Source organism: Lacinutrix salivirga, from assembly GCF_053604675.1.
The window spans coordinates 1-57652 of sequence record NZ_JBSHNP010000055.1 but is presented as its reverse complement, the minus strand read 5'-3'; the positions used below and the strand labels follow the sequence as shown (position 1 = coordinate 57652).

Genomic DNA, 57652 nt, shown 5'->3' with positions numbered 1-57652 from the left:
GTTTTTGTCTGCTTTTGTTGCATTGGCACCATAAGTATTTATTGTGTAAACAGCAACTTTGTCTATCTCAATGGTTTTAGGACCAGATATAGTTTTTGGAAAACTTATTTTATTTTCTTTTTTATCTGCATCTGCGTCTCTGGTTAAGGTTGTAAAGGTTTCGGCATCTCGAGCAGTTTTAGCTGTTTCTGCATCTTTAACTGCTTTTTTGCCTGCTTCGGTTTCGTCTTCACGTATATAAAGTGCTTCTTGCCAACCTTCAAAACTTTTTATAGCATCTTCGGTCTTAGAGGCCATTTTATCTGTTTTTGGACGTAATTGTATTTTTTTTATGCCTACTTCAATATCTGTGCCTTCAGTTTTATTTAAAATTTTTCCGTCTTGCTTTTCTATGTCAATATCTATCCAATCACTAACTTCTGTAGTTGTAGTTTTGTCTTCTAATTTAGCAAATACTAAAACTGGTAATGCATCGGTTTCTACTTTAACTAATTTTAAAACGTCTTTTTTTTCTTGATTTTGGCTTTTGCTTTCTTGTATTTTTATTTTTAAGGTTTTGCCATCTAGTTTTTTAGTTTCGGCAACCAAAAAGACTTGATAACCCATTGGAGCACCAGCAATTTTTTTATAGTATTCTTTTTTCTCTTTTTTTAAAGCTACAATGGTAATTTCGTCATCCTTTTCATGAGTTTCTTTAGTATAGGCAGCGATAATTTTTTGATTATTGGTGTATTTTTTATCACCATCAAAAGTTAATTTTCCTCTTATAATATTAGCGATTTCGGTTTTTTGTGCGGCAGTTTTTAATGCTGTTTTACTTTTAAATTTATAGGTAAAAGTATCGTCATGCGTTTTTTCTGGGTACTCAATTACTTTCTCGGCAAAATAGGCTGTAATAACTTCTGCTTCTTCTCCTTCTACTTTTAAAGTTTCATTAAAAGTATAAGTTCTGCCTGCTGCGTTAACAGTATCTATTATAATATCTAATTGACTTGAGCTACTCATACTTATTTAGTTATAATTTAGTAAAAGCGATGTGCCTTTATCTTTATATATAATATCTAAAAACTCCTTATTATCTTTATTTTTAACAGTGTAGTTAAAATTTATGGCCTTGTTTTGGAATTGCAAGTGTTCTACTTTTTGTAATACATTATGTAATGTATTTAAGGTAAATTCTTTTTCATTTATTACTAATGTACAATTATTTTTATCTAAAATTGCTTCTATAACTGTATTGTTATTAGTGTAGCGATTACCAACTGTAATGTTTTTTATTGCAAATGTTTTTGGGTTTAACGCATAATGTAGCACGATGTCTTTTTCTCTAACACGATCTGATAAAGTTTCGGGTGGCGTATAAAATATGATGTCTTCTGGAGATGTTGATAGTGTTGTGCTGTTTAAACGCTCTTCAAAACTAATAGGTTTGTTGTTTGCTTTTGTTTCTTTTTTAATTGAATCTATAAAATGCTTTTGCTCTTTTATATCTTTAAGTGCAAAATCATTCATTTTTTTTAAGGCATTTATAGTGTTTTCTATATTAAAAATATAGTTTGCCTGATAGTCGTTTATAGAAGTATTACGTATGTCCATACCTGTGTTTTGTGTTTCGCAAGAGAGAAATAAACCAAGAATAATTAATAAAAATGCTTTCTGTTTTTTCATAGCTCTACATTTAAAAGTATTGTAAAGGGTTGAAATAACGTTTTATTTTTTACATTTTTAAAATGCTGTAAACAAAACATGGCCACTAAACCAGGAATCCATTGTTTTGCAGCACCATCTGCGCCACCATCTTCCCAACCTGCACCAAAGGTGTCGAAAAAAGTAAGGTTTGATATTTCTGCCTTTAGTTCTCCATTTTCTTTAACTATTTGGTAGTTAGCCAGACAGCCTTGCATGCCACCAACAAATGTAGCTATTTCGTTTACGTTTGGATTTGCGCCTTGTAATGGACTGTAATAGGGCAGACTAGTGGAAAATCTATAAATGTTATTGCTTTTTGAAACGTATTTATTTTGATTGTAACAGTCCACTAATTCTTTTTTTAAGTTAGGTAAAAATTCGTTTTTAAATTTTGCTGAATCTTTTATTTCTCGAACAGGATTTGAACTATTATCAAAAATAAAATTTTGTCCTTGTCCTGTAAAAAAATGGTTAGCTAAGGCAATTCCATTTTTACCAAAACCATCTTCAATATCAGAAAATCCCCATAAAACAGCTTTCATTTCTGCTTTAAGATATAAAGTAGGGTAGGACTTGGTAAGGTTAATATTGGTAACGTCAAAATCTGTCATTCCATTTGCCTTCATTAGCTTTTCGCTAGGTTGGTCTGCATAAATCCAATCGTAGGCACGTTTACCTTTAGAGTTTACAATAATTATTTTTCCATCTTCATTAATTCGGTTACCTTTTTCTACAACACCTGTTTCTAAGATTTCTTTTTCATTAGTGTTTGCGCTAGTATTTTGGCTGCTTATAGCGTTTTGTTGCTGTGCTGTTGCGTTACTTTGGCTACTTTGTTGTGTATTGTCTATGGTTTCTAATTCTACTAAATCTAGCGTAACAGTACCATCTGCCTTAACTTTACCAGAGTAGGTTAGTGTGTCTTTACCAGTATTTATGACTTTGCCTTTTTTCTCTTTAATAATAACCTCTACAGTTTCTCCTACGTCTATATTTTGGGTTTTAACAAAAATGGATGCTTTTTCAGAGCGCATTATTTTACTTGCTCTTTTGGTTCGACTCTCATCCATCCAATAGGTTTGGATGACTTTTGGTGCTTTATCGTTTCCCATCATTGCACCAGGAATCATTTTGGCAATGTTTTTAAATTCTTCTTTTGCAGAGCCTGCAGAATTTATTTGTGTAGGATCTGTAATTGTAACTTTGCCTCCTGTAGCACACATACATTCAGAATCTTCATAAAGCCAATTTTTAGAGCCTCCTAATGTCGTTTTTTTACTGGTTTTAGTCCATTTCTGTAAGCCAGGAATACATGGTAAATAGCCTCCACTTGTTGGCTTTAATTTGCATTGCCCAAAAGTTTGTGGGACTTGCACATCTCTATCTGTTGCTTTAAATTTGCCTTGTATTTTTACTTTTTGGTTTTCTGTAACTAATAATTTTGCAGGTGTAAATCCTTGATTACACTCAACTATAGCTCCATCTAAAACATATATTTTACTACTCATTGCTTTCTAGATTAAAATGGATAGTTGTTTTATTATTATATACGTCACCAACAGAAAAAAAGTAAGTGAGCTCGCCTTTATTTATTTCACCAAATTCTGCATTAACTATATATTTTCCTTTATAATTAAAATCTAAGTCGTAATTATTACCTGCAACAGTATCTAAATCTCCAATAAAAGTGTTTAGTTTTGGTAAAGAGAAATGTTTACTATTTACATCAACTTCGGCTTCTGTTAAAACAATGGCTTTTGTTAAAGCTCTATCTTCGAATTTAATGTGTTTTTTTTCTGTGATAGGAATATCAATTTCACCTACACCATTAGAGATGATTTTATTGTTAATTAGTGGTATAGCTTCATCAAAATTTAAATTGAATATACTTGGAAAGAAAAAATTATAAAAATTATCGTTTAAGTATATTTGCTGAATGTTTTGCTCTTGTAACTGCCAATCGAAATCACTAGCCATCGCACTCAAATCTGGGAAATCTTTTAAAATTTCTGGTTTTAGTGTGTTCCATTTACTTCTTATTTCTGAAGTGTTTAGAACTTTTAAAAGCTTAAAATTGTTAGTTAGTTCTAGATGTAAAGTGTTATTAATTGTGGCTATTTTTGCAGCTAATTTTTGTGCTTTATTTATTTTTTTTAAAGCATTTAATTTTTCATTTAAAAAATAGCGATAATCCACTTTAAGTTTGTATTGTAAAGTGTTTTGGTTTGTTAAACCTAAATAGGTGAGGTTAAATCCTAAAGCTATAGAGGTATTGTTTTTTTTATCTCCTTGTATGGTTGTATTAATTACCTCTGCAGTATAGAAGCGTGTATTACGCTCTCTATTAAGCTTTAAAATTTCTTTTGTATGAGATAAAGTGTTTTTCATATAGGCTTAAAAGAACTATTATTTAGTGGTTTCGAATATTTTAGTTATAGCTTTATTTAGTTTTATACTTTCTGTATTGTTTTTTAAAACAATTTCCATATTACCATTATATTTATCGATTTGAAACAGGAGTTGAAGTTCTGTTTGTTCTGGACTTTCACTAAGAGTGTTAAAGGCTTTTTGTAGTTCGTTATCTTCAAAAAGGATTTTTCCTCCAAATAGGTCGTTGTTTTGATCTTCCCAATACATTGTTATGTCTTTAGGTATTGCTTTTAAACTATAGTTTTTTAACGATTTGTCATTAGCTAAAGTGTACAAGTTTTCTCCGTTGAAGTAGTTGATGTAAATTTTAGTAAGTATGCCTTTGTTTTTATGTTCAAATGCTGGGTTCCAATTATACTTAGTGCGATAACTATCCCATTTACCAAAAGGTATATTATCTGGATCTATGGCACCTTTAATGTCTTCATTAATTCTGCGTTCTTTCTTTCTTTTAACAAACTCCTCAACAGTTAATATTGCATTTGGAATATATTCTTCTTTAGAAATTTTTATCTCCTTGGCTTTAAATCTTCCTATTTCTACAGTTTTATCTCCATGTAACCAAATTACGATTACACCTCCAGGAGCTAAACCTAATACTATGTTTGAAAAGGTGTTTTGGTTTCCTAAAATATCTTTATAACCTTCTTTAAATAATTCCTTTATTTCAACTATTGGAAGTGTAAAACTTCCTCCATAGAATTTTTCTTCTAAATACGACACCCATTTAATGTCAAAAGAATTTGGTAATGCTTTAAAGTCTTCTCCTACAACATGTGTAGCTCCTGTTTTTCCCCATCCAGACATTAATGTATGTCCTTTTGGAATATATATGCTAGAGTTGTCCTCTAAGTAAAAGTTACCAGATATTATTTCTGCAGGATAATATTTTGGTGCATTTGCAGTAGGTCGCCATTCGTATTTTTCCATAGCTATATTTTGAGTGTATTTCTCTTTGTTTAAATTATTACATGAAATAAGACTTATAATAATTACTGTTATAATTAATTTAATATGAATTGACATAAATTTAGTTTAACCAGGATTAACAACTCTTACACGATCTCCTGTTGGTTTATTTGGGTGTAGTACATAGAAGGTAGGTGTCCAATGTGCAGAAAAATGAAAGTAATTATTACGCAAAATTTTTATTAATGGTCTATCTGTAATATTATCGAATTCTACTTTTTTTCTGGTGCCTGCTATATAACCATCTAATTCAGTTTTGATTGCTATTAAAAATTGATTATTAAGTGGATAACTGTCTTTAAGGTCTGACAGTAAATAATCTATATTTTTATTCAGGCTGTATTCTGTCATGCATTGTAATGGCACATAACTATATTTGTTACTAATATTTGTTCTTGTTGCTTCTAGATTTCCATTATAAGTATTAACATTGAGTTGAGACTCTTTATACCAACCACTTTCTACTAAGCGATGTTTTTCTCTTTCCATTTTATTTAAAAAATGTGATTGATCTACGACGAGTAACTTTTCTTCGGAGTTATCTTTATAGCCTCCACCAATATCTGAGTGTACACCAGGAAATAAAACTTCTAAACCTTTGGATTTAGGTACACTAGCAATATTTGTTCGTCTAAAATTAGCTCGATGTTCATCGTCTGCACCAATTTGAAAAACATTATTTGCTTTTGTACCAATAACATCTAATTTTAACTCTCTGGTATCATTTCCATGTCTTAGACCATAAGATGCTACTGTGTCGTATAATCCAACAAATCGAATAGTAAGAGTCCTTACTTCAATACCAGATTTCTTTAATTCTTCGCCTAAAGTTCCCCAATCTACGTTCCAATTAATAGGTCTTCCTCTAGGTCCACTTTTTTTCTTTTCTCCTTTTCGTCGTGTAATTCTGTACACAAAATACCTTGCTGTTGCAGCACCACGACTAAACCCATACGTATCAATATATAAGTTATTTACTTTTTCTACACCTTTATTTTTACATGATTTTATAATTTCATTTGCAGTTTCTTTAATTCCTTTATTAGCTTTGGCAATTACGCCTTGCTCGCCTTCGCCTTGTGCTACACCATTAAAAAAGTTGTCTTCTTCGGCATTTGCAGTTCCTGCTCCTTCAATATAAATAGAAAATTGTTGGTTTTTTTCTTCGTCTTTTATTTGATAAAAAGGTTCGCCTCTAGAGATATTGGAATGTTCATTTTCAAAGCTACTTCCTTCCTGAAAAATGTATTGAGACTCTAATTCTGAATTGTAAGGCAATCCGTTTTCTTTATTTTCTCTTGCTAATCGGGAATTAACATTTTGTCGATTATTTTGTGTGCCATCAAAAAAAACACCAGCAGTTATATTAATGCTATCCTCAGGAGTTAATTCTTCATATTCTGTGTCACCAACATATACCGTAGAGGTTTGCACATTAATGCCAGTTAATGCGGTTTGAGAAGCTTCTGCTCCTGCAGGTGTTGATGTTAATCCAATTGGAGGCATATATAGATAATAATTAAAGAATTGTGTTATAGTAAAGTACAGTTTTATTCGCCATATTCTACGGTCTCTCCACTAGCGATGGTTATTTTACCTCCAGCATTAGTTTTTATTTCACCACTAGCTTCAGTAGTTATTTCTTGTGCTTCTTGTTTGTAAGTTGCGCTAATAACTTTAATGGCTTCACCTACCTGCTTATCTTCATTTCCTGAAGTGATTTTGTTGTTTTCGTTTATTGTTTCTGTCTTATTTTTTCCTACGGAAATGTCTAAGTTTTCTTCAACATTAATTTGCATGTTTTTAGAATTTAATGTCATATTCTCTAAAGCAGTAATGGTTATATTATTGCTTGCAGTATCTATATTTACAATGTTTCCATTAATATCTGTAATGGTTATACTCTCTTCTCCTTTGGCATCATTAAGCTCTATGGTATGTCCACTTCTGGTTCTTATGGCTTTAATATCGTTTGAATTTGTTTTCCAGCTGCTTGGTTTTTGGTTACTATGGTATAAACTGCCTAACATGTATGGTTTTTCGGCATGACCACCTTCAAAACCTATAAGGACTTCTTCGCCAATTTCTGGGATGAAATGAAAGCCTTTATCGTTTCCTGTATGTGGACTTACTATTCTAATCCAAGGTGTTGTTAACCCAATTGATTTTTGCCAAGCAAATTCAACTTTAATTCTTCCTAAACCTTCTGGATCTGCATTTTCTGTAACTTTTGCCAACTGCGTTTCGCTTTTAGGAATGGCATTAATATTTGTTTTTGGATAAGCGTTAACATTTAATGAAGAGGCTTCAAAAACATTTTTATATTCTCCAGTGTTGGAGTAGGAGTGTGTTACTTTGGTAACTCTGTAGTGGCTTTTTAAAACGCTTACTACGTTGGTTAACATAACTCCAGGATTGTCCGAACTTGCTGTAATTTTTATTTGATTACTTTCTATTGCTTCTTGTTGAAGTTTAACAGCTGTATTTAAATTGTTTTTTGATTGATTATCGTCTGGAATATTAACCCAAACTTTAGTTTGATTGGAGTATAAATCTTTAGCATTGCTATTTACAACGCTAAAATAATCTTTATTTGATGCATTTACAGAGGTTGAAGGTTTTTCGTGCACTTCATCTACCAAGTAATTATTAGTATAATAGTTGAAATTTTGCGGTAAAGGCGATAATGAAGTTTTTAGGTCTTGTAAATCTCTTCCTAATTTTAGCTCTATTTCTTTATCGTTTGGATTTAATCCAAAAACCAGCTCTTCTCCATTATAATATAACCATTCTCCATGTCTGGCAGCCATTTGTTGAGCAAAATTAAAACAGCTTTGATTGGATTGTACTGTATATGCTAATGGTGTTGTAAGATTAGAGTTTTGTGTGTTTATTTTAAGCTTAGATCTATCATAATTATTAAAATTTTGCTGCATAATATCTACAAAACTCATATCACTATACGAGGTGTTATGCGGACCATCGTCACAAAGTATTGTTGGACTTTTTGCAGTAATTAATACATGATTTCCATCGCTTGCATAAACTCCTTTTTTAAAGTTTAAATCTGTAATTATACCTTTAAACTTTAGAGTTCCAAAAAAGCCTAAATCGGCATAAGATGTAGTTTCGATAGTTATTGGCGCACCAAGTAAATCTTCAATTTGTTGATTAGTAGTTTCGCAAAAGCGCTCTATAGTTTCTAGAAGGCATTGCAAATCCATAATATGGTGTGTACCAATTTCTTGTTGTAAGATACACTTACTAAAATACGGAAGTTCACTACTATTAATATTAATTTGTGTTTTAGATAACATTGCCATAGCTTAATATTTTAGTGGTGATTTTACTTTTCTACTGCAGGATTTGTGTATTTACTATCGTCTAGCTCTACACTTTCTGGTGCTAATATTAGACTAGTTACCATTGGATTATCGCTATTATTATCAAATTCATCGTTGTAATTAATACAAAACGCACCATAAAATTTTAAAATTCTGGAGCTTGCCATTGCATCTCTTTTATAGAAAATTATTTCTCCATCTTTTTGTTCGTAAGGACTAATACTCCATCCAAAAAAGCCAGTATTGCTATGCGATTCTATAACCACTTTTAATTTGTTTATTATAGGCATGCTAGAAGGTCTAGCAGAGTTGCTGTGTATTTTTTGAGACACATCAAAAGAAAATGTTAACACATTATACTCTTGGTCGTCAATAGTAAGTTTTGCTAAAAATGACATATAAAAGGGTGTTTGTAAGAGTTAATATTGAGGGAAAAAATAAGGAGTGCGTAAACGACACTCCTTATAACTCTATATTTAGTAATAGTAAGGAATTCGCTAAACTAAACCCACTCGTTTATGTGTTCTCCGTTACCTATTCCGATGCTTTTTGCCGAAATCACAATACTTTCTGCCATTGGATTATCTCCTGAATGATCAAATTCTTCGCTATAGTTTACCATGTAAGCTTCGGTAAATTTTAATTCTTTAGCTTTTGCGTCTGTGTCTCTTTTTAAAAATGTTATAGAACCGTCTTTACGCTCAAAGTTATTGAACATCCAATCCGATAATGTTGTATCTGATGTAGATTCTACTGTTAGTCTAATTTTTCCTCCTCTTGTAATAGAAGATGGACGTCCAGTTGCATCTGTTTCTTGGTGCAGTTCGTAACCACAACTTAAAACGTTATACTCTTTTCCTCCAACATTTAGTTTTGCTTTAAATGACATAATAATTGATTTTAATGGATTAATTAATTTATTTATTTAATAAAGCTTACGCTTGATTATTTATAGTGTTGTTGATAAGCCCATTATGGGTTGCTTATCTTGGTTTAATAAAAAACCATCGTTATTAATTACTTTCAACTTTGTTTTTACACTTACTTCTATAGGAAAAAAATAATCATAAAACACATTTACAAATTTTAAAATACCATCCTTGCTAATAAAATCAATTATTTCTTCTTCTTCAATTGGTCCAATTTCTACTTGATAATAGGGTTGTAAAATAGTGTTGTTTTTTTTAGTTAATGTAAAATTTGTTCCTAAAACAACTTCGTCTGTAACTAAGTTACGATTAGAAATTGGATTTGGATTATACGTTTTATTAATTTTCACTTTTTTGTTTAAAATATTTTTTAAACAAAGTTCCATAAGCTCAATATTGCCAGCTATTTTATAAGCATAAGGCAATAGTTTTAATAATTTTAGTAAATATTTTTTAGGGATAGATTGGTCAATTTTCCAAAAGTCTATTAAAAAATTGTCATCTAAATTTATAAAATTATTTAATAATTCTTGCTCTTTTTTTTCAATATTTAATTTCTGATTAAAAAACTCATTTTCTAATGGCAGAAAAAAATGTCTTGCTTCTTCTTCTTCTTTTTTGTACGTTTTTCTTAATTCTGGGTATGAGGTTTTACTATTAGTTTTATCCTTGGTATGGAATAAACCTTCTGGTAATTGATCGTACAAGCCATTTCTACTAAGGTTTAAAAAGAGCGTGTTGTCTTCAATAGAGCCTAAGTTTAGTATATCTCTTCTGTGAGAACGCCTAAAAGCACTTTTGTTTTTAACTACTAAATTATCTTGTGTTAGACTAGAGTTTTTTTGTAATTCTGCAACCACTATTTCTGCTTTCAGGTTTTGGTAAACAGAAAGGAGTTCTTCAAAAATATGTTCTAGTTCTTTGGTGTTCATTTAGTGGTGTTATCTTTTAGGTCTTTTACCACCTGCAACAAATCTTTTTTTCCAAAAACTATTGTCCAGTTCGCTAATTTTTACACCTCTAATTCCATTATCTTTGGTGTAGGATGTTGCATGTACAAACTTTCCGTTATGTAAATACACTCCAACATGGCTTATTGTATTTTTAAATTCTCCAGAGCCTTTAAAGAATATAAGATCTCCTTCTTCTAGGTATTCTTTTCCTAAAAATTTATTGGTGAGCTCAGAATCAAATTGTTTTTCAGCAGTACGCTCTATATATTTATCGTAAACAGCTGTGTAGAGTCTTTGAGTAAACGATGAGCAATCTATACCAGCTTCGGTTTCGCCACCTAAGAGGTAGTCTGTGCCTTCCCATTCTTGTATAAATTCGTAAAGTTTTTTGTTTGTTAGTGTTTCTGGAGTAACATCTAACTTCATTCCGTATTTAATTTGTATGCTTGTAACTTCTGGAGCTTTTGTTATTTGCTCTTTCTCTTCTTCAATTGGAGCAATAATTACTTCTTCTTCTTTTTTGTTTTTATTTTCTTTCTGGAGTTTTTTCTTCTTTTTTTCTAATTCTTTATCTCTTTTTTCTTTTTCTTTTTTTGCCTTTGCAAGTAGTTTTTCTTTTTCTTTTTGAGCTTTCTTTTCTTGTTTTTTTTGTTCTTTTAAGGCTTTTTCTCTTCGTTTTCTTTCGTCTTTAGTGACTTCTATTTTAATGTTATCCATTATAACATTTTTACCTGCAGACACTTCAATTAAAAGGTATTTAGTGACATAGCCTTCTTTTTCAATAGTAACAACATGCTCTCCATTTGGTAAGTTTTGCGAAAAGTTAAACGCTCCATTGGCATCTGTTTTTTTTGCTAATGCTGTACCTTCTATAGAGACTATGGCATCTGTAACATTCATTGAGGTGTCTTCTTCAACGACTAGGCCTTTAAAAACATTTTGGGACTGTACATTCGCCGTTAGGAATAGTAAAACGAATGGTAATAAAATTTTATTCATGTTGAGGGATATTTATTATTTATGTGTTTTAGGTTTATTTAGTTAACCTAATGGATTTATATTTATTAATTAAAAGTAAGAAATTAAATGATATAACAATTTTTTAATCTATAAATTGTATGAAATTTCCGTTTTAGATAAAAATCTGAAATCTTAATATTAATTATGAGGTGTAAGCAAAAAATATGAAATAAAAATATTCTATATTTATCAATTAAACTACTATGATGAGTAAACGCTATTATAATATTCCGTTAAAACCAGCTCGTTTTTTCACAAAACAGGAGCATGAGACGTGTGATATTAAGCAATCTATCGCGCATCATATACATTTAATTAATACCTCTTCTTTTGGAGAATGTAGTTTTGATGAGACCTTTGGATGTTCTATTTGGGAACTTGATTTTGATAATTTAAAAAGTTCTAATAAAATAAGAACATTAATTAAAGACTCGCTAGAAGAGTCTATACGATTACACGAAAAAAGGCTTGCAAACGTGTCTGTTTCTGCTAAAATTAAACAAGAAGAAATTTTAAATAATAATATAATTAATAGAATAAAAAAAAGAGTGGATCTTGTTATTACTGCAAAAGTTAAAAAAACTAACGAAACATTTAAGTATGTAGAGTTTTTTTACATTGGTCCATTATCTTACCAATAATTAGTTGTTAATGAAAACAGAATCTTTTGAACATATAAAAAACCGAATGCTAAAAAAAGCGGCTTCTATTTGGGGAGTTGCAGCTAATGAAATAGAAACCTCTTTCGATCCTGTGGTATCTCTATTAATTTCGGCATGTGCATCAGAGATTTTAAAAATAGAAGCAGAGTTAAACGAATCTCAAAATAGAGTTACAGAAAAATTAGTGCAATTAATGACTCCTGAAACTGCTATAGGTTCTAAACCTGCTCATGCTATTTTACATGTAGATACTGTAGATGATTCTGTAGTAATTAAGCCAGAATATCAGTTTTATTTTAAAAAGAAAACAACAACAAATAAAGCCACACAAACTTTAAAAAACTTGTTTTTTTCTCCTATTCAGGATTTTAAAATTATAAATGCAAATATTAAGTATTTGGCTTGCGGAAATGTTTTGTCTGAACTGGATATAAAGAAACAAAAAACAAGTCTTACCCAAGCTAATACAACAACACAGTTGCCAAGTTCTAATTTATATTTAGGTATTGAAAGTACACTAAATGATTTAGCTTTAGAAGATGTGTCTTTGTATTTTGAACTTAATGATGTAGAAAATAAAAACCTATTTTACCATTATTTAAAAAATGCCAAGTGGAGTACTGCTAGCAAAAAAATAAATACTTGCGAAGGGTTTTACAATAGTGCGTCACAAAACAAAAGGAATTTAAAATCTATTTTTGAAGACGTCTCCAGAAACACATTAAACATTAACAACCACACTTTAAATTACTACAAAGATCATTTTGTTAGTATTAAAGATAAAAAGAAAATTACAACTTCTAATTTTGAAGAGTTAGATGATTTTATTGCTCTCAACAAATTGGATTTAGAGCCAGGAATACGATGGATTAAAATCGAATTTCCTAACGTAGTTAGCAACACCGTTTTGCAAAATTTGTTTTGCTCTCTAAATGCGTTTCCTGTATTAAATAGAGAGTTAAATACGTTTTCTTACCAAATACGTAATTTTATAAACATAATACCTATTAAAACTGAAGATCATTTTTTAGATATTAAAACTATTGTAAATACTAATGGACAAACCTACTTGCCAAAACTTAAAGATGTTTTAGATTCTGGCAAAGGAAACTATACAATTAGAGGAAATAACGTGGGTAAATTAGACCAACGTAGTGCTAAAGAATTTTTAACTCATTTAATTGAATTGTTAAAAGATGAAAGTGCAGCATTTTCTTTTTTAAATAACGATTTTTTACATGGCAATCTTAAAAGTTTAAATCAACTCATTTCAATGCTAGAAAAAAAGGTTTCTACAGAATACGATAATTTAACCGAAACAAGTTATGTAACTTTAGAACCTTACAGTAAAAAAGAAAACCTAATCATAGAGTACTGGACTACAAATGGAGAAGAAGCCAATAACATAAAATCAGGTAACGATATAGAAGTGTATAAGGCTATTGGATTAAAACAAAAAGGCAGTTATTTAATGACCACTACTTTTGATGGACGAGATAGCTTAACTATGGACGAACGCTTAAATGCCTACAGACGCTCACTACTTTCTAGAGACCGAATTGTGACCAAGGAAGACATTAAAGCATTATGTTTTGAGCTGTATAGTAATAAAATAGACCGAGTAGAGATAAAAAAAGGATATAGTAATAATATAGATTTAAATAAAGGAATTACTCAATGTATAGAAATCGAATTATATGCTAATAAATCTATAAATTTAGAACCAAACGAATGGGATTCACTAAACAGTAGTTTGCTACTTTTTTTAGAAAAAAAATCGGTAAACATATTTCCATATAAAATAAAAATAGTAAATTAAACATTCCATTATTGCGAATGTGCTCAATAAAATTAGTATTATGGGTAATAAAAATTATACTTCGAATCACTTAGATAAATCAATAATTTATCTCTTTTTAGGCGCGTTTTTAGTGTCTGTAACAGTTTTTGCTTATCGGTATTCTAAGTATTCGCCATGCACCACTGTAGATTTTAAAATTAATAGTAAAGACTTAACAACAGGTGCATTAATTAAGTTCGAAGACTTAACAGAAAGTGCCGAAAACTGGCAATGGGATTTTGGAGACGAGTCCTCAATTTCTATCCAGCAAAAGCCATTTCATGCTTATAAAGCGCCTGGCGAATATACAGTAAAACTATTAGTAAACGATTTTTGCGAACATACAGAAACAATAACAATTACAGAAAAAGAGGTTGTTATAGACTCTACTAAATTTCCCATTTTTAAATTACCAAGCACCATTAAAGTAGGTAGGCCTTTACGTGTAGTATCAGAAAATGATAATGCCACAAGTTGGGAATGGCGTTTTGGAGAAACCAGTAGTGCAAATGCCAAAACAGAACGAGCAAGTTATACCTATAAAAAACCAGGTACCTATACCATATCTCTAATTACTAATGGTGAATTAGAGTATATCACAAAAAAGAAAATTGTGGTAAAGCCAACTAAAGTGGTAAAGGAAACTATTTTTGATATTCCTGAAGCACCAGCTAAACCAGATTGGGATATAGACTATAAACCAGCAGTGGTAGAAGAGAAGCCAGAAGCACCAAAACAAGTGCCTTATATTAGTAAAAAAGATTTTGAGAGCAAGCTTATTTTAGTTTCTAAAGAAAAATTAAGTCCAAAGCAATTTTCCGAGTATTTTTGTGGCGATTTAAATAAGCCAATTATTGCAAATGGAAAAAGCACCACGTTTTTATTACTTTGCGAAAAAATTGCAGACCGCAGAATTAAAATAAAAAAGCTAGAACTTTTTAGAGAAAAAGGCTCAAATTGTATTACCAATTTAACTATAGATTACAGAAAAGGACTTGGATTATTTTAAAGACAACATACAATGAAACCACAAGATAAACATAGAGTTAATTGGATAGATGGCATGAAAATTAATAAAGACCACTTTATTAGTTTGGAAGAGTCTGTAATGGATGCCGTAAAAAATGCACAACAAAATCACATATCTCCAATAAGTTATGGCTTACTGCCAGATTTTTCAGAGCAAGGCAGCTCTATAGATTTATTAATATCAATTGATGGGCAAAGTACAATTGAGGTAATATTAAACAAATGTAAAGCAGTAACTCTAGGAGGCTACCAAATTAATATTTCTGAAGAAACAAAGCCATTATTAGAACAATCTGGTTTTATTTTAAAACAACAATATGATATTGGAAAAGAGGATAATGAGTTTTATATAATACTTACTGTAAACCCTTATAAACGCGTACCTGTTGGTGATGCAGACCCAAACGAGGAACCACCAAGGCATCCTAACGTGTTACCAGAATATAAACTAGATATTTTAAATAAAACCGAAGTGTCTAACCAAGAGTTAGGCTTATTTCATATTACCATAGGTAAAGTCGTTGTTAAAGATGGTATTCCTACTTTAGTCGAAAACTTTATTCCTCCATGTAATTCCATTCAAAGTCATGCAGATTTAAAGTTCACATTTAATGAAATAGTAACATATTTTAATTTAATGGAATCTTATTCCATGCATATAATTCAAAAAATACATCAAAAAAAGCAAGAGAACGATTTGGCTCACATGGTGTTACACATCTCACAACGTGTTTTAGAAAATTTAAACCGAAGCATTCCAGAATTTAGGATGCAAGATAAATACCAACCACCAATTGTTATGATTAATAAATTGGCTGGTTTAGCTAGAGTAATAAAAAGCAGTTTAGATGTTTATGTTGGTACAGGTAAAGAAGAATTATTAAACTACCTAACAGATTGGTGTGATTTAAACCAAGGTGCTTTTGAAAATGTTTTAATAGACATGTTAGAAATTAAATATGAACATACAGATATTAACGCTGCACTGTTAAAAGTATCGGCATTTTCTAAGCTTATGCTATCACTATTTAAAAAATTAAACGAACTAGATTATATTGGAAAAAAATCTGACTCAAATATCTTTGTAAAAGAAGAAGTTGTAGATAATGTAGAAGTAAAAAGCAGAAGAAGTTTCCTTTTAGACTAAAATACTAATCCAAAAATAAAACCCTTATGAAACCAAAAAATAGTAAAGAAAGACGTGCTTCCTTTTTTAAATTTTTAGCACTTTTTATTGTAACAACTACTGCAATACTATTTGCCGTTTTTTTTAATTACAAAGTGCCAAATAAAGAAAATTCAATTTTAAAAGAACAAGTTAAAGCTGTTGAAAAAGAATTAGCGTTTCAAGATAATTTTTCGAATGAAATGATTGCAATTCGAAGCATGATAGACTCACTAGATGTAAAAGGCCAAAATCTAAGCTACCAAAATTCATTAATTAGTACCAAATTGGTGGATTTGCAGAAAACAATTCCTAGTAAAGACTCTACTTTTAAGTATGACATGTATTCTAATATTGTAGCTGTTTATGCAGATTTGCAAGATGCTAAAGGAGAGCTTAGCAATTTAAAAGATGCAAAAAAAACAATCGATGACTATAAATTAGCCTTAGACAGGTATAGAGTAGATTTAAAGCAATGCGAACGCGATTTAGATATTGCAAGACGTTCTAATTAAACAATTTAAATACAATAAATCTAAAACCTTTCAAGATTCAAACCTTGAAAGGTTTTTTGTTACAATCAATTTTTCCTACATTTAGTTTCTAAACCAACATTATGCTAAAAAAAGTTTTTGGAAGCGCTGTTTTTGGCGTCGAAGCCACTACAATAACAGTAGAAGTTAATGTAGATTCAGGAATAGGCTATCACTTGGTAGGTCTTCCAGATAATGCCATTAAAGAAAGTAATTTTAGGATTGCAGCTGCATTACAAAACAATGGTTATAAAATTCCAGGTAAAAAAATTATAATAAATATGTCTCCTGCAGATTTACGTAAGGAAGGCTCAGCTTATGATTTAACTTTAGCCTTAGGCATTCTTGTAGCTTCAAAGCAAATAAAAGCCGAAAATTTAGAACGTTATCTCATAATGGGAGAATTGTCTCTCGATGGAAATTTACAACCCATAAAAGGCGCTTTACCAATTGCTGTAAAAGCAAAAGAAGAAGGATTTAAAGGCTTTATATTACCAATGCAAAATGCAAAAGAAGCTGCAATTGTAGATGGTTTAGAGGTGTATGGCGTAGAAAACATTAAGCAAGTCATCGATTTTTTCGATAAAGATGTTGCTATAGAGCAAGTAATAATAGACACTAAAAAAGAATTTGAAAAGAATTTAGATTTCCCAGAATTTGATTTTAGCGATGTTAAAGGACAGGAAAGTATAAAACGCTGTATGGAAATTGCAGCAGCAGGAGGACATAATATTATTTTAATTGGTCCACCAGGAGCTGGTAAAACAATGCTCGCAAAACGATTACCAAGTATATTGCCTCCAATGACAATGAATGAAGCTTTAGAAACCACAAAAATCCACAGTGTGGTTGGGAGAGTAAAAGCACATACAGGGATTATGGCACAACGTCCTTTTAGGTCACCACACCATACGATTAGTGATGTGGCATTGGTTGGAGGAGGAGCGTATCCGCAACCAGGAGAAATCTCATTATCTCATAATGGAGTGTTGTTTTTAGACGAGTTACCAGAATTTAAAAGAGGTGTTTTAGAGGTTATGCGACAACCATTAGAAGATAGAGAAGTTACCATTTCTAGAGCAAAATTTACAGTCACTTATCCATCATCCTTTATGCTAGTTGCAAGTATGAATCCAAGTCCAGGTGGCTATTTTAACGATCCTGATGCTCCTGTAACCTCAAGTCCTGCGGAAATGCAACGCTATTTAAGTAAAGTTTCTGGTCCATTGTTAGATAGAATAGATATTCATATAGAAGTTACTCCAGTGCCTTTTGATAAGTTATCCGACGACAGAAAAGGAGAAACCTCTGTAGAAATTAGAAAACGTGTTACAGCAGCTCGGAAAATCCAAACTACTAGATTTGAAGCCTCAGATAGTGTACATTATAATGCACAAATGAATACAAAACAAATTAGAAAACACTGTGTTTTAGATGAAGCCTCCAAACAATTGCTAAAAACAGCAATGGAGCGTTTAAATCTTTCTGCTAGAGCTTACGATCGCATTTTAAAAGTCTCACGTACCATTGCAGATTTAGAAAACACTAAGGATATAAACGGAACACATATAAGTGAAGCCATACAATACCGAAGTTTAGATCGCGATGGTTGGTTAGGATAACCAAAACGATTAAACAACAAAATAATATAATTTTAAAACGCTATTAACCAATTATTAAAACAAAAATCAATGTCAACACCAAAAGGAATTATTACAGCAACCGAAGCACAAGAACTTAACGACAATTGGACCAACCTACGTAAAAAAGAAACCGATTTGGCAGCTGGTAAACCAGACAATCGATCTTCTTGGTATTCTTTACAAGATATGGAAGATTTTATTGCAGTTATTAAACGAGAAAACAAAAACGTAAATGGTGTACGTTTTTATTTAGGTGTAGAAACCTCTAAAGCAGACCCAAAAGGCTATACTACAATTTTTATGGTGCCAACCGAAAATAATGGTGGTAAAAATAGCGATATACCAAATGCCAAAGGCATGGATATGGGAGGAGGAGGTACTCCGCCAAATGCTAATTATCCACAATAATACCTTTTAAAGTTATAATTAGATTAATTTGATATAATTATCATTATTGTAGTCCATAATTTTAATACTATTAAGGTTTAAAAAAAGTACACACTCATTTTTTTTTACTATTTTAGTGCAGCTATTAATCAAAAACTACACTTTATGAGTTAAATTAAGTATTATTTTTTTTATTAATTAATACAAATTTCGAGTAGTAAAACCACTGCTACTAATTATTACTAACTATATAAACTAAAAAAAAATGAAAAATTTAGGAAGCCTTATTTTAGGTTTAATTATCGGTGCATTAATTATGTACTTTTATTGTTGTAAAGCTACAGATGGTGGCCCAGAAACAATCGCTCCTCCACCAAAACCAAATGGTATTATCACTATTGCAGAAGCTAAAGCATTAGATGCCAATTTTACAAAATATCGTGTACCAGCAATTAATACAGTAAAACCAGAAGACAACAGATCGGTTTGGTTTTCGTATAGTGATATGGAAAAATATTTAGCCTATGCGAAATATGAATGCAACGAGCTAAATTATACTATGGATGGTGTACGTATTTATCTTGGTGTTTACGGCAATAATGCGCCAAAAGGCTCTGAAGGCTATACTACAGTGTTTATGGTACCAACTGGTACACAAAACTTACCAGGAGGTGCCTCTGGATTTGTAGCTCAAAAAGGAGGTGATATTCCTGGTGGTCCACCTTTAAATATGGGACAGGGAGGAACACCACCAAGCCATAATTATCCTCAGTAAAATTTAATATTTTGGAATCTTTTATTCAAAATAATTTTACAAATATTACAAAATCAATAGAAATCATTGCAGCGGTTACTGGTATTTTTTTATTTAAAAAATATAAGTTCACTGCTGCTGTTTTTTTTGTTTACTTCTTAGTCTATGCTGTTATTATAGAAAATATAGGAAATTATACAAAACTTATTAAAAACGAAGATTCATTAAATTATATCTACGAAGTTTTAAAAGGTACAATATTTGAAAAAAATTATTGGTGGTATCAAATATTTTGGATAATGGGTAGTCCTTTATTTTTCTCTTTTTATTATTATAAAGTTTCAAAAAATTCTCAAATAAAAAAATCAATTAGAATTATTGCATTCTCTTTTATTTTAATATGCTTATATTCTTTAATTATTTCTTGGGATTCACTTTACAATGGTTACATTAAAATAATTGATATTTTTAGCCTTTTAGTGATTCTATTTTTAGTGTTTTCATATTATTTTGAATTATTAAAATCAGATAAAGTTTTAGAGTTTTATAAATCACTTACATTTTATATTAGTGCTGGCATTTTAGTGTTTTGGCTAATAATAACACCTATGACATTTTATGAAGTTTATTTTTCTGAGGCAGATTGGAGTTTTATTATTTTAAAATGGCAAATATTCTTATTTGCAATTGTTTTTATGTACACTACATTCACGATAGGTTTAATAGTATCAAAACCAGAAAAAGAAAATGAATAATGTAATTTGCATATTACTTCAAAACCCAAAAGTCTCTACAGCAGCAGAGCGTTACTTACTGGTGTATATGATTGCTGTTTTGATGATTGTAACCACACTAGTTATTTTATTTTTTATTGTATTTCAAAAAAGAAAAAACCAATTATTAAAAGATAAAATTAAGCAACAACAAGCCTTTGAAGAAGAAATTTCGAGAACTCAAATAGAAATACAAGAACAAACATTAAAAAATATTGGTCAGGAATTACACGATAATATTGGTCAATTACTATCTGTTGCAAATATGCAAATGTCTGTAATGAGTATGCAAGTAAGCGAGGCAATTAAAGAGCCTTTTACAGAAACTAAGGATATTGTTAAACAAGGACTTAGCGAATTGCGCTTACTCTCCAAAAGCTTAAATAGCGATGTTATTGTTAATCGAGGCTTTGAAGAGTCGGTGTCTAGCGAAATTAACAGACTTAATAAATTAAAATTATTAACTGCCAATTTAATTCTAAAAGGAGAATCGTCATATTTTAGTAATAATAAAGACAGCATTATATTATTTAGAATATTACAAGAGTTTATTTCTAACACTGTAAAATACGCAAAAGCAAATACATTACAAATAGAATTAGAGTATCAAAAAAATAAACTAATAATAATAGCTAAAGACGATGGCTTGGGTTTTGATATTACAAAAGCAGAAAAAGGAGCTGGACTTTTAAATATGCAAAACAGAGCAGAACTTATACACTCTGAGTTTAACTTAAGTTCCGAGCCTAATAAAGGCACAACACTAAAACTAGAGTACCCTTATCGTGTGATAGATACTCTAAAGCTATAAGCAAGCATCCCAAATTGGATCGTTTGGTAGTGGAGCAGTGAGATCCAATTTAATTTTAGACACAGGATGCACAAACTTAATGTTTCTAGCATGTAAACTTATACTAGCATCTTTATTGCTTCGGTCAAAACCATATTTTAAATCACCTTTAATTGGAGAACCAATACTAGAAAGTTGTACTCTAATTTGATGATGACGACCTGTTTCTAAATTCACTTCTAATAAAAAATAATTATCTAAAGCCTTAATTATCTTGTAATGTAAAATAGCTTTTTTGCTTTCAGGAACTTCATTTTTATGTGCTTTAGACTTATTGTTTTTAGGATTTTTTTTAAGCCAGTGTGTTAAAGTAGCCGACTTGTTTTCTGGTTTGTTCTTTACTAAAGCCCAATACGTTTTAGAGATGTCTTTAGACACAAATAATTTATTTAAACGAGGTAATGCCTTACTAGTTTTAGAGAAAATAACTAAACCAGTCGTTGGTCTGTCTAGTCTGTGTACAGTGCCTAAATATACATTTCCTGGCTTGTTGTACTTCTCAGCAATATACTCTTTAACAACATCACTCAAAGGCTTGTCGCCAGTTTTGTCACCTTGTACAATATCTCCTGCACGTTTGTTGACTACAATGATGTGGTTGTCTTCGTAGATAACTTGGAGGTTGTCTTTGTTTGAGAGTATTTTGTTTGAAAGTTTAGTCACTAATTCACGAATAATTAATTTTGCTCACTGCTCACTGCTCACTGCTCACTGCTCACTGCTCACTGCTCACTGCTCACTGCTCACTGCTCACTGCTCACTGCTCACTGCTCACTGCTCACTGCTCACTGCTCACTGCTCACTAATACTGCTCCTTATCATTAGGAAAATCACCACTTTTTACATCCTCACCATATTGAGTAAAGGCATTGGTCATTTCTTCGTATAAATTCATGTAACGACGTAAAAAACGTGGATTAAACTCGTGTGTCATCCCAACCATATCGTGTGTTACCAATACTTGTCCATCTACACCATTACCAGCTCCGATGCCAATTACAGGAATAGATATGCTTTTTGCTACTTCTTGTGCTAATTTTGCAGGAATTTTTTCTAAGACTATTGCGAAACAGCCAGCTTTTTCCAGCATTAAAGCATCTTCTTTAAGTTGTTGTGCTTCTTGTTCTTCTTTTGCTCGTACTGTGTAAGTTCCAAATTTATAGATAGATTGTGGTGTTAAACCTAAATGTCCCATCACTGGAATTCCAGCATGTAAAATACGTTTAATTGAGTCTTTTACTTCCTTTCCACCTTCCATTTTTACAGCGTGTCCACCAGACTCCTTCATTATTCTTATTGCAGAACGTAAGGCTTCTTTTGGATCACTTTGGTAGCTACCAAAAGGTAAATCTACAACTACTAAAGAGCGATCAATAGCGCGTACTACAGAAGAGGCATGATAAATCATTTGGTCTAGAGTAATTGGCAAAGTTGTTTCGTGACCAGCCATAACGTTACTGGCAGAATCACCAACCAAAATCACATCAATTCCTGCGCCATCAACAATTTTTGCCATGGTATAATCGTAGGCAGTTAACATAGAGATTTTTTCTCCACGCTTTTTCATATCAACAAGTGATTTAACAGTAACTCTTTTATATTCTTTTTTTGCTACAGACATTTAGTTTAAATTAAGTATAGACTGTAAAAATACTAAAATAGTAGAGATGAATAGAATTTAATTTTCTTCAGAAAAATTTAATTTTTGGGTGTTTCTATTATTTTAGTTGAAGTTTTAATATGCATACTGCAACTTCATACTGAAGACTTAGTTTTAACAATCTGCCATATTAACACGTACAGCCAAACCACCTTCACTAGTTTCTTTATACTTATTATTCATGTCTTTTGCAGTTTCCCACATGGTATCCACAACTTTGTCTAAAGGTACTTTTACGTTTTTAGGGTCGGTTTCTAAAGCCAATTCGGCAGCATTAATGGCTTTAATTGCTCCCATACTATTGCGTTCTATACAAGGGATTTGAACTAATCCACCAATAGGATCGCAAGTTAAACCCAAATGATGTTCCATAGCAATTTCTGCAGCAATCATTACTTGTTCTGGAGTACCACCAAGTAACTCTGTTAATGCACCTGCAGCCATTGCAGAGCTCACACCAATTTCGGCTTGACAGCCTCCCATTGCAGCACTAATGGTTGCTCCTTTTTTAAAGATGCTACCTATTTCACCAGCTACAAGTAGAAATTGTTTAATATGTTTAAAATCGGCTTCGTGGTTTTCAATAACTAAATAATACATTAAAACCGAAGGGATAACTCCAGCACTTCCATTAGTTGGTGCAGTGACTACACGTCCAAGAGAGGCATTAACCTCGTTTACAGACAATGCAAAGCAGCTAACCCATTTTAAAATCTGACGAAACTTCACCTCACTTTGTCTAATAGACTCTAACCAATCTTGTGAGGTTACATAAGGCACTTCTATATTTAAATTTTTGTGCATATCAAACGCACGACGTCTAACATTTAATCCTCCAGGTAAAGTACCTTCAGTATGGCAACCTGTAAACATGCAATCTAACATAGTTTGCCATATTCGGTTTAACTCAAAATCTATAGTTTTATCATCTCGTAGAGAGCGTTCGTTTTCTAAAACAATTTCAGAAATCGATTTGTTTTCACTTTTACAAAACGCAAGCAATTCGACTGCTTTATCAATAGGAAAAGGAAACTCTTTTTTAAGTTCTTTATTTTCAGCATCGACAGTACGTTCTTCTTTAATAACAAAACCTCCACCAATAGAGTAGAAGGTAGATTGATGTATTTCGGTATTATGCTTAAAGGCTGTAAATGTAATGGCATTAGAATGAAAGGGAAGAAAAACGCGATTAAAGACGATTTCTGAATGTCTATCAAAATCTATTATTTTTTCATTTCCCAACACTAATTTTTCCGTATTTTCTATAGAAGCAATTATAATATCAATAGTTTCTGTTGGTATGGTTTCCGGATCGCTTCCGCTTAACCCAAGCATTACTGCTAAATCTGTAGCATGACCTTTTCCCGTTAAGGATAATGAGCCATATAAATCAACTTGAATTCGGGTAATGTCCTTAAACACATTGTCTTCTTTAAGTTCATAAAGCCATCTTTCTGCTGCTCGCCAAGGACCTAAAGTGTGTGAGCTAGAAGGACCAACACCAATTTTTAACATGTCGAAAACCGAAATACATTCCATTTTTAATACGTTTTAATTTTTAAACAAATATAGATTTAAGTTGATTATGATGTTAACTTATTGAGAAAATTTAAAGGCACAGAATTTACTTTTATCCTAGAAATTAGTGTTTTGGACTAAAATACAACTAATTATGAAAGCCTATTCAGAAATTATTTGCAATTTTAAAAGAGAAAATCCCTCAATTATGAAAATAAGACTACTAGCTTTATTTATGCTTTTTCCTATTCTATTTTATGCACAAGTAGGTATTGGCACCACGACACCAAATCCAAGCGCTGCTTTAGATATTGAATCTACAACATCAGGAATTTTAATTCCAAGAATGACAATGGCTCAACGCGATGCTATTACAACTCCTGCAGATGGATTATTAATATATCAAACAGACAATACCATAGGGTTTTATTATTTTAATGGTACGTCTTGGTTACCTTTTGGTGGAGGAGCTGCAGATAATGATTGGACGCTTTCTGGAGCTAATATGTATAATGCTAATACAGGTAATGTTGGTGTTGGTACAACTGCGCCAACAACAAAATTGCATGTGGAAAACAGTGGTTCTGCAGGCGCTTTACTGGAACAAGATTTTGAGAGTAGTTTTACGCCTATGACTACAGGAGGTAATGCAATTTGGAGTACGCAAACAACAAATGTTAATAGTGGTACAACTGCTGCAGGTTCTGGTACTATATTAGATTCGCAATCCTCTTATATGGAATACGTAGTTACAATACCACCAGGAGGAGGAACAGTAAGTTTCTTTTACGAGGTAAGTTCGGAAAGTGGTTTCGATTTTTTACAATTTACTATAAATGGAGCTTTGCAAGACCAATGGTCTGGACTAGTGAGTTATACCCAACAAAGTTATGCCTTACCAGCAGGAACATTAACTTTGCGTTGGACATATTCTAAAGATTCGAGTGTAAGTTCTAACAGCGACGCAGCTTATGTGGACGACATTGCTATAAGTGCTGGTAGTGCACCAGCAGCTTTTAGATTAGTGGATGGTAACCAGTCCAATGGTTATGCACTAATCTCTGATGCTAACGGAAATGCCACTTGGCAACAATTAACAGCAACAAATATTGGTAATTTTCCGCAACTAATTCCTGTTCAAGGTTTAGAAATTCCTGTTTGCGATAACAATACTATTGGTAGTTCCGGGAATTTTAATGTATCGGTTAATGGTGTACCAACAACAGTAACTTGGAATATTATTGGTAGGCAAACCACTGCAGGAAGTGTAGTAACTATTAATGGTAATAATGTAATAGCTGCACCTTATCGTCCAGAGCGTTTACAGGTACGTTACGATTTTGCGCCAGCACTCCCATTTCCACCTGGAGGTTTAATTTTTAGTGCAAATAATTCCAGTAGTTTTCCTGATACATTTAGTCTAAATTATGCATTAAAAACAGCTAATTCTATTACTATGAATATCACCAGAACAGATATCTATGGAGACCAAACTGCCAATTGTTGGGCAGGACAATTTTATTTTGATATGGTAATTACGGATTAATGTTATATTAATATGCTTATATAAATAAAAAACAGCTTTGGTTTTTAAACCAAAACTGTTATTATAAATTTTTGTAATAAAGATTATCTTAAAACAAACTCCTTAATATCGTAATGAGCCATTACAGAGTCTAAATTGGAATAATCTATTCGACCAACATTATCTGCTGGTACAACAACAACTCTAAAAAGCTGATTTTGAGTGTACGAATCATCTAAAAGTGAAAAATCTGTAGAGCCTTCTAAAAAGAAACGCACATCTGTTTGTGTAAAATCGTAATTATAAACTAGGTTGCCATCTTCAAAATAAACAGTTTGTGGCGTTAATCTCCAAATATCTTGTCCGTTTGCAGTTTCCCATAATACATATACTAATGTTACATCTGTAGGTAATACTTCAAAACCATAGGCTTCAACAAACTCAAAATTATTATTTTCATTAAAATCTAAAACAATTTCAAAAGCAGAGGAGGCAATGATTGCACCATCCTGTCCATCAAAACCATCAAAACCTGGAGGTCCTTGTGGTCCTTCGCAAGACATTAAAAATAAGGCGAGTACTGAAATTACTGATAGAATACGTTTCATATAAAAAGAATTTAAATTAGTATGTTTTCTTTTAATATATCAAAACTAATACCAAAGCCGATGGATTAGAAAAAACTTTTCAATTTTAAACTCTGACATCCTGTCACATTTTTTCTAATGGCATAACTATTGACTTATTGCTATCGTAAATAATTAATAAACACAATTTCGCTTACGCGGAAAACATAAAAACAAATAAAACTATGAGTAAGATTATTGGAATCGATTTAGGAACTACCAACTCTTGCGTTTCTGTAATGGAAGGTAACGAGCCAGTAGTTATCCCTAATGCTGAAGGTAAAAGAACAACACCATCAGTAATTGCCTTTGTAGAAGGTGGAGAAATTAAAGTTGGAGATCCAGCAAAAAGACAAGCAGTGACTAACCCAACAAAAACAGTATATTCTGTTAAACGTTTTATGGGTAATAAGTATTCTGAATCTAAAAAAGAGGCAGAACGCGTACCATATAAAGTTGTAAAAGGAGATAATGATACACCACGTGTGGATATTGATGGTCGTTTATACACACCACAAGAATTATCTGCTATGGTATTACAAAAAATGAAAAAAACAGCTGAAGATTACTTAGGAACCTCAGTATCTGAAGCAGTAATTACAGTACCTGCATATTTTAACGATGCACAACGTCAAGCCACTAAAGAAGCTGGTGAGATTGCAGGTTTAAAAGTACGTCGTATTATCAACGAGCCAACAGCAGCAGCTTTAGCTTATGGTATGGACAAAAAAGGAACAGACCAAAAAATTGTTGTATTTGATTTTGGTGGAGGAACACATGATGTATCTATCTTAGAGTTAGGAGATGGTGTATTTGAAGTGTTATCTACAGATGGAGATACGCATTTAGGTGGTGATGATGTGGACCAGAAAATTATTGATTGGTTAGCAGACGAGTTTAAAAGTGAAGAAGGGATGGATTTAAGAGAAGATCCAATGTCTTTACAACGTGTTAAAGAAGCTGCCGAAAAAGCGAAGATTGAGTTATCTTCTGCAGAATCTACAGAAATTAATTTACCATACATTACTGCAACAGCTAGTGGACCAAAACACTTAGTACGTACATTAACACGCTCAAAATTCGAGCAGTTAATAGACGATTTAGTAAAACGTACTATTGAGCCATGTGCAACAGCATTAAAAGCAGCAGGTTTATCTAAAAGTGATATTGATCAAGTTATTTTAGTTGGTGGATCAACACGTATTCCAGCAGTACAAGCTGCAGTAGAAAAGTTTTTTGGTAAAACTCCAAGTAAAGGTGTAAATCCAGATGAGGTGGTTTCTTTAGGAGCTGCAATTCAAGGTGGTGTTTTAACAGGAGACGTTAAGGATGTATTATTATTAGATGTAACACCTTTATCTTTAGGTATAGAAACAATGGGTAACGTAATGACGAAACTTATTGAAGCTAATACCACAATACCAACAAAAAAATCGCAAGTATTCTCTACAGCAGCAGACAATCAACCTTCAGTGGAAATCCACGTATTACAAGGAGAAAGAGCAATGGCTGGAGATAATAAAACGATAGGACGTTTTCACTTAGATGGTATTCCACCAGCGCAAAGAGGTGTCCCTCAAATTGAAGTAACTTTCGATATTGATGCTAACGGAATCATTAAAGTTTCGGCTACAGATAAAGCAACAAATAAGACACAAGATATTAGAATCGAAGCGTCTTCTGGTTTAACTGAAGAAGAAATTCAAAAGATGAAAGCAGATGCAGAAGCAAATGCAGAGTCTGATGCAAAAGCAGCAGAGCAAGCTAAGAAATTAAACGAAGCAGATTCTATGATTTTCCAAACGGAAAAACAACTTAAAGAATTTGGTGATAAATTATCTGACGATAAAAAAGTACCAATAGAAGAGGCTTTAGAAGAATTGAAAAAAGCTTACGAAACTAAAGACTTAGCAGTTATAGAGCCAGCGTTAGAGAAAATTAACGAAGCTTGGAAAGTTGCAAGTGAAGAAATGTACAAAGCACAAGCCGAAGCACAAGGAGGAGCGCCAGAAGGTGGTCCAACAGATGCAGGAGCTGGTGCAAAAGGACAAGCAGCAGATTCTACAGATGATGTAGAAGATGTAGATTTTGAAGAAGTAAAGTAAGCTGCGAGTCATCCCGAAAGTTTTTGAGATGTATCAATCACTTATCCTAAAGATAATTTGGGATTTCTTTAAAAGATTTTAAATATAATTAAACGCAACCTTTAAATGGGTTGCGTTTTTTGTTTGTTATCCTTTTTCTATCTTTAACATTCAACAATCCTAAAATATATGTTTAAAAAGATTACTTATTTAATAACTTCACTTTTAGTACTCCTTTTAATATATTTTATTTACAGCTATACTAGCCACACAAAAGACAGAACAGAACTTGCCACTGTGCGTGGTAAAGAAGTCACTTTTGCATTAAAAAAAGACATCGAAAGTATTTTGCAAGACGTTATGGATAGTGGTCAAACCATAGCCAAAACTTTAGAAAAAGACACACTTTCTAATAGTGAGATAAATTCATTATTAAAAACTAAATCTCTAGAACTAGATGCAATTTTAGGTATAACAGTTGCTTTTGAGCCTCAACTTGGTAAATTATATGCACCATATTACGACAAAAATCAAGACGATATTATCCAATTAGAGCAGTATTATGATTATACAGATGCCTCTTTAGAAACCACAACGTGGTATGTAGATATAAGAGATAAAGGAGAACAATGGGTAGAACCATATTTTGGCCAAGTTGTACAAGAGTTAATAACAGACTATGGGATTCCGTTTTATAATTCAGATGGTACACTTCGTGGTGTAGTTTCTATGACTATTTCTTTAAAAAGCTTCACAGATTTAATACACTCATTGAGTTTAGGCAAAACAGGATACGGATTTGTAAGCTCTTCTAATGGAGCAATATTAGCGCATCCTGTAAATGATTTTGTAGGATCTAAGGGTATTGAAGACTTAAAAGAAAAAGAGAAAAACAATAAATTAAAAGCAGCGTATAATTCAATATTACAAGGAGAAACAGGAGTCATAACATATAAAGATAACACAAAAGAACAAAAGACAATTTTTTATTACGACACAGTTAAATCCTCTAATTGGAGTATAGGTGTACTGTTTTTTGCTGAAGATTTATTAGGCTCAGATACACATGCAAAACGCAAACTAATAAACATTGTAATTACACTTAGTCTTGTACTATTTTGTTTATTAGGTCTTTATTTTAATAGAGATTATTTATCTGAAAAAGAGATATGGATTCTTAGTCTTTTTGGAAGTTTAATACTATTAGCCAATGTGTTTTACATTGGATATTTAGAGCATGTAGAAAAAGATATTTATTCAATAACACAAAGTCCACCAATTATAGACAATACGACTTTAAGCGCAATAATAAATTCTGAAAACTTAAAACGAAGAACAAACGGTTTAGATCAACAAATTGTAATTCCAACAGGTGTTTATTTAGAAGAATTAAGTTTTGAGGATAGTTATAATATTAATTTAAGCGGAAACATTTGGCAAAAATATCCTAAGGATAAACTTAAAGAAATATCTGAAGGGTTTCGTTTTCCTCAAGCCTCTCCATTTGCAGAAGCAGTGTATATACAAGAAACCTATAGAGTAGAAAATGATAAGGATGTTTTAATAGGTTATGAATTTAGGCTTACTGCAAAATTAAATTTTATATACAGTAAATACCCATTTGATAAGCGTAATATTAATTTAGAAATTCAACCCCTTAACCATGGCGACAATTTATTATTTGTGCCAGATTTAGACAGTTATAAGGTGACTAATCCGTCGCAAAAAAGTGGTATAAGTCCAAATATTTCTTTAAGCGGAAACAAAATACTAGAAAGTTATTTTAGTTATAATTATTTCACTTACGATAATAATTTTGGATTTGAAGACGCTTCAACCTTTAATAATGTTCCTGAGCTTCATTTTAATGTTAATATTAAACGTGTACTAATTAATGCATTTGTAACGTATTTAATTCCAATCTTTGTTACCCTTATCATGATGTTTATAATGATTTATGCTTCAAATAAAAGAAATAGTGAAGATGCAGATACAAGCATTGTTCAAGGAATGACAGCTTTTTTCTTTGTCTTAGTGTTTTCGCATATAGACCTTCGTAAAAATATTGAAACTGCAGAGCTTATTTATATGGAGTACTTCTATTTTATAACCTATTTTATGATAATTTTATCGACCTATAATCTAATAATGTACACAAAACCAAAAGCTTCATGGTTTGATTATAAAAACAATCTAATTATAAAAAGTTTATTTTGGCCAACCTTTTTAATATTAGTACTATTGGTAAGCTTGTTTTTGTTTTATTAATCATAAAATATAAATTATATTGTCAATCTTTAATTTTGTTATGCGTGCATAATATATTATTGATTATATTTGTACCAGTTCATTTTAATAAAAACAATTCATTTTTCATTACAAATAAATAAAATTTCTGTCTTCGCAGGAAAAACAACAACTATGCAAACCAAACTCACACAACTTTTAAATATTAAATATCCAATAATTCAAGCACCAATGTTCTTGGTATCTAATGTTGCAATGGTAACAGAAGCTATGAAAGGAGGAATTGCTGGTTGTATTCCTGCACTTAACTATAGAACTTTAGAGGAGTTAAGAGCCGCAATAAGAGAATTAAAAGCAAATAAAGTCGAAGGTGGCTCGTTTGGGTTTAACTTAATAGTTAACAAATCTAACTTAAAATATAAAGGTCAGTTAGAAGTGATTTGCGAAGAAGGTTGCGATTTTATAATTACGTCTTTAGGTAGTCCAGAAGAAACAATCAAACAAGCACACAAAGCAGGTATTAAAGTGTTTTGCGATGTAACCGATTTGCGTTTTGCTAAAAAAGTAGAACAATTAGGCGCAGATGCAGCCATAGCAGTAAATAATGAAGCTGGAGGACACAGAGGAAACCTCTCTCCAGAAGAATTAACAAAACAATTAAGCGATGCATTAACAATCCCAATTATTTCTGCAGGAGGAGTTGGTTGTAAAGCAGATATCGATAAAATGCTTAGCTATGGAGCAGAAGGCGTTAGTGTTGGCAGTCCGTTTATTGCTTCTGTAGAGGCAGGAGTAACAGACGAGTATAAACAAGCTTGTGTAGAGTATGGAGCAGACGATATTGTGATGACACAACGTATTTCTGGCACACCATGTACAGTTATAAATACGCCTTATGTACAAAAAATAGGCACTAAGGAATCTTGGTTAGAATCTGTTTTAAATAAAAATAAGAAATTAAAAAAATGGGTTAAAATGATTCGGTTTTCAATAGGAATGAAAGCTACTGAAAATGCTGCAAAAAAAGCGACTTATAAAACCGTTTGGGTTGCAGGACCAAGTATAGAACATACTAAAGCAATTTTGCCTGTAAAAGATATAATTGCCAAACTTACTACGTAATTCTTTATTCAGGTAAAGGCGTTGTTAAAGGTAATATCCAATCTGCATGCCAAATAGGATAAGGTTCTGCTGCAATATCTACATTTGGGTCTATAAATTGCTCATAAGGTCTGCCGTTTAATGTAGCTTCAATATCTGCAAATACAGCGACATTAATTCCTTTTGCTTTATACTCCTCTTTAGTTTTATTTGCTAAAAGCCAGATAATTGGTGGTCTAGAAATTGCTTTTTTTCTTTGCCATTTTGGTAATACAATATCTACATCTATAATATTAATAACTTCACCATTAGTGTCTTTAACAATAAAAACACCATTTGCTCTTTTAGTTCTCAGTTTCATGTGCCAAGCAAATTTATGACCCTCTTCTGTCCAACTTACATTTCCTGGAATTAATATATGTCTTAAAGGAAAAGTTAGCATTAGAAAAGTCCATAGACTTAAACCAACAATAACCAATTTTTGCTTTTTTGAAAGACTTGCCGTGTTTTCAGTAATAGGATTTATAGTTGATGAATTTGTAAAACGATTAATTAAAGTTCTAGGCCAACTAGGAGAAAAAAAGAGTGTAGCAGAAGCAATCATAAACCAAGGAAAAATTCCAATTGTAAACAACTCTGAATTCATTAAATGAAATAAAACGCCAATTACAAATGCATATATGCGAGTGCGTTTAAATAATAAAAAAGGAATAATTAATAAATCTAAAAACAACCCAGAATACGACATTAATAATATCATCCATTTTTCGGTAAAAAACCTACCAATTATAGGGAAATCAGTATCGCTAGAGAGCCAAATACCTAAGGGTTGACCAGCTAACCAATCGGAATTTAGTTTAGCAATTCCACCATAAAAAAACGGAATTCCAATCATTAATCGTAATAGCCATAAACACCATTTTGAAATGGGAATGTCTTTTTGCTTCTTAATCCATCTATTATCTAATGAAAAGCTATTATTTGCTGGAATAAAAATTAAAACAAAGCTTAGAATAACAATCAAATAGAAATGGTTGAGATATCGAGTTTGTTCCAGTAAAAACATATAAGTAAAACTTAAAAAAAACAAAATAATACTTAGTCTATAAAACAAGCCAAGCATTATAAAAACGGAAAGCAAACCTAATAATGCAAATAAGTAATACATCCCATTTCCCGATAAAGACTCTAAAAAATGAAAAGGCCAATACGGAAAATTATACGTAGGATCTATCCAATATTTTGCAATCCAACCTTTGTCAAAATAACGATATACTTCTACAAGCATAATAGCGCCAAATAATATTCTAAACACTGCAATACTTGCACTATCTACTTTTGTAAATAGAGATTTTAATACATTTAGTGTGGTGGACATTTAATTATTCAATTTATTATAATTTCAAATATAAAGAAACTGAAATTATAGAACTTATAAGTGTAATTGTATAGCTTAAGTTAATTTATAAATAGATTTTTTTTTTTGAATTAATATTTATAGCATTAAAGCTATTGATTAGTCGCACATATTTTAACTTTACATAAAATTTGTTAAATGAAAAAAATAGTTCTCTTTTTAATCATTTTAATACTTGTCTTTATAGGCTTGTCATATTGGTCAACTTCTTCAACAAATAAAACATTTCAAAAAGTAGAAGTAGTTAATTTTGATACTATTAATACCATCGACTTTAAAACCTTAGACTCCATAACCATTACAGCAAGTTCACTTTATAAAGCAGATGAGGTTAAGCGTTTAATGCAAGGTGAGCAATACAGAAAAGCTTGGTCAACACCAGTAAAAGTGCCTGTTTTGTTTTTAGACACATTATTTGGTGGTGTTAAGATTTTAAAAGAAGGAGGCGGAAAACAAACACACTCTTTAAAGCTACAAGCCAAAAATGGCATTATTTATACATTACGTAGCGTTAATAAAAACCCTAAAAAACTCATTCCAGATTTTGCTAAAACTGTAGGCTTAGAAAATATTATTGTTGATGGGATTTCTGCTCAACATCCTTATGGCTCATTATTATCTAAAGAATTGTCTAATTATGCCAATATTTTACATACAAATCCAAAGTTGGTATTTGTGCCTAAACAAGAAAAATTAGGTGCATTTAATACGAAGTATGGTAATAGAATTTTTATGTTAGAGTATGAAACAGAAGGAGATGTTAATTGGACAAATATTAAAAATGTTAACCAACTTGTAGATACCGAAGACTTACAAGAACTAAAGCAAAAGCAACCTCAAAACGTATTTATAGATGAGAATGCACTAGTGAGAGCTCGACTTTTCGATTTATTAATTGGAGATTGGGATAGACATACCAAACAATGGGGTTGGGCGCTTAAAACACAAAACGATTCTTTGATTGCTATCCCAATTCCTGGCGATCGTGATAATGCATTTTTTAACATAGAAGGTGTTATTCCATCATTATTGTCTAATAAAAATGTAGTGCCAGAATTAAGACCATTTAAAGATGAAATCCATTTTATGGCTGGATTAGTGTATCCTTTCGATCGTTATTTTTTGTTACAAACTAACGAAGCAATTTTTATAGATGAAGCAGAGAAACTTCAATCAAAATTATCAGATTCCATTATAAATGAAGCGTTAAAGACTTGGCCAAAATCTATTGCAGCGATTGATGGACAAGCAATTGCTAATAAATTAAAAAGCAGGAGAGATCAACTCGTAGTTTATGCTAAAGAGTTTAATAAAATACTAAAAGAAAAAGGAGTAGTAGAGGAAGCTTTAAAAGGATCTGAAGATTTAGTTTTAAATAAAGCACTATTAAATTGCTTTGAGTGTACAACTCTTCAAAATAAATGATAAGGAGTATTTACTAAAAATCTTTAAAAGTATTGTGTTGTATGGCTAACCATTCTTCTTTTAAAATACCATAACAACACGTACTGCGTCTAAAACCATCTTTCATAACTGTATCTTTACGTAAAACACCTTCTAGAGTTGCGCCAAGTTTTTCTACAGCTTTTCTAGATTTTACATTACGCTCATCGATTCTAAATTCTATTTTTTCAAACTGAAGGGTTTCAAAAGTATAGTTAAGCATTAAATATTTAACGTTTTTATTTAAACCAGTACCTTGAAAATTGTGACCAATCCATGTCCAACCAATATGCAATACTTTATTTTTATAGTTTATGGCTCCAAAGCGCGTACTACCTGCAAATTGTTGTGTCTCTTTATCAAATATTATAAAAGGAATAATAGTTTTATTATTAAAACCATTTACAGCAATTTGAGCATAATTTCGTAGTTTTTCTGGTGTTGAAATATCACTTGGCGAATAATAGATTAAGTCCTTCTCTTGTGCAATAGTCACTAATTGCTTGTAGTTGTTTAAATCTAAAAGTGTGAGTTTTACTCTGTTGTTTTCCAGTTGCATATTATATTAAACTAGTTATTAAATCTACATTGACTTCGTGTTTGCCTTTAAAAGGAATTATATGTACATCATCACCAAATATTGCTTTTGCATGTTTAGTTTCAAAAGCAATACGTTGTTCATCTAAATATTCATCTTCTGTTCCGTAAATTAAAGAGACTTTAGCGTTTAAAAATGTAAAATCACTAGCTGTTAATTCTTTTGGGATTCCGCCAGAATGTAATACCAATTGCGAACAGTCTAGTGTTCTGCTTTTTAAATATCGTGTAGCGACACTTACACCTTGTGAGTAGCCTAAAACAATTAAATTTTTGTTTTTAATTGGATATTCTTCAGCTAAAACAGCATCAAAATATTGCATTATATTAGTGGTTTCTTTTTCGGTATTTTCTTTTGTTAGCCAACTTGCTCCAACATGTTTAAAGTTTCTACCTTGATAATATTTACTTGGTGCTTGTGGTGCAATAATAAAATGTTCTTCAGGATTTAAACTTTTAAAATAACGTATAAAATACTTGCTTAAATAACCCATTCCGTGGCACACAAACCAGACATTTTTTGTCTTTTCGGTTAAGCTATTTAATGTTGTATAGGTATTTGTAGTTTGATAAGAAATTTCTTTTTCAGTAGAATTCATTTCACCTTAGGTTTTGTACTTTTGTTATAGATTTTAAAAATACATTATTTATATGCAATTATCTAAAAAGGAACTCTTAGCTAAAGCAAATGCTGCAAGCAAAAACACATTAATGGAAACCTTAAATATTGAAATGGTAGATTATGGAGATAATTTTTTAGTTGCCAGAATGCCTGTTACGCCAAGAGTTCACCAGCCAGATGGTGTTTTACATGGAGGAGCAACTGCAGCATTAGCCGAAAGTGTTGGGAGTTTTGCCTCGCATATTTTTTTAGATACAGATAATATGTTTGTGCGTGGTTTAGAAATTACAGCTAACCATTTAAAGAGTGTAAAAGAAGGTTATGTCTATGCAAAAGCTACTTTTTTGCACAAAGGGAGAACCACGCAATTATTAGATGTACGAGTTACCGACGAGGCAGATACGCTAATTTCTATTTGTAGATTATCCACAATTTCATTACCTAAAAAGTAAGAATGGAGGAGGAGCAATTTTTTCTAAACCTTGAAAAACAGTTAGACAATAAACTACCTTTTGTGGCTTACAGAAAACCTAATAGTACTACTATTTCTGCAATGCTTCAAAATAACGATACTGTACATCTGGTAACGGATTATACAGAATGTGGTTTTGTTTTTACTCCTTTTAATATCGAAAACCCTTCCGTTTTAATTCCTTTTAACACAAGTGAAATTATTAGTTTAGATAGTTTTTCTTCGGTAAAAAATAATAGAATTGTTGTTAACAGTACTTCTGAAACTTCAAAACAAAATCATATTTCGGTTGTTAAAAAAGCGATAAAAGCAATTGAAGAAGGAGTCTTGGACAAGGTTGTAATTTCGAGAGCAGAAGACGTTACATTAACCGAAAGTAATCCGATTGCCTTATTTAAACGGTTATTAAGTACTTATACAACAACGTTTACATACTGTTGGTACCATCCAAAAGTTGGTTTGTGGTTAGGTGCAACACCAGAAACTTTAATAAAAACTGAAGGCAACCGATTTAAAACCATGGCATTAGCTGGTACACAACAATACAACTCTACTTTAGACGTGTCTTGGAAAGCGAAAGAAAAGCAAGAGCAGCAGTTTGTAACAGATTTTATAGTTAACAGTTTAAAAAACAGTGCTGAACGTATAAATACATCAAAAGTAACTACAAGTAGAGCTGGCAACATGTTGCATTTAAAAACCGAAATTAGCGGAGTTTTAGATGCTAAAAAAACATCGTTAAAAGAGGTATTACTAAACCTCCATCCAACACCAGCAACTTGCGGTCTGCCTAAAGACAAGGCAAAGCAATTTATATTGCAACATGAAAATTATAATAGAGAATTTTATACTGGTTTTTTAGGCGAACTTAATTTTAAAATTAAAAGCACTAGAAATACCAACAAACGGAATGTTGAAAATAATGCCTATTCTAGCGTAAAAACAGTATCGGATTTATTTGTTAACCTACGATGTATGCAAATCCAACAAGAAACTGCTCTGGTTTATGTTGGAGGAGGTATAACAAAAGACTCTAATCCAGAATTAGAATGGCAGGAAACAGTAAATAAATCTGCAACAATGAAAAAGGTGCTGTTTTAGAAGTTTTTAAATTGGCTATTTTGTATTTTTGTACAAGCTATGATGTACCCAAAAATTCCCCTTGCACAAACCGTTATTCAGCTTTGTAAAGCTAAGAATATACAGCATATCGTTTTATCTCCTGGAAGCAGAAATGCACCTTTAACAATTGGTTTTACTCACGATCCCTTTTTTAAATGCTATAGTATTGTAGATGAGCGTTGTGCAGCATTTTTTGCATTGGGTATTGCACAACAAATACAACATCCTGTTGCTGTGGTTTGTACTTCTGGCAGTGCTTTACTTAATTATTATCCTGCTGTTGCAGAAGCGTATTATAGCGATATTCCGTTAGTTGTTTTATCTGCAGACAGACCAAAATATTTGGTAGGAATTGGTGATGGACAAACCATAAATCAAAAAGAAGTGTATAAAAACCACTCTCTGTATTCTGCAAATTTAAAATTGGATTTAAAAGATGAATATGAAGTTCCGGAAGATGAAGAATTACCAATAATTAAAAATTTAGAAGATAAGTTTGAGCGTTTTTTAGGAATTAAAAAAGAACTTCAGAAAGAAAATGAACATGAAATTAATTTAGCCTTAAACCAAGCTATAGTTAATAAAGGTCCTGTACATATAAACATTCCTTTTGATGAACCGCTTTATGATACTGTTGAACAATTAACCGTTAATCCTGAAAATATAGAGGTTAAAGTTAAATCCAAAAAAATGGACGATTACGTAGCTCAGGATATTTTAGAAGAATGGAACAATGCTAAAAAGAAAATGGTTTTGGTTGGTGTTAATTTTCCAGATTCTTTAGACCAAAATTGGATGGAAGAATTAGCGAAAGACGACAGTGTTATTGTTTTTACAGAGACGACTTCTAATTTGCATCACAATCAATTTTTTCCAAGTATAGATCAATTGATTTCCCCTTTAACAGACGAAGAATTAGAAGCTCTTGCTCCAGATCTTTTACTCACATTTGGAGGCATGATTGTGTCTAAAAGAATAAAAAAGTTTCTTAGAAAGTTTCAACCCAAACAACATTGGCATATAGATGTTAAAAAGGCTAACGACACGTTTTTTAGTTTAGAAAAACATATTACTCAAACTCCTAATCAATTTTTTAGCTTTCTTTTCCCTAATCTTACGCATACTGTTAAAAGCGATTATAAATTAAAGTGGAATGCAATTAAAACTTTAAGAAATGTAAAGCACAAAGCGTACTTAAAAACCATTCCATTTTCAGATTTTAAGGTGTTCGATAGCATTTTAAAACATCTACCAGAACAATCACAATTGCAAATTGGTAATAGTTCTGCAATTAGGTATCAGCAACTATTTAATAATAAACCTACTGTAAAGGTGTTTTGTAATCGTGGCACAAGTGGTATTGATGGTAGTACAAGTACAGCAATTGGAGCTTCTGTGGCTTCCAATTTGCAAACTACTTTTATAACAGGAGATTTAAGTTTCTTTTACGATAGTAATGCCTTGTGGAATAATTACATTCCTAATAATTTTAGGATTATTGTTATTAATAATAATGGAGGAGGAATTTTTAGAATTTTACCAGGACACAAAAACACTGAAAACTTTGATACTTATTTTGAAACTAAGCACAATTTAAAAGCAAAGCAACTATGCGACATGTATGGTTTTGAATATACTACAGCAGAAAACGAAGATACTTTGCATTATCAATTACATACGTTTTATAATCCTTCTAGTAAACCAAAATTGTTAGAAATTGTTACTCCAAGCCAAAGTAATGATGAAATACTTTTAGAGTATTTTAATTTTATAAAATAGTTAATCGATTATATGTGTAATTCATCGACTCTTGAAGATTTCTTAGTATTATAAATCAATTTTATAGCTCAAAAAAATTGTATATTTAACTGATTATTAATTAATAAAAACTATAACAAAATGAGTAAAAGAGATGAATTAATAGCTAAATATGCTGCAGACTTAAAAGATAAATGTAACGTAAAACCAGATATGGATTTACTAACTAAGGTTACTATTGGTTGTGGTCCATCTATCTATAATGCAGATGCTGCCACAGTTTCAGGTTCTGACGCATCAGAATTAGCAACAGTAAAAAATAACTTTTTAATTAAAAAACTAGGATTAAAAGATAGTCCTGAATTAGATAAAGCTATAGATTCTGTTATGGAAACTTATGGTCGCTCTAATAGAAATAAATACAGAGCTGTTGTATATTACTTATTAACTAAGCACTTTAAAAAAGAGTCTGTTTACTAGACTATATTTTAATATATAAATTGAAGCGTTACTATTTGTAACGCTTTTTTTTATGTTTACCTTTGTAACATGATAGAAATTGGGACATACAATACTTTAGAAATAATACGCGAAGCAGAACAAGGCATATACCTTGCAGATAGTGAAGGCGAAGAAGTGCTTTTGCCAAATAGATACGTACCAGAGTCTTTTAAAATTTGGGAGAAAATTGAAGTTTTTGTGTATTTAGACAATGAGGAACGTCCTGTTGCTGTTACAGACAAACCTTATATAACCAAAAACGAATTTGCAGTATTACGTTGTAATCAAGTTAATGAGTATGGAGCGTTTTTAGATTTTGGTTTAGTAAAAGAACTGTTTTGCCCTTTTAAAGAGCAAGCCTTCCCAATGAAAAAAGGAGGTTGGTATTTAGTGCATTGCTACATAGACGAAAAAACAGGACGACTAGTAGCCTCTAGTAAAACTAATAGGTTTTTAGATAATACAGAATTAGACATTAGTCAATTTGATGAAGTTGATATTATAATATCGCATCCAAGTGATATTGGTATGAATGTAATTGTAAATAACAAATATGCTGGTTTAATTTATAAAGATTCTATTTATCAAGAATTAAGCATTGGAGATAAACTTAAAGGCATAGTTAAAAAAATAAGGCCAGGAAATAAAATCGATATCGCTTTAGGAAAAATTGGTTATAGAAATATTGAACCAAATGCAGATAGAATAATGAAAGAATTACAAGATAATTCTGGATTTATACCTTTAACAGACAAATCGTCTCCAGAAGATATTAAAACTCAATTACAAATGAGTAAAAAGAGCTTTAAAAAGGCTGTTGGTGCTTTATATAAAGAGAAACAAATTAAAATTGAAGCCGACGGTATTTATTTACTTACCAGTTGATTTTTTTTTAAACTAATATTATAATTTGTTTGTTTTGCCCAATCTATTGCTTCGTATAAACTAGTAAACCGTTTTACTTTAGTAGATAAAAACACCTTTTCAACTAAAGCATTTAACCAACTAGTATTGGTATAGGTTACTATGGCATAACCATTAAGGTTATAGTCGGATTTAAAAAACTTTAACCAATCTACTGGGTTTACAGAATAAGCATTAACTCTATTAGTAATATAGCAAATTTTTAGATCATTGCCATAATGCTTAATTGCAGCATTAATAATATCTTGAGAAGCTTCCCAATTAAAAATCACTCCTTCTTTTACTTCTGCAATTACAATACCTTTTAAAAAATAGTAGTTACCAAAATCATTGATATGAACATCTTCTATTTGATTAGCAAGGTTGGAGTCGATTATTTTCATGGCGATTGGTTTATAATAAGGTATGGTATAAGTAGGTATTCCTTTATAAAAATACTGTAATTAATTAAAAACCAGCTAAAAATCTATTAAATTCGACAAAATGCATATTTAAGAAAGAATTTATACAAAAAACTACCAGCAGAAGTTAGGATTCCGTCTGGTAGCTTTTACTCAAGTTTTATAAACTTGTGGCTTAGGGAGTATAAAATTTTTGTTATTTAACGCTTAAACAAGGTTCTAATACCAATCTATCTTTAATTATTTGTGTTGCTTCTAAAAGTGAACTACAACTTAAATATGGTTTTTTGCAGAATTGTTTTTCAATATCTACATTCATAGAATCAAAATAACTATAAGTTACAGTGCAAAACACTTCTATATTTGGTATAGCAGTAAGTAATTTTGGATAATCTAAAGCTTCAATTGAAAACGTATTAACTCGGTTAGAGATATAACCTAATACTTTATGATTTTTATAATGTTGTGCAATTAATAAAATATATTCCTTTGCACTACTATAACTAAAATGAACACCTTCATTAACTTCAGATATAACATAATTTTTAAAAAAGAATAAATTACCTATTTCTAAAAAGTGCGATTTTACAAATTCTTTTCTAAGGGAAGAGTCCAGTACCAGCATAGCGATTAATTAAATGTTGACACAAATTTACTATGCTAGCATAACACAAGTCTAAAATATAGTGTTAGAAAATGATATTTCGACAAAAAGCATATTTTATCGATTAAAAGCAGTATTTTGAATATTTTTTTATCCAACTAATACTACTTCATAATCAATTAGTTAGGTTTAATCATAAACTATTGTAACTCATTTCTTTAGAAATTAATCATAATTTACCGAATGCTATTAATTTTTTTAATTAAAAGAAAAAAGAGCTTAGTCCTTCAAAATCTATTATCACTTATAATAATTGTGTATTTTTATGCACGATTAAAAAGACGAGTTTAAATGGAAAAAATAAATTGGATAAAAGCTAAGGATTACGAAGACATTACTTACTCAAAATGTAATGGAGTTGCCAGAATTGCTTTTAACAGACCTAATATTAGAAATGCCTTTAGGCCAAAAACAACTAAAGAATTGTACGATGCTTTTTATGATGCTGGAGAAGACACAAGTATAGGTGTTGTACTATTATCTGCAGAAGGACCATCGACCAAAGATGGTGTGTGGAGTTTTTGTTCTGGAGGAGATCAAAAGGCAAGAGGTCACCAAGGTTATGTAGGAGAAGATGGATACCATAGATTGAATATATTAGAAGTTCAACGTCTTATTAGATTTATGCCAAAAGCAGTAATTGCAGTCGTTCCTGGTTGGGCAGTTGGAGGTGGACATAGCCTACATGTAGTTTGTGATTTAACATTGGCGAGTAAAGAACACGCGATATTTAAACAAACAGATGCAGATGTTACTAGCTTTGATGGAGGTTATGGATCTGCCTATTTAGCAAAAATGGTAGGTCAGAAAAAGGCTCGTGAAATATTTTTCTTGGGAAGAAATTATTCTGCTCAAGAAGCTTTTGAAATGGGAATGGTAAATGCTGTTATCCCTCATAATGAACTCGAAAGCACAGCATATCAATGGGCTCAAGAGATTTTAGAAAAATCGCCAACCTCTATTAAAATGCTAAAATTCGCAATGAATTTAACAGATGATGGTATGGTTGGACAACAAGTTTTTGCTGGCGAAGCCACACGCTTAGCATATATGACAGATGAAGCTAAAGAAGGACGTGACGCCTTTTTAGAAAAAAGAAAACCTAACTTTCCCAAAAAATGGATTCCTTAAATACATAAATAATGAATAAATTATTTGCTTGGCTAAGTGCATTTAGACTTAGAACCTTACCCTTATCTATTTCTGGGATAATTGTAGCTGGTTGTTTAGCAGAGTACAATGGCTATTTTCAATGGGACATTTTTGGACTTGCTATTTTAGTAACTTTAAGTTTACAAATTTTGTCCAACTTAGCAAACGATTATGGCGATGGTGTTAAAGGTACAGATAATGACGATAGAATAGGACCAGAGCGAGCTTTACAAAGCGGTAAAATTACTAAGGACGAAATGTTTCATGCCATTAGAATGAACATTTTAATAAGCATAGTACTTGTAATCTCTTTAGTATATTTCGCATTTAGTGCAAAACATTTTTTATTAGCATTACTCTTTTTCTTTATTGCTTTTTTATGTGTTAGAGCTGCTTTAAAATATACTATTGGAGATAATGCCTATGGTTATAGAGCTTTGGGAGATTTATACGTGTTTATTTTCTTTGGTTTAGTAAGTGTAATTGGTGGTTATGTGTTGTTTTCTAAGCAGTTTGACCACGTTACAATACTTCCTGCTATTACTGTTGGCTTATTAAGTGCAGCAGTATTAAACCTTAATAATATGAGAGATATAAACTCTGATATTACTTCTAATAAAATTACACTAGCAGTTAAACTAGGGCAAGAAAAAGCTAGGAAATATCATATTTTTTTAATTGTTTCAGCAATTTTCACCTCGTTTTTGTTTGGCATTTTATACTACAATAATTCCATTTACAACTTCTTATTTGTTATTGCTTATATCCCATTATTAATTCATATAAAAACAGTATTAAAAATAGACCAACTTGTAAAGTTTGATGCCGAATTAAAAAAGCTAGCCTTAACTACAGTACTTTTAGCTATATTATTAGGTATTGGTCACTTATTATAATATAAAAATTTTAGATTATGAAAATTACATTTTATGGACATGCGTGTTTAGGTATTGAAATAGAAGAAGTTTCAATACTAGTAGATCCTTTTATTTCAGGTAATGAAAAAGCCAAACACATAGATATTAATGCGCTAAAAGCAGATTATATTTTATTAACACATGCACACCAAGACCATGTTTTGGATGTAGATGTAATTGCAAAAAACACAGATGCTATAATTGTTTCTAATTACGAAATTGCAATGCATTTTCAGTCTAAAGGTTTTGAAGTTCACCCAATGAATCATGGAGGACAATGGGATTTTGAGTTTGGTAATGTAAAGTATGTCAATGCCATACATACCTCTTCTTTTGCAGATGGTACTTATGGAGGACAACCAGGTGGATTTGTAATAGAAAGTGAACACAAAAACATATACATTGCAGGAGACACTGCTTTAACATTTGATATGAAGCTAATCCCTTTGCAAACAAAATTAGACTTAGCGGTATTGCCAATAGGCGACAATTTTACCATGGGAATACACGACGCTATTTTAGCAAGCGATTTTGTAGAGTGTGATAAAATATTAGGTTATCATTTTGATACGTTTGGCTATATAGAAATTGATAAAGAAGAAGCCAAACGTACATTTTTTAATAAAGACAAAGATTTAATGCTACTAGAAATAGGAGAAAGCATCGATTTATAATTAGTAAACTATTTAAATGCAAAAAATAACCATAGCAATAGATGGATTTTCTTCCACAGGAAAAAGCACAATAGCCAAACAAATTGCAAAAGCATTAGGCTATGTTTATGTAGATTCTGGTGCAATGTATCGTGCAGTAACACTATATGCTATGCAAAATAATTTAATTAATGACAGTGAATTTAATGTAAATGAATTAGTGTCTCAATTAAATGAAATTACGATTAACTTTAAATTTAATGAAACCTTAGGTTTTGCTGAAGTCTATTTAAATAATACAAACGTTGAGCACGACATACGAACCTTAGAAGTCTCTAGTTTTGTAAGCCAAGTCGCTGCCATACCAGAAGTGCGCTACCAATTGGTTAAGCAACAACAAAAAATGGGAAAAGATAAAGGAGTTGTAATGGATGGTCGCGATATTGGAACTGTTGTGTTTCCGTTTGCAGAACTTAAAATATTTATGACAGCTTCTGCCAAAACCAGAGCAACACGACGTTTTAACGAGCTAATAGCAAGAGGAGACAAAGTAGAATACGAAGCTGTATTACGTAATGTACAAGAACGCGATTATATAGATTCTCACAGAGCAGATTCTCCATTAGTAAAAGCTAACGATGCTATAGAAATTGACAATTCTCATTTAACGTTAGAGCAACAGTTTAATAAAGTAATGCGTTTAGTAACTATGACGCTAGAAGATTTAGAATAAAATTAATGGAATAAAAAAAGCGGATTTTTAAATACATAAAAACCCACTTTTGATGAAAAGCTATTAATCACCTACAAATTCGGAATAATTAATTCTTGATTTGGGTGAATAACATCTGGGTTCTTTAGTATATCTGTATTCGCTTTAAAAATGGCATTGTATTTACCTGCACTACCATAATACTGCTTAGCAATGGCACCTAAAGTTTCTCCACTTTTAACAGTATGTCTTGCAAATACACTAGTATCTGCAACTTTAATATCTGCAACAATATCACTAGGGTTTTCTCCACCAGAGGCTTTTATAGAATCCCAAAGTAAGTTTTTCTCGTATTGATTAGCTGCAGTACCTTTAACATGTAAAACACCATTTTCTTCCTTAACGTCTCCGTTAGCAATATTTAATTTTTCTCCTAAATCAAGTACATCTTGATATTTTGCTCTTAAAGCCATAGTTGTTAGTTATTTAATTTGATTCTTAAAGGTAAATAAAATATCTAAGATTATTATAATTTATTTTCGTAATCTTTTAGCCTGAAAATCAATGGAATAAATTTTTATAATTTTTTAGGTAAAATAGTTAAAAAGTCTTATTTTTGCACACCTTTTTAGCGATATATGGAAAGTGAAAAAGGAACTATAAAAAACATAATCTAACACTTCTGTGTGGTATTGCTTAAACTTTCCAAAGCATACAGAATACAAAACGCAGTGTAAAACGTTTCTGCAAAGACAGATATTTAAAACACTGTTTAATTTAATTAAATGGCTGAAAAAGCAAAACAAGCTGAAGTTGAAGCAACTGAAGCAACAGCAGTAAAAGAAACTCCTCAGGTTTCTGAAGCACAAGCAAACCCAGAAAAATTCTTAAAAGATTTCAACTGGCACAATTACCAAGAAGGAATTGATGAAGTTGAAGATTCTCAATTAAAAGAATTTGAAAAATTAGTAGCAGAAAATTTCGTTGATACTTTAGATGATGAAGTAGTAGAAGGTGAAGTTATTCATATTACTGATAGAGATGCAATTATTGACATTAACGCTAAATCGGAAGGTGTAATTTCTCTTAACGAGTTTCGTTACAATCCAGATTTAAAAGTTGGTGACAAAGTAGAAGTATTAATTGATGTACGTGAAGACGCTACAGGTCAATTAGTATTATCGCACAGAAAAGCACGTGTAATCAAAGCATGGGATCGTGTAAATAAAGCACACGAAACAGGTGAAATCGTTAATGGTTTTGTTAAGTGTAGAACAAAAGGAGGTATGATTGTAGATGTTTTTGGCATCGAAGCATTTTTACCAGGTTCTCAAATTGACGTGAAGCCAATTAGAGATTACGACGTTTATGTAAACAAAACAATGGAATTTAAAGTAGTGAAAATTAATCACGAATTTAAAAACGTTGTCGTTTCTCATAAAGCACTTATTGAAGCTGATATTGAAGAGCAGAAAAAAGAAATTATTGGTCAATTAGAAAAAGGTCAAGTATTAGAAGGTATTGTTAAAAACATTACATCTTATGGTGTATTTATTGACCTTGGTGGTGTAGATGGATTAGTTCATATTACAGACTTATCTTGGTCTCGTATTAACCATCCAAACGAGATTGTTGAGTTAGACCAAAAATTAAACGTTGTAATTCTTGATTTTGACGAAGATAAATCTAGAATCCAATTAGGTCTTAAACAATTATCTAAACATCCTTGGGATGCGTTAGGAGAAGATGTAAAAGTAGGAGATAAAGTAAAAGGTAAAGTAGTAGTAATCGCAGATTATGGTGCATTTATCGAAGTTGCAGAAGGTGTAGAAGGTTTAGTTCACGTTTCTGAAATGTCTTGGTCAACCCACTTACGTTCGGCTAACGACTTTGTAAAAGTTGGTGACGAAATAGAAGCTCAAATCTTAACATTAGATAGAGAAGACCGTAAAATGTCTCTTGGTATTAAGCAATTAAGTGCAGATCCATGGACAGATATTACAACTAAATATCCTGTAGGTTCTAAGCATACAGGTATAGTACGTAACTTTACAAACTTTGGTGTTTTTGTTGAATTAGAAGAAGGTATTGATGGATTAATTTATATCTCAGATTTATCTTGGACTAAAAAGATTAAGCATCCAAGTGAGTTCTGTAACGTAGGTGACACATTAGATGTTGTTGTACTTGAGTTAGATGTTGAAGGACGTAAATTATCTTTAGGTCACAAACAAACTACAGAAAATCCTTGGGATAAGTACGAAACTGAATTCGCTTTAGGAACTACACATACTGCTGAAATTTCTGAAGAAGTTGATAAAGGTGCAACTATTGAGTTTAACGAAGATATCGTTGCTTTTGTTCCTTCTCGTCACTTAGAAAAAGAAGACGGAAAGAAATTAAAGAAAGGTGATACTGCTGAGTTCAAAATCATTGAGTTTAACAAAGAGTTTAAGAGAGTAGTAGCTTCGCATACTGCAATCTTTAAAGAAGAAGAAATGGCAAATGTAAAAGCTGCTGTTGCAAAACAAGCAAGCCAAGCTGCCGAAGCTAAACCAACTTTAGGTGATGCTAATGATGCTTTACAAGCTCTTAAAGATAAAATGGACGGAAAAAAATAATTTTCTAAGCATTTAAATTACTTAAAAGCCTCTCAACTATGAGAGGCTTTTTTTATGCAAAATGATTATATAAAATGGTAATTAGTAATTAACCAGTAATTTATCTTCAAATCAAAATGCTTAAAAAAACAAATTATTATTAGCTAGTCTAAAACAAATCTATTTTACTTTATAGTGTATATATTTTAACTTCTAATATTTTCCATTAACTTTGTAATCCAAATACGTTTGGAAAATTATGAGTCAAAAAGTGTTACTTAACGCAACCGCAATAAACATCATTCTTCATCGATTGGCTTGTCAACTCATTGAAAACCATCACGATTTTTCCAACACAGTATTAATAGGCCTACAACCAAGAGGGAAGTTTTTAGCACAACGTTTAGCCGCTTTGCTAGAAAAAGAGTATAAAATTAAAAACCTAAAATTAGGGTTATTAGATATAACGTTTTATCGCGATGATTTTAGAAGAAGTGATAAACCACTAGAAGCCAATACTACAGAAATTAATTTTATAGTCGAAGATAAAAAAATAGTGTTTATAGACGATGTCTTGTACACTGGCAGAAGCATTCGTGCAGCATTAACAGCAATTCAATCTTTTGGAAGACCAAACGAAATTGAGTTATTAACCTTAATAGATAGACGTTTTAGTAGGCATTTACCAATTCAGCCAGATTATAGAGGCAGACAAGTAGATGCAATTAATAATGAAAAAGTAAAAGTCAATTGGGTAGAAAATGAAGGTGAAGATGCAGTTTATTTAGTAAATAGTTGATTTTAGTTTAATAGTTTAAAAATAAAAATAATTTGCCAATAGCTAATAGCTAAAAGCCAAAAGAAAAAAAACATGAGTGAATTAAGTGTCAATCACTTATTAGGAATTAAATACCTTCAAAAAGAAGACATTAAACTTATTTTTGAAACTGCAGATCATTTTAAAGAAGTGATTAATAGACCTATTAAAAAAGTACCTTCGCTTAGAGATATCACTATTGCTAATTTATTTTTTGAAAATTCCACACGCACAAAATTATCTTTTGAACTTGCCGAAAAACGACTCTCTGCAGATGTTATTAATTTTTCAGCATCGCAGTCTTCAGTAAAAAAAGGAGAAACACTAATAGATACCGTAAATAATATTCTTTCTATGAAAGTAGATATGGTAGTTATGCGACACCCAAACCCTGGAGCAGGAGTGTTTTTATCTAAACATGTTAACGCAAGTATTATAAATGCAGGAGATGGAGCGCACGAACACCCAACACAAGCCTTATTAGATTCTTATTCTATTAGAGAACATTTAGGAGAAGTAAAAGGTAAAAAAGTAGTAATTGTTGGAGATATCCTCCATAGTAGAGTCGCCTTATCTAATATTTATGCGCTTAAATTACAAGGTGCAGAAGTTATGGTTTGCGGTCCAAAAACATTACTACCAAAATACATAGATAAATTAGGAGTTAAAGTAGAAACCAATTTGCGTAAAGCACTAAACTGGTGTGATGTAGCAAATATGTTACGTGTGCAAAACGAACGTATGGCTATAAGCTATTTTCCTTCTACAAGAGAATATACACAACAATTTGGAGTTAATAAAGCACTTTTAAACAGCTTAGATAAAGAAATTACAATTATGCATCCAGGACCAATAAATAGAGGCGTGGAAATTACAAGTGACGTAGCAGATTCTGACCAAGCCATTATTTTAGATCAAGTGCAAAATGGTGTTGCTGTAAGAATGGCTGTAATTTATCTTTTGGCTTCAAAAATTAAACAATAAATTATGATTTTAGATCAAGACGGAAATATTTCTATAATAACACAAGAGAAAGCTTCGATTATAGAATTAGTAAAAAAAATAGAAGCATTATACCCAAAATTTGAGAACAATAATATTATTGTAAACCTCACTTCAATAAATAAAATCACTCTTCAAGACGTTATAGAGTTTTTACGTATAAGTAATACTCACAGAGCATCTAAACACTCCTTTGTGGTGGTAACCAATGCAATAAACGCAAACGAAACTCCAGACGAGATTATAGTTGTTCCAACAGTACAAGAAGCATACGATATTATTGAAATGGAAGAAATGGAACGTGACTTAGGATTTTAAGATGAAATTAAACATACTAGGTTGTTATAGCGCAACACCACGAACTAATACCAATCCAACTTCGCAAGTCCTCGAAATTGCAAATCATAATTTTTTAATTGATTGTGGAGAAGGAACACAAGTTCAATTGCGAAGACAAAAAGTAAAGTTTAATAGAATAAAACACATTTTTATATCTCATCTTCATGGAGACCATTGTTTTGGCTTAGTAGGCTTAATATCTACAATGCGATTATTAACTCGCGAAGCAGATTTACATATTTATGCTCCTAAAGGTTTAAAAGAAGTGATAACGCTTCAAATGAAACTGGCGAACTCTTGGACTAATTATCAACTAATATTTCATGAATTAACAGCTACAACTTCAGAAGTTATTTTTGAAGACGATAGAGTACAAGTCTCTACAATACCTTTAGATCATCGCGTGTACACAAATGGTTTTCTGTTTAAAGAAAAAGAAGGCGAACGCAAATTAGATATTTTTAAAGTTGAACAAGCTAATATAAATGTTGCTTATTATAGAAAATTAAAACAAGGACAAGATGTTATAAATGAAGATGGTGTTTTAATAGATAATGCGAAAGTTACCAAGCCAGCAGATAAGCCTAAAAGCTATGCTTTTTGTAGTGATACTGCTTATTCTGAAGCTATTGTGCCATTAATAAAAAATGTAGATGTGTTATACCACGAATCCACATTTTTAGATAAACACGAAAAATTAGCTGAACCAACAAAACACAGTACAGCAAAACAAGCAGCAACTATTGCAAAAAAAGCAAATGTAAGTACTTTATTATTAGGGCATTATTCTACTAGATACGACAGCTTACAAGAGTTTAAAACCGAAGCTGAAACCATTTTTAAAACAGTTGAGCTTGCAGAAGATGGTAAACAATTTGAATTTTAGTATTTAAATCTATTGTTAGTATTGGCGTAGATTACTGCCATTAAAAGACACACGACAAGTACAAAAGTCGTAGTTAAGGCTATAATTTCTTCTTTACTATTAAATAGTCTTAATAATAAATATAAGAGCAAGATTAAAAGGCCTAAGCCAATTAATACCTTTTTTAAAAATAGAGAAAGTGCTTTAACATTAATTTTCTTTTTTTTAGAATCCGATAACGTGTTGTATCCAGCAATTAAATTAGGATATTTTTCGACTAAAAAACCACATAGAATTAATATAAAACTGGTTACTAATTGAGAAATAATCATCTGTTTTAAATAAGATTGTATAGTAGTGACTGTTAAATTTTACAATTATAAAGTTACAAAAAGGGATTATAAATTATTTAAAAATCTTGTAAATTGCAGATATGGAAAAAGACTTAAGTAAATACAGAAAATCTTACGAAAAAGGAGCATTATTATTGAAGGATGCTCCAGAAAACCCTTTTGAGTTATTCCAAAAATGGTTTTTTGAAGTCGATAAATATTTCCAAGAAGATGAGACAAATGCAATGACTTTAAGTACAATTGGTTTAGATGGTTTCCCAAAGAGTAGAGTAGTGCTTTTAAAAAAATACACGTATGAGGGTTTTATTTTTTACACAAACTATACAAGCGAAAAAGGGAATGCTATAGCAGCCAATCCAAATGTGTGTTTATCTTTTTTTTGGCATGGAGCAGAACGTCAAATAATTATTAAGGGTAAAGCTGAAAAAATTGCAGACAATTTAAGCGATGGGTATTTTGAATCACGTCCAAGAGGAAGTCAATTAGGTGCCTTAGTATCTAACCAAAGTGCTATTATTAAAAGTCGAGAAGTGTTAGAGCAAAAACTGAAGGCTTTGGAATTAGAATATAAAAATAAAGATATTGAGCGTCCTGAGTTTTGGGGAGGATATATAGTAAAGCCTGTAGAAATAGAATTTTGGCAAGGCAGACCCAATAGATTACACGATAGAATTAAATACCAATTAGTAGATAATATAGATTGGATAAAAAACCGATTATCTCCATAACACTTTATCCATAAAGTAGATTAACCATTCGAAATCATGCGTTTTATCGATTAAATACATTTTATTTCGTCGAACAACATAAAAATCGTTCAAATGCATGCTTTTTAACGATTAAAAACATAAATTTTCGATGAAATACATGTTTTTAGTCTATTTTAACATTTTGTTAACATTTTAACACATATAGTAAATATATATTAGTAATCCCAAACCTAATTATTTTACTTACTATGAACCTACCTACTAAATTTATTGTTATAGCCCTTATAACGTTTTCGCTATTATCATGTTCCAAAGAAAGCATGGATAACCAACTAGAAGTGCCAACAGCCGATGCAATTATTCCTGAAGATAAAGTAATTGAATTAGAAATTTTAGAACTCATCAATGCTTATCGTATAACTAATGGTTTAAGTGTTTTAAATAATTTACCAATAGTAAAATCTCAAGCTTATACACACACAAATTATATGATTGAGATAAATGATATTAATCACGATCATTTTTCAATCCGAAGAGCATATTTAGTTAGTAAAGCAGGAGCTAATAAAGTCTCAGAAAATGTTGCTTATGGATATTCCTCTGCGCAATCTGTTGTAAATGCATGGATTGCTAGTGATAGTCACAGATCTGCAATAGAAGGTGATTATACAGATTTTAATATCTCTGCAGAGAAAAATGAAAATGGATCATGGTATTTTACTAATATATTTATAAAGCGTTAGTCTTATTTTTTTCAAAAAACACAAAAAGCCTATGAATAGATTCATAGGTTTTTTTGTTTACTAAGTTGTTTCGTTTTTAATTATCTAAGTAATAGTAGTATTCAACTTATATGCAAAGTTTATTTAAATTTTATAATGCATAAAAAAAAGTAGTTCAAATAAATGAACTACTTAATTTAAGGTTTAGGGTTTGTAATGACTAATTCATATAATCATTGGTAATAATAAACTTAGATCGTCTATTTTGTTGGTGCTCTTCTTCAGAACAAATATTTTTAAACTCATTGGTACATCTATTTACCAATTGAGATTCTCCATAACCAATAGCACTTTCAATTCTTCTTGCTTCAATTCCTCTAGAGATTATATAATCTCTAGTAGATTTTGCTCTTCTGTCGGATAATTTTAAATTATAAGCATCTCTACCACGACTATCTGTATGCGATTCAATTTTTATAATCATTTTTGGATGTTCGCGCATAACAGTTACAATATTTTCTAACTCGTATGCTGCATCTGGTCTAATATTAGACTTATCGTAATCAAAGAAAATAGGGTTTATAACTATTTCGTTATTCTGAATTAATGGAGTTAAGTAAAGATCTATGTTGGTTTCTTCTCCATCCACATCACTTGTGCTAAATTCTTTAGAGTCTGGTCTGTGAATAACTTTTGTTCCTAATATGGAGTAATTTTTTTCACAATCTAAATTTTCGAATAAATACTCTCCATTTTCATTAGAGAAAATTGTTTCTATAACACGTCCTGTTTCGTCCATAAGCTTAACAGAAACGTCTGCAAGAGGCTCATTGTTTAATTTGTTGTACGTTATACCTGTAACAGTTTGTTTACAATCATATTTTCCAAAGGCATAAATATCGTCACTACCTTTTCCGTCTGGTCTATTAGAAGAAAAATATCCGGATTTTCCATCATTATTTAAGAAAAATGCAAAATCATCGTCTCCACTATTATAAGGAGCTCCCATGTTTTTTATAGAAATTGAATCGTTTTTTTCTTTTTTAAGGATATCTGTTTCAAAAATATCTAATAAGCCTAAGTTAATATGCGCATCTGAAGAGAAATAAAGTGTAGAGTCTTGTGCTACAAAAGGAAACATTTCTCTGCCTTCAGTATTAATTCGTTTTCCAAGATTTTTAACAGAACCAAATGTTCCATCTTTATTAATAGCTACTTTATATATATCGGATTGTCCAAACCCTCCTTCACGATCAGAAACAAAATATAATGTTTTTTCATCTGGACTTAAAGCAGGATGACCTGTAGAAAATGTTTTATCGTTAAACGGAAGCACTTCAACATTAGTCCATGAGCCATTATTTAGCTTTGCCCTTAAAAGTTTTAAATTAGAGGTACCTCCTTTATCATAAGATCTTTTTCCTTTTTTATTTGAGTTGTTTCTAGTAAAATACATGGTTTGGCCATCTTTAGTAATAGCTAATGTACCTTCATGTATAAAATCCGAATTCATTTTTTCTGAAGCAATTGGTTCAATATCGCTAATAGATATATTATCTTCATCATAATTCACAGTGGCCTCATATATTTTTAAGAAAGGCTCTTCATTCCATTGGTATATTTTTTTCTTATTAACAATACTATCTTTTGTTCTGGATGAAGAAAAATATAATTTTTCTCCTTGCTGAAAACCTCCAAAATCGGAATATTTAGAGTTGGAATCTAAATTTGTAACATTAACTAAAACATTTTCGGTAGAGGAAAGTTCTTTAAACTTTTCAATACTAACTATTTCATAGTCTCTAGCTCTTTTATCGTTTTTCTGAATCTCTTTAAACTTTGCTAACCAAATATTTGCTTCTTCATAATCACCTATACTTCTTAAAGTTTGGATATATTTAAAAATGTATTCAGGATTAATTTTATCGTATTTATTAACGGCTTTACTATACCAAAAAGCTGCTTTTTCTGAGTTAGAATTATTGTAATAGCAATCTCCTATTCTAGAAAGAATATGCTCTGTAGAGTCTTTTTTCTTTAAAGCTTCTTTATAAAGTTCAATAGCTTCGTAGTAGGCATAATCTCTAAAATACTTATCTGCAACTTCTACTTGCGAATAACCATTTACACCATATAAAGCAATACATAATATAATTAATAATTTTTTCATAATCTATAGATTAAAAATATCTTGGGGATTTTACTCGTCTTTCATTAAAGATTTCAAACATTAGTAAGATTTCATGGGTTCCGCCTAAATAAGGTCTTATCCCATCTACAAAATATTCGTATGCATAACCAATTCTTAATTGTTTTGAAACCTGAAAATCTGCTAAAGCACCAATAGAGGAGGTGTTTATGTTATATCTATATGAGCCACCAATCCAAAACTTATCGTACAGTAAAAAGTTAGCTGTTAAATCTGCAGAAATCGGAGCTCCATTTGTAGCTTTAACTAAAAAAGCAGGTTTTAGTTTAGTGTTTTCACTTAAATCAAACACATATCCACCTGTAAAATAATAACTCACTCTTTCTAAAGCTATATAATCTGCTTCAGAGGTATTATCTGCTAAATTATAATCAGTATTTAATAATCTAGGAGCAGAAAGGCCTAAATACCATCTGTCAGAATGTAAATAAGCTCCAACTCCTACATTTGGATTCCATTTATCTGAATAGTTTGAGAAAAACGGATCTGCAACAACTTCTTCAGAATTCAAAAAGGCTTGATCTAAGTTGTAATGCGTAAAGCCACCTTTTAAACCAAATGCTAGCTTTGTTTTTTCGCTTGTTCTAATAGTATAAGAGAAATCACCATAAGCATATAGAAAGTTCTCATAACCTGGCGAATCATTTATTATTGAAACTCCTAAACCTATTTTTTCATTTGTTAAAGGAGTATGAACAGATAAGGTTTGTGTAACAGGACCTCCGCTAATTCCTACCCATTGGCTTCTGTGCAATCCTACAATGCTTAAAGTTTCTCTGCTTCCTGCATAAGCAGGATTTACAGAGATTGTATTAAACATATATTGAGAAAATTGAGGTAATTGTTGAGCAATACTATATGTGCTACTCAACATTACAATCAATATTAATATTTTATTTTGCATGTTTTTCATAGGTTAATTATTATTTGGTTCCTATATAAAGTGGACCGCTAATTGGTCTAATTCCTCCATCACTTTGTGTAGATGGATCCAAGAATGAAACTATATAATAGTAAGTACCATTAGGAACTTGATCTGCACTTCCTACAGAGGATTTATGTACAAATCCATTCCAATCGTTTTGGTAATCTTTAGACTCATAAACTATTGCTCCCCAACGATTCACAATTTTAACATCATAAATAAAATCACAAAGCTCTAAACCAGTAATTTCAAAATACTCGTTGTGTACATCTCCATTTGGTGTGATTACTTTTGAAATAACAACATTATCAATTGTACAGTTTACAACTCGACATTCATTGTGTACTGTGATTGTTACTTCTATATCTGTTGGGCAACTAGAAGAATCTTCAATATAACTAAACACTATATCTTCACTATCTTCAACACTATTATCAAGTTCAATTGATAATGGATCAAAGTAATGTCCATCTAATATTTCAGCATTACCAGATATTACAGTCCAAACTCCACTATCATCATAATTTCCAGATAATAGTGTGAATAAATCTACAACTTGAGATTCAGTCTCGTCAACAATACATAATCTAATATTTTCAGCTTCAACGGATGCATTTTCTAATGTTAATAAAGCATTTAGTGTTGTGAAATTACCACAATCATCTGTCACTGTATATTCAACATCTAACATTCCGTTTTCTATGTTAGCGAAGTTATAATCTGAAGTCACAATTATTGCTACTGGTCCATCACAATCATCTCCTCCACAGTTTTCTAGAGCTTCAATGTTATTTTGGTTCCATTCGTTAGCAACTTCTTCTGTATCTATTACAGAACATTCTACTGTCATATCTGTTACTTCACATGCTGATAAATCAGGACCAGTAGTATCTTCTAGCGTAAGTGTAGCAGTAAGAGTTGTTGTGTTACCACAATCGTCTGCTACAGTATAAATCACTTCGATTGTTCCACCAGCACCACAAGTTGATACAAGATTAGCGAAGTCGAAGTTAGAAGTTACTGTATTAGTAGGATCTGTATCACAAGTATCAGTACCACAAGTTTCAAGTGCAGCAATATTCTCTGCATTCCAGTTGGCAGCAATAGTTTCGTTATCCGTTCCGTTACACTCAATAGTTTCATCTACAACAGTACATGCTGATAAATCAGGACCAGTAGTATCTTCTAGCGTAAGTGTTGCAGTGATAGTACTTGAGTTTCCTGTTGCATCTGTTAGAGTATAAGTTACAAGTATAGTTCCACTAGCCCCACAAGTCGTTTCAAAATTGGTAAAGTCGAAATCTGAAGTTACATCAAAATCATTATCACAAGCATCTGTTGCGCAATTTTCAAGTGCAGCAATATTCTCTGCATTCCAGTTGGCAGCGATAGTTTCGTTATCAGTTCCGTTACACTCAATAGTTTCGTCTAAGACTTCACACATCGAAGTGTCTGGAGGAGTTGTGTCTTCAATTAAATCAGTAGTAGTCTGATCATTTGCAGTGACAGTTTCATTGTTTAATACATCTTCTGCAGTAATTGTTACTGTATTTATTACTTCTGTAGCGTCAATATCTAACTGTGTAACAAGATAAGTGGCAGTATATGTCCAGGTTTCAGTTGGATCTAATATATTATTACTATCTAAATCACCAGAAACTAACTCTATAGTTACTGGTGGTGTTGAGTTATCTAACAAAGGATCTGTTAGAACAATATTACCTAATGAAATTTCTCCTGTATTAATAATAGTAAATGTATAGGTTATCGTTTCACCTATTTCTGTACATGTATTTCCATTTTCATTATTAAATACTCCATTTTTTACGATGTCTATTCCTATACCAGTACATATCGTAACCTCAGTATTATCTTGATCGATGATATAGGTATCTGTAGCTTCAACAGGATCAGTTCCGTTAGGTTCTAAACCAGCAGCAGTAACGTTATTGGTAATGTTTCCATTATCAATATCCGTTTGTGTTGCAGTGTATGATGCACCAGTAAAGATCCAAGTCTCGGAA

Annotated in this window: 56 protein-coding genes; 31 read left to right on the top strand and 25 right to left on the bottom strand. The window is 31.4% G+C overall.

Going from position 1 to position 57652, the window contains the following annotated elements:
* From ACVC5O_RS02100 to ACVC5O_RS02050, 11 genes are all read right to left on the bottom strand, one after another.
* Window positions 1–1005 (bottom strand): hypothetical protein (locus tag ACVC5O_RS02100; protein ID WP_452219811.1); only part of this gene is annotated, 1005 nt, incomplete at its 3' end.
* Between the two features lie 6 nt (window positions 1006–1011).
* Window positions 1012–1668 (bottom strand): hypothetical protein, encoded by a 657-nt coding sequence (locus tag ACVC5O_RS02095; protein WP_452219810.1) that lies wholly within the window; start codon window positions 1666–1668, stop codon window positions 1012–1014.
* On the bottom strand, window positions 1665–3197 hold the full coding sequence (locus tag ACVC5O_RS02090; RefSeq protein WP_452219809.1) for a PAAR-like protein: 1533 nt from the start codon (window positions 3195–3197) through the stop codon (window positions 1665–1667). Before ACVC5O_RS02090 ends, ACVC5O_RS02095 begins: the two co-directional genes overlap by 4 nt.
* Window positions 3190–4077, bottom strand: coding sequence for a hypothetical protein (locus tag ACVC5O_RS02085; RefSeq protein ID WP_452219808.1), 888 nt, complete (start codon window positions 4075–4077; stop codon window positions 3190–3192). Before ACVC5O_RS02085 ends, ACVC5O_RS02090 begins: the two co-directional genes overlap by 8 nt.
* Before the next feature lie 18 nt (window positions 4078–4095).
* The gene (locus tag ACVC5O_RS02080; protein ID WP_452219807.1) at window positions 4096–5145 is read right to left on the bottom strand and encodes a DUF2931 family protein; all 1050 of its coding nucleotides are present in this window, start codon (window positions 5143–5145) and stop codon (window positions 4096–4098) included.
* 9 nt (window positions 5146–5154) lie between these two features.
* A complete protein-coding gene (locus ACVC5O_RS02075; RefSeq protein WP_452219806.1) occupies window positions 5155–6594 on the bottom strand; it encodes a T6SS phospholipase effector Tle1-like catalytic domain-containing protein in 1440 nt (479 codons plus the stop codon).
* A 44-nt stretch (window positions 6595–6638) separates the two neighbouring features.
* Entirely contained in the window at window positions 6639–8411 is a 1773-nt protein-coding gene (locus tag ACVC5O_RS02070; RefSeq protein WP_452219805.1) for a type VI secretion system Vgr family protein, read from the bottom strand.
* Between the two features lie 23 nt (window positions 8412–8434).
* Window positions 8435–8830, bottom strand: coding sequence for a type VI secretion system tube protein TssD (gene tssD, locus ACVC5O_RS02065; protein ID WP_452219804.1), 396 nt, complete (start codon window positions 8828–8830; stop codon window positions 8435–8437).
* Window positions 8831–8934: 104 nt separating this feature from the next.
* Complete coding sequence (tssD, locus tag ACVC5O_RS02060; protein ID WP_452219803.1) at window positions 8935–9321, bottom strand: type VI secretion system tube protein TssD; 387 nt, start codon at window positions 9319–9321, stop codon at window positions 8935–8937.
* Between the two features lie 60 nt (window positions 9322–9381).
* On the bottom strand, window positions 9382–10293 hold the full coding sequence (locus ACVC5O_RS02055; RefSeq protein WP_452219802.1) for a hypothetical protein: 912 nt from the start codon (window positions 10291–10293) through the stop codon (window positions 9382–9384).
* A 9-nt stretch (window positions 10294–10302) separates the two neighbouring features.
* Window positions 10303–11313 carry an NlpC/P60 family protein gene (locus ACVC5O_RS02050; RefSeq protein ID WP_452219801.1) on the bottom strand — a complete coding sequence of 337 codons (1011 nt, stop codon included), beginning with the start codon at window positions 11311–11313 and terminating at the stop codon, window positions 10303–10305.
* 224 nt (window positions 11314–11537) lie between these two features.
* Here ACVC5O_RS02050 and ACVC5O_RS02045 point away from each other — a divergent pair, with 224 nt between their 5' ends.
* From ACVC5O_RS02045 to ACVC5O_RS02000, 10 genes are all read left to right on the top strand, one after another.
* Window positions 11538–11975, top strand: coding sequence for a GPW/gp25 family protein (locus ACVC5O_RS02045; RefSeq protein WP_452219800.1), 438 nt, complete (start codon window positions 11538–11540; stop codon window positions 11973–11975).
* A gap of 10 nt (window positions 11976–11985) precedes the next feature.
* Window positions 11986–13815: a type VI secretion system baseplate subunit TssF gene (locus tag ACVC5O_RS02040; RefSeq protein WP_452219799.1), complete on the top strand. Its 1830-nt coding sequence runs from the start codon at window positions 11986–11988 to the stop codon at window positions 13813–13815.
* A 40-nt stretch (window positions 13816–13855) separates the two neighbouring features.
* Window positions 13856–14845 carry a PKD domain-containing protein gene (locus ACVC5O_RS02035; protein WP_452219798.1) on the top strand — a complete coding sequence of 330 codons (990 nt, stop codon included), beginning with the start codon at window positions 13856–13858 and terminating at the stop codon, window positions 14843–14845.
* Window positions 14846–14857: 12 nt separating this feature from the next.
* Window positions 14858–16012: a hypothetical protein gene (locus ACVC5O_RS02030; protein ID WP_452219797.1), complete on the top strand. Its 1155-nt coding sequence runs from the start codon at window positions 14858–14860 to the stop codon at window positions 16010–16012.
* A gap of 26 nt (window positions 16013–16038) precedes the next feature.
* On the top strand, window positions 16039–16545 hold the full coding sequence (locus ACVC5O_RS02025) for a type VI secretion system transmembrane protein TssO (protein WP_452219796.1): 507 nt from the start codon (window positions 16039–16041) through the stop codon (window positions 16543–16545).
* 101 nt (window positions 16546–16646) lie between these two features.
* Entirely contained in the window at window positions 16647–18185 is a 1539-nt protein-coding gene (locus ACVC5O_RS02020) for a YifB family Mg chelatase-like AAA ATPase (protein ID WP_452219795.1), read from the top strand.
* Between the two features lie 69 nt (window positions 18186–18254).
* Entirely contained in the window at window positions 18255–18614 is a 360-nt protein-coding gene (locus ACVC5O_RS02015; protein WP_452219794.1) for a hypothetical protein, read from the top strand.
* A gap of 244 nt (window positions 18615–18858) precedes the next feature.
* Entirely contained in the window at window positions 18859–19368 is a 510-nt protein-coding gene (locus ACVC5O_RS02010) for a hypothetical protein (RefSeq protein WP_452219793.1), read from the top strand.
* Window positions 19369–19379: 11 nt separating this feature from the next.
* Window positions 19380–20102, top strand: a complete 723-nt coding sequence (locus ACVC5O_RS02005; protein ID WP_452219792.1) for a hypothetical protein — start codon at window positions 19380–19382, stop codon at window positions 20100–20102.
* Window positions 20095–20931, top strand: a complete 837-nt coding sequence (locus ACVC5O_RS02000) for a sensor histidine kinase (RefSeq protein ID WP_452219791.1) — start codon at window positions 20095–20097, stop codon at window positions 20929–20931. Before ACVC5O_RS02005 ends, ACVC5O_RS02000 begins: the two co-directional genes overlap by 8 nt.
* On the opposite strand, the gene ACVC5O_RS01995 is transcribed toward ACVC5O_RS02000, so the two are convergent.
* From ACVC5O_RS01995 to ACVC5O_RS01985, 3 genes are all read right to left on the bottom strand, one after another.
* Window positions 20926–21633 (bottom strand): RluA family pseudouridine synthase, encoded by a 708-nt coding sequence (locus ACVC5O_RS01995; protein ID WP_452219790.1) that lies wholly within the window; start codon window positions 21631–21633, stop codon window positions 20926–20928. The two genes, ACVC5O_RS02000 and ACVC5O_RS01995, sit on opposite strands and share 6 nt — an antisense overlap.
* A 139-nt stretch (window positions 21634–21772) precedes the next feature.
* Window positions 21773–22591, bottom strand: a complete 819-nt coding sequence (gene panB / locus ACVC5O_RS01990) for a 3-methyl-2-oxobutanoate hydroxymethyltransferase (protein WP_452219789.1) — start codon at window positions 22589–22591, stop codon at window positions 21773–21775.
* 153 nt (window positions 22592–22744) lie between these two features.
* Window positions 22745–24169: an L-serine ammonia-lyase gene (locus ACVC5O_RS01985; protein ID WP_452219788.1), complete on the bottom strand. Its 1425-nt coding sequence runs from the start codon at window positions 24167–24169 to the stop codon at window positions 22745–22747.
* Window positions 24170–24356: 187 nt separating this feature from the next.
* Between ACVC5O_RS01985 and ACVC5O_RS01980 the strand changes: the two genes are divergently transcribed.
* Complete coding sequence (locus ACVC5O_RS01980; protein ID WP_452219787.1) at window positions 24357–25694, top strand: hypothetical protein; 1338 nt, start codon at window positions 24357–24359, stop codon at window positions 25692–25694.
* A gap of 83 nt (window positions 25695–25777) precedes the next feature.
* On the opposite strand, the gene ACVC5O_RS01975 is transcribed toward ACVC5O_RS01980, so the two are convergent.
* Window positions 25778–26281, bottom strand: coding sequence for a hypothetical protein (locus ACVC5O_RS01975; RefSeq protein ID WP_452219786.1), 504 nt, complete (start codon window positions 26279–26281; stop codon window positions 25778–25780).
* 203 nt (window positions 26282–26484) lie between these two features.
* On the opposite strand from ACVC5O_RS01975, the gene dnaK reads away from it, so the two are divergent.
* From dnaK to ACVC5O_RS01960, 3 genes are all read left to right on the top strand, one after another.
* Window positions 26485–28404 (top strand): molecular chaperone DnaK, encoded by a 1920-nt coding sequence (gene dnaK / locus ACVC5O_RS01970; RefSeq protein WP_452219785.1) that lies wholly within the window; start codon window positions 26485–26487, stop codon window positions 28402–28404.
* 168 nt (window positions 28405–28572) lie between these two features.
* A complete protein-coding gene (locus ACVC5O_RS01965) occupies window positions 28573–30651 on the top strand; it encodes a PDC sensor domain-containing protein (protein WP_452219784.1) in 2079 nt (692 codons plus the stop codon).
* A 123-nt stretch (window positions 30652–30774) separates the two neighbouring features.
* Window positions 30775–31752, top strand: coding sequence for an NAD(P)H-dependent flavin oxidoreductase (locus ACVC5O_RS01960; RefSeq protein ID WP_452219812.1), 978 nt, complete (start codon window positions 30775–30777; stop codon window positions 31750–31752).
* Window positions 31753–31756: 4 nt separating this feature from the next.
* Here the strand turns inward: ACVC5O_RS01960 and ACVC5O_RS01955 are convergent, their stop codons facing one another.
* On the bottom strand, window positions 31757–33109 hold the full coding sequence (locus ACVC5O_RS01955) for an HTTM domain-containing protein (protein ID WP_452219783.1): 1353 nt from the start codon (window positions 33107–33109) through the stop codon (window positions 31757–31759).
* A 177-nt stretch (window positions 33110–33286) separates the two neighbouring features.
* Here ACVC5O_RS01955 and ACVC5O_RS01950 point away from each other — a divergent pair, with 177 nt between their 5' ends.
* Window positions 33287–34573, top strand: coding sequence for a hypothetical protein (locus ACVC5O_RS01950; RefSeq protein ID WP_452219782.1), 1287 nt, complete (start codon window positions 33287–33289; stop codon window positions 34571–34573).
* A gap of 13 nt (window positions 34574–34586) precedes the next feature.
* On the opposite strand, the gene ACVC5O_RS01945 is transcribed toward ACVC5O_RS01950, so the two are convergent.
* Window positions 34587–35150: a GNAT family N-acetyltransferase gene (locus ACVC5O_RS01945; protein ID WP_452219781.1), complete on the bottom strand. Its 564-nt coding sequence runs from the start codon at window positions 35148–35150 to the stop codon at window positions 34587–34589.
* Between the two features lies 1 nt (window position 35151).
* Window positions 35152–35787 (bottom strand): alpha/beta hydrolase, encoded by a 636-nt coding sequence (locus tag ACVC5O_RS01940; protein WP_452219780.1) that lies wholly within the window; start codon window positions 35785–35787, stop codon window positions 35152–35154.
* Between the two features lie 52 nt (window positions 35788–35839).
* On the opposite strand from ACVC5O_RS01940, the gene ACVC5O_RS01935 reads away from it, so the two are divergent.
* The 5 genes from ACVC5O_RS01935 (at window position 35840) to ACVC5O_RS01915 (ending at window position 40548) form a co-directional block, all read left to right on the top strand.
* On the top strand, window positions 35840–36262 hold the full coding sequence (locus tag ACVC5O_RS01935; protein ID WP_452219779.1) for a PaaI family thioesterase: 423 nt from the start codon (window positions 35840–35842) through the stop codon (window positions 36260–36262).
* A 2-nt stretch (window positions 36263–36264) separates the two neighbouring features.
* The gene (locus ACVC5O_RS01930; RefSeq protein ID WP_452219778.1) at window positions 36265–37383 is read left to right on the top strand and encodes a chorismate-binding protein; all 1119 of its coding nucleotides are present in this window, start codon (window positions 36265–36267) and stop codon (window positions 37381–37383) included.
* A gap of 39 nt (window positions 37384–37422) precedes the next feature.
* Entirely contained in the window at window positions 37423–39183 is a 1761-nt protein-coding gene (gene menD, locus ACVC5O_RS01925) for a 2-succinyl-5-enolpyruvyl-6-hydroxy-3-cyclohexene-1-carboxylate synthase (protein ID WP_452219777.1), read from the top strand.
* 120 nt (window positions 39184–39303) lie between these two features.
* Window positions 39304–39642, top strand: a complete 339-nt coding sequence (locus tag ACVC5O_RS01920; protein WP_452219776.1) for a DUF2853 family protein — start codon at window positions 39304–39306, stop codon at window positions 39640–39642.
* A 69-nt stretch (window positions 39643–39711) separates the two neighbouring features.
* Window positions 39712–40548, top strand: a complete 837-nt coding sequence (locus ACVC5O_RS01915; RefSeq protein ID WP_452219775.1) for a CvfB family protein — start codon at window positions 39712–39714, stop codon at window positions 40546–40548.
* On the opposite strand, the gene ACVC5O_RS01910 is transcribed toward ACVC5O_RS01915, so the two are convergent.
* On the bottom strand, window positions 40530–40970 hold the full coding sequence (locus ACVC5O_RS01910) for a hypothetical protein (protein WP_452219774.1): 441 nt from the start codon (window positions 40968–40970) through the stop codon (window positions 40530–40532). The genes ACVC5O_RS01915 and ACVC5O_RS01910 overlap by 19 nt on opposite strands.
* A 214-nt stretch (window positions 40971–41184) precedes the next feature.
* A complete protein-coding gene (locus tag ACVC5O_RS01905) occupies window positions 41185–41613 on the bottom strand; it encodes a hypothetical protein (protein WP_452219773.1) in 429 nt (142 codons plus the stop codon).
* Window positions 41614–41943: 330 nt separating this feature from the next.
* Here ACVC5O_RS01905 and ACVC5O_RS01900 point away from each other — a divergent pair, with 330 nt between their 5' ends.
* Genes ACVC5O_RS01900 through cmk form a run of 4 tightly spaced genes read left to right on the top strand, consistent with a single transcriptional unit; the run spans window position 41944 to window position 45107 of the window.
* Complete coding sequence (locus ACVC5O_RS01900; protein WP_452219772.1) at window positions 41944–42783, top strand: 1,4-dihydroxy-2-naphthoyl-CoA synthase; 840 nt, start codon at window positions 41944–41946, stop codon at window positions 42781–42783.
* Window positions 42784–42794: 11 nt separating this feature from the next.
* Window positions 42795–43700: a 1,4-dihydroxy-2-naphthoate octaprenyltransferase gene (menA, locus tag ACVC5O_RS01895; protein ID WP_452219771.1), complete on the top strand. Its 906-nt coding sequence runs from the start codon at window positions 42795–42797 to the stop codon at window positions 43698–43700.
* Between the two features lie 17 nt (window positions 43701–43717).
* Window positions 43718–44395: a metal-dependent hydrolase gene (locus ACVC5O_RS01890; protein ID WP_452219770.1), complete on the top strand. Its 678-nt coding sequence runs from the start codon at window positions 43718–43720 to the stop codon at window positions 44393–44395.
* Between the two features lie 16 nt (window positions 44396–44411).
* A complete protein-coding gene (gene cmk, locus ACVC5O_RS01885) occupies window positions 44412–45107 on the top strand; it encodes a (d)CMP kinase (RefSeq protein ID WP_452219769.1) in 696 nt (231 codons plus the stop codon).
* A 71-nt stretch (window positions 45108–45178) separates the two neighbouring features.
* On the opposite strand, the gene ACVC5O_RS01880 is transcribed toward cmk, so the two are convergent.
* The gene (locus tag ACVC5O_RS01880; RefSeq protein WP_452219768.1) at window positions 45179–45559 is read right to left on the bottom strand and encodes a LysM peptidoglycan-binding domain-containing protein; all 381 of its coding nucleotides are present in this window, start codon (window positions 45557–45559) and stop codon (window positions 45179–45181) included.
* A gap of 312 nt (window positions 45560–45871) precedes the next feature.
* Between ACVC5O_RS01880 and rpsA the strand changes: the two genes are divergently transcribed.
* The 5 genes from rpsA (at window position 45872) to ACVC5O_RS01855 (ending at window position 50730) form a co-directional block, all read left to right on the top strand.
* Window positions 45872–47707 carry a 30S ribosomal protein S1 gene (gene rpsA, locus ACVC5O_RS01875; RefSeq protein WP_452219767.1) on the top strand — a complete coding sequence of 612 codons (1836 nt, stop codon included), beginning with the start codon at window positions 45872–45874 and terminating at the stop codon, window positions 47705–47707.
* 238 nt (window positions 47708–47945) lie between these two features.
* The gene (gene pyrR / locus ACVC5O_RS01870; protein WP_452219766.1) at window positions 47946–48485 is read left to right on the top strand and encodes a bifunctional pyr operon transcriptional regulator/uracil phosphoribosyltransferase PyrR; all 540 of its coding nucleotides are present in this window, start codon (window positions 47946–47948) and stop codon (window positions 48483–48485) included.
* Between the two features lie 72 nt (window positions 48486–48557).
* Complete coding sequence (locus ACVC5O_RS01865; protein ID WP_452219765.1) at window positions 48558–49487, top strand: aspartate carbamoyltransferase catalytic subunit; 930 nt, start codon at window positions 48558–48560, stop codon at window positions 49485–49487.
* Window positions 49488–49490: 3 nt separating this feature from the next.
* Window positions 49491–49823 (top strand): ribonuclease Z, encoded by a 333-nt coding sequence (locus ACVC5O_RS01860; protein WP_452219764.1) that lies wholly within the window; start codon window positions 49491–49493, stop codon window positions 49821–49823.
* 1 nt (window position 49824) lies between these two features.
* Entirely contained in the window at window positions 49825–50730 is a 906-nt protein-coding gene (locus ACVC5O_RS01855; RefSeq protein WP_452219763.1) for a ribonuclease Z, read from the top strand.
* Here ACVC5O_RS01855 and ACVC5O_RS01850 read toward each other — a convergent pair.
* Window positions 50727–51041 carry a DUF3784 domain-containing protein gene (locus ACVC5O_RS01850; RefSeq protein WP_452219762.1) on the bottom strand — a complete coding sequence of 105 codons (315 nt, stop codon included), beginning with the start codon at window positions 51039–51041 and terminating at the stop codon, window positions 50727–50729. The two genes, ACVC5O_RS01855 and ACVC5O_RS01850, sit on opposite strands and share 4 nt — an antisense overlap.
* A 101-nt stretch (window positions 51042–51142) precedes the next feature.
* Here ACVC5O_RS01850 and pdxH point away from each other — a divergent pair, with 101 nt between their 5' ends.
* Both pdxH and ACVC5O_RS01840 read left to right on the top strand, forming a co-directional pair.
* Window positions 51143–51790: a pyridoxamine 5'-phosphate oxidase gene (pdxH, locus tag ACVC5O_RS01845; RefSeq protein WP_452219761.1), complete on the top strand. Its 648-nt coding sequence runs from the start codon at window positions 51143–51145 to the stop codon at window positions 51788–51790.
* Between the two features lie 302 nt (window positions 51791–52092).
* On the top strand, window positions 52093–52515 hold the full coding sequence (locus ACVC5O_RS01840; RefSeq protein WP_452219760.1) for a CAP domain-containing protein: 423 nt from the start codon (window positions 52093–52095) through the stop codon (window positions 52513–52515).
* 199 nt (window positions 52516–52714) lie between these two features.
* On the opposite strand, the gene ACVC5O_RS01835 is transcribed toward ACVC5O_RS01840, so the two are convergent.
* The 3 genes from ACVC5O_RS01835 to ACVC5O_RS01825 form a co-directional block, all read right to left on the bottom strand.
* Window positions 52715–54664 (bottom strand): OmpA family protein, encoded by a 1950-nt coding sequence (locus ACVC5O_RS01835; protein WP_452219759.1) that lies wholly within the window; start codon window positions 54662–54664, stop codon window positions 52715–52717.
* A 10-nt stretch (window positions 54665–54674) separates the two neighbouring features.
* Window positions 54675–55616, bottom strand: a complete 942-nt coding sequence (locus ACVC5O_RS01830) for a PorP/SprF family type IX secretion system membrane protein (RefSeq protein ID WP_452219758.1) — start codon at window positions 55614–55616, stop codon at window positions 54675–54677.
* Window positions 55617–55626: 10 nt separating this feature from the next.
* On the bottom strand, window positions 55627–57652 hold a 2026-nt coding region (locus ACVC5O_RS01825; RefSeq protein ID WP_452219757.1), incomplete at its 5' end, for a DUF7507 domain-containing protein.

What these genes read in the sequence shown, in the direction of transcription:
- ACVC5O_RS02095 (WP_452219810.1), bottom strand. Translation starts at nt 1,668, where the DNA reads ATGAAAAAACAGAAAGCATTTTTATTAATTATTCTTGGTTTATTTCTC.
- ACVC5O_RS02090 (WP_452219809.1), bottom strand. Translation starts at nt 3,197, where the DNA reads ATGAGTAGTAAAATATATGTTTTAGATGGAGCTATAGTTGAGTGTAAT.
- ACVC5O_RS02085 (WP_452219808.1), bottom strand. Translation starts at nt 4,077, where the DNA reads ATGAAAAACACTTTATCTCATACAAAAGAAATTTTAAAGCTTAATAGA.
- ACVC5O_RS02080 (WP_452219807.1), bottom strand. Translation starts at nt 5,145, where the DNA reads ATGTCAATTCATATTAAATTAATTATAACAGTAATTATTATAAGTCTT.
- ACVC5O_RS02075 (WP_452219806.1), bottom strand. Translation starts at nt 6,594, where the DNA reads ATGCCTCCAATTGGATTAACATCAACACCTGCAGGAGCAGAAGCTTCT.
- ACVC5O_RS02070 (WP_452219805.1), bottom strand. Translation starts at nt 8,411, where the DNA reads ATGGCAATGTTATCTAAAACACAAATTAATATTAATAGTAGTGAACTT.
- tssD (WP_452219804.1), bottom strand. Translation starts at nt 8,830, where the DNA reads ATGTCATTTTTAGCAAAACTTACTATTGACGACCAAGAGTATAATGTG.
- tssD (WP_452219803.1), bottom strand. Translation starts at nt 9,321, where the DNA reads ATGTCATTTAAAGCAAAACTAAATGTTGGAGGAAAAGAGTATAACGTT.
- ACVC5O_RS02055 (WP_452219802.1), bottom strand. Translation starts at nt 10,293, where the DNA reads ATGAACACCAAAGAACTAGAACATATTTTTGAAGAACTCCTTTCTGTT.
- ACVC5O_RS02050 (WP_452219801.1), bottom strand. Translation starts at nt 11,313, where the DNA reads ATGAATAAAATTTTATTACCATTCGTTTTACTATTCCTAACGGCGAAT.
- ACVC5O_RS02045 (WP_452219800.1), top strand. Translation starts at nt 11,538, where the DNA reads ATGATGAGTAAACGCTATTATAATATTCCGTTAAAACCAGCTCGTTTT.
- ACVC5O_RS02040 (WP_452219799.1), top strand. Translation starts at nt 11,986, where the DNA reads ATGAAAACAGAATCTTTTGAACATATAAAAAACCGAATGCTAAAAAAA.
- ACVC5O_RS02035 (WP_452219798.1), top strand. Translation starts at nt 13,856, where the DNA reads ATGGGTAATAAAAATTATACTTCGAATCACTTAGATAAATCAATAATT.
- ACVC5O_RS02030 (WP_452219797.1), top strand. Translation starts at nt 14,858, where the DNA reads ATGAAACCACAAGATAAACATAGAGTTAATTGGATAGATGGCATGAAA.
- ACVC5O_RS02025 (WP_452219796.1), top strand. Translation starts at nt 16,039, where the DNA reads ATGAAACCAAAAAATAGTAAAGAAAGACGTGCTTCCTTTTTTAAATTT.
- ACVC5O_RS02020 (WP_452219795.1), top strand. Translation starts at nt 16,647, where the DNA reads ATGCTAAAAAAAGTTTTTGGAAGCGCTGTTTTTGGCGTCGAAGCCACT.
- ACVC5O_RS02015 (WP_452219794.1), top strand. Translation starts at nt 18,255, where the DNA reads ATGTCAACACCAAAAGGAATTATTACAGCAACCGAAGCACAAGAACTT.
- ACVC5O_RS02010 (WP_452219793.1), top strand. Translation starts at nt 18,859, where the DNA reads ATGAAAAATTTAGGAAGCCTTATTTTAGGTTTAATTATCGGTGCATTA.
- ACVC5O_RS02000 (WP_452219791.1), top strand. Translation starts at nt 20,095, where the DNA reads ATGAATAATGTAATTTGCATATTACTTCAAAACCCAAAAGTCTCTACA.
- panB (WP_452219789.1), bottom strand. Translation starts at nt 22,591, where the DNA reads ATGTCTGTAGCAAAAAAAGAATATAAAAGAGTTACTGTTAAATCACTT.
- ACVC5O_RS01985 (WP_452219788.1), bottom strand. Translation starts at nt 24,169, where the DNA reads ATGGAATGTATTTCGGTTTTCGACATGTTAAAAATTGGTGTTGGTCCT.
- ACVC5O_RS01980 (WP_452219787.1), top strand. Translation starts at nt 24,357, where the DNA reads ATGAAAATAAGACTACTAGCTTTATTTATGCTTTTTCCTATTCTATTT.
- ACVC5O_RS01975 (WP_452219786.1), bottom strand. Translation starts at nt 26,281, where the DNA reads ATGAAACGTATTCTATCAGTAATTTCAGTACTCGCCTTATTTTTAATG.
- dnaK (WP_452219785.1), top strand. Translation starts at nt 26,485, where the DNA reads ATGAGTAAGATTATTGGAATCGATTTAGGAACTACCAACTCTTGCGTT.
- ACVC5O_RS01965 (WP_452219784.1), top strand. Translation starts at nt 28,573, where the DNA reads ATGTTTAAAAAGATTACTTATTTAATAACTTCACTTTTAGTACTCCTT.
- ACVC5O_RS01955 (WP_452219783.1), bottom strand. Translation starts at nt 33,109, where the DNA reads ATGTCCACCACACTAAATGTATTAAAATCTCTATTTACAAAAGTAGAT.
- ACVC5O_RS01950 (WP_452219782.1), top strand. Translation starts at nt 33,287, where the DNA reads ATGAAAAAAATAGTTCTCTTTTTAATCATTTTAATACTTGTCTTTATA.
- ACVC5O_RS01945 (WP_452219781.1), bottom strand. Translation starts at nt 35,150, where the DNA reads ATGCAACTGGAAAACAACAGAGTAAAACTCACACTTTTAGATTTAAAC.
- ACVC5O_RS01940 (WP_452219780.1), bottom strand. Translation starts at nt 35,787, where the DNA reads ATGAATTCTACTGAAAAAGAAATTTCTTATCAAACTACAAATACCTAT.
- ACVC5O_RS01935 (WP_452219779.1), top strand. Translation starts at nt 35,840, where the DNA reads ATGCAATTATCTAAAAAGGAACTCTTAGCTAAAGCAAATGCTGCAAGC.
- ACVC5O_RS01930 (WP_452219778.1), top strand. Translation starts at nt 36,265, where the DNA reads ATGGAGGAGGAGCAATTTTTTCTAAACCTTGAAAAACAGTTAGACAAT.
- menD (WP_452219777.1), top strand. Translation starts at nt 37,423, where the DNA reads ATGATGTACCCAAAAATTCCCCTTGCACAAACCGTTATTCAGCTTTGT.
- ACVC5O_RS01920 (WP_452219776.1), top strand. Translation starts at nt 39,304, where the DNA reads ATGAGTAAAAGAGATGAATTAATAGCTAAATATGCTGCAGACTTAAAA.
- ACVC5O_RS01915 (WP_452219775.1), top strand. Translation starts at nt 39,712, where the DNA reads ATGATAGAAATTGGGACATACAATACTTTAGAAATAATACGCGAAGCA.
- ACVC5O_RS01910 (WP_452219774.1), bottom strand. Translation starts at nt 40,970, where the DNA reads ATGAAAATAATCGACTCCAACCTTGCTAATCAAATAGAAGATGTTCAT.
- ACVC5O_RS01905 (WP_452219773.1), bottom strand. Translation starts at nt 41,613, where the DNA reads ATGCTGGTACTGGACTCTTCCCTTAGAAAAGAATTTGTAAAATCGCAC.
- ACVC5O_RS01900 (WP_452219772.1), top strand. Translation starts at nt 41,944, where the DNA reads ATGGAAAAAATAAATTGGATAAAAGCTAAGGATTACGAAGACATTACT.
- menA (WP_452219771.1), top strand. Translation starts at nt 42,795, where the DNA reads ATGAATAAATTATTTGCTTGGCTAAGTGCATTTAGACTTAGAACCTTA.
- ACVC5O_RS01890 (WP_452219770.1), top strand. Translation starts at nt 43,718, where the DNA reads ATGAAAATTACATTTTATGGACATGCGTGTTTAGGTATTGAAATAGAA.
- cmk (WP_452219769.1), top strand. Translation starts at nt 44,412, where the DNA reads ATGCAAAAAATAACCATAGCAATAGATGGATTTTCTTCCACAGGAAAA.
- ACVC5O_RS01880 (WP_452219768.1), bottom strand. Translation starts at nt 45,559, where the DNA reads ATGGCTTTAAGAGCAAAATATCAAGATGTACTTGATTTAGGAGAAAAA.
- rpsA (WP_452219767.1), top strand. Translation starts at nt 45,872, where the DNA reads ATGGCTGAAAAAGCAAAACAAGCTGAAGTTGAAGCAACTGAAGCAACA.
- pyrR (WP_452219766.1), top strand. Translation starts at nt 47,946, where the DNA reads ATGAGTCAAAAAGTGTTACTTAACGCAACCGCAATAAACATCATTCTT.
- ACVC5O_RS01865 (WP_452219765.1), top strand. Translation starts at nt 48,558, where the DNA reads ATGAGTGAATTAAGTGTCAATCACTTATTAGGAATTAAATACCTTCAA.
- ACVC5O_RS01860 (WP_452219764.1), top strand. Translation starts at nt 49,491, where the DNA reads ATGATTTTAGATCAAGACGGAAATATTTCTATAATAACACAAGAGAAA.
- ACVC5O_RS01855 (WP_452219763.1), top strand. Translation starts at nt 49,825, where the DNA reads ATGAAATTAAACATACTAGGTTGTTATAGCGCAACACCACGAACTAAT.
- ACVC5O_RS01850 (WP_452219762.1), bottom strand. Translation starts at nt 51,041, where the DNA reads ATGATTATTTCTCAATTAGTAACCAGTTTTATATTAATTCTATGTGGT.
- pdxH (WP_452219761.1), top strand. Translation starts at nt 51,143, where the DNA reads ATGGAAAAAGACTTAAGTAAATACAGAAAATCTTACGAAAAAGGAGCA.
- ACVC5O_RS01840 (WP_452219760.1), top strand. Translation starts at nt 52,093, where the DNA reads ATGGATAACCAACTAGAAGTGCCAACAGCCGATGCAATTATTCCTGAA.
- ACVC5O_RS01835 (WP_452219759.1), bottom strand. Translation starts at nt 54,664, where the DNA reads ATGAAAAAATTATTAATTATATTATGTATTGCTTTATATGGTGTAAAT.
- ACVC5O_RS01830 (WP_452219758.1), bottom strand. Translation starts at nt 55,616, where the DNA reads ATGAAAAACATGCAAAATAAAATATTAATATTGATTGTAATGTTGAGT.